The sequence below is a fragment of the Streptomyces celluloflavus genome (assembly GCA_000720995.1).
GTDB classification, from domain to species: Bacteria; Actinomycetota; Actinomycetes; order Streptomycetales; family Streptomycetaceae; genus Streptomyces; species Streptomyces celluloflavus.
Window position 1 is genome coordinate 1 of the sequence record JOEL01000013.1, and the last position, 57401, is coordinate 57401.

Genomic DNA, 57401 nt, shown 5'->3' on the forward strand with positions numbered 1-57401 from the left:
TCCGCCCCGACCGAGCACTCCCCGCGTGACACTGGTCGGACCGACCAAGACCAGACCCACCAGCCGGAAAGCCACCTAAATCACCGGTATTGCGTCTAGAAGGGGGATGCCCATGTCAGCGATCCGGCTACTGGTTCTCGGCGCGGTCCGCCAGCACGGACGGGCGCACGGCTACCAGCTGCTGGGAGCGCGATCGTGTTCGTCATGGTGCGGTGTTCCTTTTCTGTGCTGTGCCTGGTGTTCTCCAGGACGAGGGGATCGTGTCGGCCGAACCGGACAGGGCCGGTTCGCGGATGCCGGGGCCCGGGGCGGTCAGTCCAGGTCGGGTGCCGGAGGCGGCGCGGGGCCTGTTGCACGCCCACTTCTTGATGTCGCCGACGCGGTAGAGAAGTTCGGCGCCGCGCTTGCGGGTGGGGGTGCCAGCCACCCCGCACCCACCCCGGCCGCCAACACAGCGGACCACCCCGCCCCGCCCGCCGCCCCCTCGCCCCCGAGCGACCGACTGACGGCATGGCGCGCGTCGGGTCACCGCAGGTGCCCGGTGCGCGTGGCGCTGGGCAGGTGGAGACTGGGGGTCTGACGCAAACGAGGGAGGCGGCCGTGCACTGCACGAACTGCGGGGCGCAGGTCATACAGGGGCCGGACGGCAGCTGGTCCTGCAACAACTGCGGGACAGCCGGATGACGCAAGGAACCGAGGACACCGAAGTCGGGCAGGCGGACAGCGAGCTGTACTACACCACGCACCGGTGCTCAAGCTGCGGTTCCGAGGTACACGGCCTGCACGGGCGGTGGACCTGCTCCGCGTGCGGCACGTGCTCGCCGTACTCGCCCCCGCCCGACGGCTGGCAGGCGGACGACGGATACGACAGCTGGTCATGACCCTGCCGCCCGCCCACCCGGCGGGGCGGGAGCGCCTCCCTGGGGGCGCCGGAGGTTGTCCGGGAGGTTGCCGCCGGTTGCCGACGCCCCGCCCGAGTTACTTACCTCCTACCGGCCCGGCCAAGCCGGGCTTGGCCCCCTCACCGGCACCTGACCGGGGACTTTGACCCGGGAAGTGAGTGAGTGAGTGAGTAAGTGGGAATCCGGGCGAGCCCCGGCGCCCACCACCCGGACCATCAAAAGCCGCTGAGCGGCAGCCAGGGACCCGAACGCCGCCCCCGCCCGCCGCTCGTCGGCCCCCGGGCAGTCGGCTGAGCCGGGGGTGGGCGCCGGAGGTTGTCCCGGTTGTCCACGCAGTCCAGAGGTTGTCCGGGGGTTGTCCGGCCGGGCAACCCCCGGACAGCCCCGCGGCCCCGACCGAGCGGCCAATGCGTGCAGAGGCGTGCACGTGCACGCCTCTGCACGCATTACACGCGCAACCCCGGCCCACGACGAAACCGGCCCTCATGACTCCCGGGCCGATCCCGGCCCACCATCCTGCCCGGCCTCCCCTACGGACGCGCGGACGCCGGTCCGGATGTCGCCCATGTGTCCAGCAAGGGCCAGGACCTCGCCGGGCAGGTCCGCGCGCCCTCAAGGAAGCCGACTGCGTCCGCATCTACGTCGAGAAGGCCGGCACCCGCGAGAAGATCCGGCCCGAATACAACGCCGCCCTCGCGGACCTCCGCCCGGCCGACACCCTCACCGTCACCATGCTCGACCGCCTCGGCCGCCACATGGTCGAGCTCATCACCAGCGCGCAGGACCCCGCCGAGCGCGGCCACCGCCTGGAGATCCGCACCGGCCCCTCGCCGGCCCCTACGACCCGCACGGCGCGGGCAAGGTCCTCTTCGTCGTCTTCGCAGCGATAGCCGAGGTCGAGCGGGAGTTCATCCGCGAACGAGCCCTCGTCGGCCTGGACACCGCCGCGGCGAACGGCAAACACGGCGGTCGCCCGCCGGCCGTCGACGGCGACATCTCGCCGTCGCCCTGCGCCGCCGCGCCGCCGCGCCGCGAAGGAGTCCGTCTCCGCCATCGCCGCGCACCTCGACGCCAGCCGCTCCACCCTGTACCGCACCCTCGCCTCGTACAACGAAGCGACGAAGCGACGAAGCGACGAAGCGACGGCGTCCAACGAAACCGCCCGTGATCCCCAGGGAGACTGACCAGCATGAGTAGCGACGACAACCAGCAGGTCCCCGGATAACCGGCGGCCGCGACCGCGGCTTTCACCGCGGGCCGGTGGCGAAGCGCAGCATCACCCAGCACGTCGAGATCGTCGCCTTCACAGGCACCGAGGAATCCGGCGTTCTTCATGCCGCCGGGGACTGGATGAAGGACCACCCGACGGCGCAGATCCGCGGGCTGAACCTGCACGCGGAAGACGTAGAGGGGCCCGGAGACGCACGGACGTGGGTCCTGGAGATGGCCGTCGACCACACCGCCGCTCGTGTCTCCCCGCTGGACGCTCCACGTGAGCTCGCTGCTGAGAGGCAGAGAAGCAGAGGGGCAGAGGGGCAGAGGGGCAGCGCCAACGACATCCGCAACGACCACGAAGGCTGAACAGCTATGGCGCCGGCGGGGCGAGCCGGAGCTTCGTGACCAGCGCACCTACAAGATCACCCCGACTTGGAAATCACCCTGGGGGTTGAGGTTCGGGTCGCCCGCGTGGGGGAGCGGTCGCGGCTTGTCGGATGATGACGCTGTGTGCTGGGTGGTGACATCGTGAAGCGGTCGGTTCGCATCGCCTCACCGGAGTCCGTGATGTCCTGTCAGTTCCCGTCGTCGAATGCCCAGATTGCCGCCCCTCGCTGGGCGGTCCGGGCGGCCTGGGCGACCGTGCTTTGCACAGTGCCCTCGTGCGTATGGCGGCTCGCCCTCGGGTTCGGAGTGGATGTCGGTTTCACCGGCCGACTCGGTTCGATGTACACGGGCACCTCCATCATGGTCTACGTGCTGATCCTGTCGGTGGCCTCGCAAGCGGCCGCCTGCCTGACGCTTGGCCTGGTGAAGCCTTGGGGCGAGCGGGTCCCATGCTGGGTTCCGCGGTTGGGCGGCCGCCGCATCCCGCCGCTGGCGATGGTCATACCTGCCGCGGCGGGCGCCATTGCGGTGACGGGGCTGTGCGCGGCGGTCACGCTGGTGCCAAGAGGGCCGCTGGACAACCCCGACTTCCCGCACGGTACGGCGGGCGTGATCATGGACATCTGCTATGCCCCCCTCCTGGTCTGGGGGCCCCTGGTCGCCGCTCTCAGCATCGCCTACGCTCGGCGCCGTCGGGCAGGCGAGCAGTCTGATGAGCCGGCGCACCACGGCAGTGAGACCAGACCGCCCGAGCTGCCTCACGGCGCGCGGAGCGTCTCGTGTCTTGCGAAAGCCAGGCTGTAAACCGGGACAGCATCGACCGACGACAACGCCACTGACAACAACCCTGCGCTGCCAGTGACATCTACCCTGCGCCCGACACTCACCGGCGACATGGGCTGTCGGCGGTCGGCGACATGACGGGCGCCGGTAGAAACCGGCGCTACGGGCAAGCCGCCGTTCTCGTTGGACGAGGCATGGACACGAACACGTACATGCCCATCACCCCGGACGGAGAGCTGACCTTTAAGAATGGAGTGCCCTACACCGGGGGTATGGGCCTCACTGGTGCAGGCGCCTGGACAGGTTGGACACTGGGGGTCTGACGCGGACGATTCGGAGAGGCGGCTATGCACTGCACGAACTGCGGGGCGCAAGTCATACAGGGGCCGGACGGTGGCTGGTCCTGCAACAACTGCGGGACGACCGGATGAGCGGCAGCTTCCAGGGCGCGGACGCCGAAGCGGAACAGGCAGGCAGTGAGCTGTACTACACGTTGCACCGGTGCTCAGGCTGTGGGGCCGAGGTGCATGGCCTGCACGGGCGGTGGACCTGCTCCGGGTGCGGCACGTGCTCGCCGTACTCGCCCCCGCCCGACGGCTGGCAGGCGGACGACGGATACGACAGTTGGTCATGACCTTCTCGTGGCTGCCCCGTCCAAGGCGCGCACGGGAGGCGTAGGGCTGCCTTCCAGCCGCTGTGGAGACGCCGCGAGGTATCGGTCCCGCGGGACGGGCCGTCCAGGGCAGAGCGAGGGCGCTCGTGACGTGGTCAGGCCGGCGGCGCGGTGGACAGCAGCGGTGTCCGCGGCGCCGGGACGGCCGGGCGGCTGCATCGGCGCGCCTCCGCGCTCCCGGGGGCAGTCCTCGCGCACCCTTAACGCTCCCGTACTGCTCGTTCTTGGTGCTCTGCAGACAGTAAGGTCCGCACGTTCTCTGCATGTGCTTCACCCGTTGTCGTGCGGTTTCGCGCCGCGCACGGTCCCCGTCACAGTCCCTGCGGGTGGGGCACCGGTCCCGAACACGACGAGGTCCCCGGCTGCGGGAGGACCGCGGCCAGGGGCTTCGGGGGTGTCGGTCGAGGCGGGGCAAAGTCCGGGAGCGCCCCGGGCGCGGGCCGGTGGGCGGCCGGGGTGCCGAACTGCACGGCACCCCGGGACCATCCGTCCGCGAGATCCGTACCAGCTTGGCGACCGGCGTGATCCCTGACCTGCCACCGCGTCAACCCACCACGGCACAGCGGAGCGCGAGCCTACGGGAACAACCGGTACCTCCGGCCGGCTCCCCTGCCCGACCGGGCCCCAGGCCCCAAGAGCCCGGGGGCATGCCGTCTGCCGACACGAGGCACCTGGCGTGGCCGGCCGCCCCCGACAGCCCACTCGGGCCGGAGCAAACGGCATCGGGTCGACGCCCGCGGCGGCTGCCGCCGGTCCCGGCAATCCGCCAGCGGGCGGGCCAAGCGAAGTTGGCGCTGTAGGGCGCCGAACATCCACGAAGGCGGGGCCGGCTCTGTAGGTGAGAACGGAAACTCCCCTACAAAGCCACGTGGCCACATCCGGTGGGGTGATGTCACTTCGTGCTGGTTGCTGATGCTGCGCCTCAGGTCTCCAGCGGCAGGATTTCGCGGCGGTGCCCCGTTGCCGACCCACGGCCGGTAACGGGGCACCGCCTCGGCGATCTCAGGGGCTGGTCAGCAGTCCAGGTAGGCGGTGTAGATCCACACACCTGTCGGGCCGCCCCACAGGTCACCCATGATCCAGTCACCGGTGTTGCCGCGGCGGTTCATGTTCTGGCCCTTGTTCACCTTCCCCAGCACCGGGTACTGCGAGCCGGGGCCGCCTCGGAAGTTGACCCCGTTGTCGTTCACCGTGCACACCGCGGCCAGCTTGGCCTGCGGCGCGGAGATCGTCTTCGGCGGCACCGGCTGAGCGGCGGCCGGAGCCGCAGCGGCGAGGCCGAGCGCGAGGCCGGCCGCGCTCAGGGCCAGCGCGATCTTGCGCATGCCTTCTCCTTCTTCGGGATGGGTGGTGGATGTCGGCAGCTCGTGACCGTGGTCTCGACGGTCCTGATAGCAGTCGCCTGCCGTTGACTACGACGCTAGACCGGCGGGGCGCACCTGCCTTGGAAGAATGCGACAGGGCTGAGCACGACCGAAAAGAGCGTGCGGGCATGGTGCGTATAGCGTTCGTTGACCTGCTGTCGTCATGCTCGTCGTGGGTTGTCAGGGCATTTCTCCCAGGAGGTATGGAAGTGTCTTTCGCCGGTCAGCAGGTTCCGTCTTCCGGTGCATGGTGTCGGCGGGCGGCTGGTAGTGCCGCGCGGCCGCGTCAGGTGGGGCAGGAGGCCGGCAGGAGCCCGGGGCGGTCGGGGGTGATCGCGGTGGGCGTTCCCGGGGCCGCGTTGGCCGGCAGTGTGCTGGGGTACGTCGGGTTCGGGACCGAAGCCGCGCTCCCGGAGGTCCAGCGCATCCTGCCGGTGGGAACGGTCATGCTGGTGCTCGCATTCGGCGCGGGTTCCCGGCAACTGGGGCCGGCCGGTGCGCTGAATGCGTCCCCGCTGTGTGTCATCGGCCTGCACGACCATCCCACGCTGGTGGAGCACACCGGCCCACCCAACGGTGTGGGGGTCGGTCTGACGCCGCACGGCGCGTACACCATGCTCGGGGTCGCGCTGCGCGAGCTGTCCAACACCATTACGGACCTGGCCGACCTGCTCGGCGACCGGGCCTGGTGGCTACAGGAGCAGCTACGACGGGCCCCGACATGGGAGGCCCGGTTCACCATGCTGGACCGGACACTGGGCCACTGGCTCCAGTACGGCCGCACGCCGGACACCCTCGTCGTCCACGCCTGGCAACGGCTACGGCAGACCGTCGGCCGGCTGCCGATCGGCGAGCTGGCGCGCGAACTCGGCTGCAGCCGACGGCACTTGGAACGGCGCTTCAGCGAGCAGGTGGGCTTGCCACCCAAGACTGTCGCACGGGTATGGCGCTTCAAACACGCAGCAAGCATGCTCAGCACCCCCGGCGAGACCCGATCATTATCGGAGATCGCCTACCTGTGCGGCTACAGCGACCAGGCCCACCTCAACCACGACTTCCGCGCACTGACCGGCTGTCCCCCAAGCCAGCTCACAGACCACCGGACGCTCGGCAGCCAAGAGACCGGGGCATCTTCCCAACCGGTGGTCGCCCTCACCGATGGCGAGTGGTCACGTCCGCGATACGCATGGCTGGTTGATGCCCCTCCGCGCACTGCTGGGTGCCGTGGCCCAGTTCGCCGAACGGTCACGGGCAGGCCCGTCACCATGCCGTCCTGAGACCGCGGACGGTCGGCGGTTCGCCCAGCGGGCAGCGCTGACGGCAGAGCCTTCAGCACTGCCTCGACATTCCCAGGCTGGGTACGGGTCTCGGTGCCTCTCAGCGGTCGACCGGCAGGACTTGGTCCAGGCCGCTCTCGCGGAGGATCCGCCTGATCGTGTCGTCCAGGGTGCTGTCCGCGTCGATGACGGTCTCCAGGGCGTCGGGCAGCAGGTCCTTCTCTCGGTACCAGTCGCTGAGGTGATCGGGGGTGACGTGCCGGAGGTACTCAGCATCCGGCTTCGTCGCATGCCGCCGCACCGTCTCCGCGTACGGCACGTCGAGGTAGTAGCACCGCGAGACACCCCGGTGAGCGCGCACCAGGTCCCGGAGCATGGTGCCGTAGCGGTCGGCGTACAGGATGCCTTCGACGACGACGTGGAAGCCGTTGCCCAGGGCGTAGCGGGTGGTGAGGTCGATCAGGCCGATGTTGGCACCGCCGGGCCGGTCGCGTTCGCGCAGCACGATCCGGCGGAGGTTGTCCTGGCCGACGATGGCGAGGTTGCGGCCGAACTTCTCGCGCAGGCCGACCGCGACGGAGGACTTGCCCGAGGCACTGTTGCCGCGGACCACGATCAAGCGCGTGTCCCTGGTCCCCACGGTTTCGTGCGCTGCCTCAGTCACGGATGCTCAGCTGGATGCGGTGCTCGTGGAAGTGGTCCCAGTTCATGACCAGGCGGAAGCGGCGGTGGGTCTCCAGGCGCTCCGCGTCGGCCGGCTCTTGGCCGCGCTGGACGTGGGCGTCGCCGGACTCCACGAGCTCCGCGAGGGCGAGTCGGACGTCGTCGACGTCCTGTCCGGTGGCGGCCGCCAGGCGGTCCAGGGAGGTGAGAGTCTCTTCCGGTTCACCCAGATCGTCGACCAGGTGGTTGATGAGGGTGTTGACGAGCGGGCCGGTGCGCATCGTCCAGCGGATCCCGTCGAGGCGCTTGGTGAGTTCGGCGTCCAGGGGCAGTAGGTCGCCGGGCAGCGGGAGCGCGGCGGGCATGGACCACCGGGTGCCGTCCGGGGTCTCCTCGCGGCCGGCCAGGCCCCACGTCAGGTAGAGCTCGGACAGGTCCCGCACTGTCTTGGGCACCGGGTAGCCGGCGGCCGTCAGCATGGCGCCGAACTGCTCCCAGCGGGCCGCCTCGCACGCCTCGCGGCCTTCCGGCGCGGCCTCGTAGTCCCACTTCTCATCGGGCCAGGAGAACGTGAGAGCGCCGTCGAGGTCGCCGCCGATCATGTCCCAGTGGCCATCGAAGATCTCTTGCACCAGGTCGTCCAGTGAGCCGGTGAAGCCGGGCTGGCACGCGGTCCCGATCAGCATGGTCAGCGGGAAGCCCTGGCGGGGCAGGACGTGGTCCCAGCCCGAAACGAACCAGTCGTTGTGCATCGCCATGTCCCGGCGTGGGCCGGGCACAGACGGGTTCTCAGCCATCCGCAGCCCTTCTCGAAAACACCTCGATGCTCGCAGCGTACGCAGCAAGCGGGGCACACTCTCACAGACGCCCCACCCATGCCTGATGGTCGGGGCGACGCGCAGCTGCTCGCGGAGACGGCCACACCGACGCGTGTGCGGCCCTCCAGGACCTGCAGTCCACTCTCCGCCGGGCCCAAGAAGCGCCGGTCGATCAGGAGCGGCGGGCACCAACTACCCCTCTGTACATGACCATTCACTCTCTGACGACTCACGATCTGTTCGCTCGCACGGAGCGTGTAACCAAGAACATCGCCCACCTCGCGGTAGACACCCGGGTGACGTTCACGATCAATGACATAGTGGATGCGGTGGAGCGTGAGCTGCCGGCCGGCTACCCCGCGCCGACCGTGGGTGCCACGCGGCGTGACCTCATCGGACAGATCGCGCAGAGCGTCCTGAGCGAGGAGCTGTACGAGAACCCCTGACCCAGTAATCCGCGCAGGTCTACGAGAACGGGCGGCGCACTTCCCCCCACCGAGGTGACCGACAGCACCGCGTGCCCGGCCGGTACGGAATTGGTTGCCCCGGTCCACGCGTACCTCATCCGGGAGACCGCCCTGCGGCCCGAACGGCTCCTCACGTACCACCGCCGCGCGCAGCGCGGCCAGGACCGACTCCCGCGACGGATGCCTGGGCGTAATGGCCACACCCGTGATCGTGTTCGACGCGCAGTCCACGAACCAGGCGATCCACGGCCGACGGACGGCGCCCTCGACATCAACCAGGACCGGGGCCTGGACGTGATCGGCTTCCCAGACCTGGTTCCGCCACCCCCGAGGCCGGGCCAGGAACACATCGTGCTTCCGGGCTGCACGCTCACCACCGTCAAGCCCCGCCCGCTCCCCCGCAGTCAGATCACGCCGGATCGCCCGATGCAGCGTCGGAACCGACGGCGGCAGATCACCCTCGCCCCTGGCCGCGCGAGCGGTCAACTCACGGTGGACAGCAGCGACGTTCCCCTTCCACAGCCCGAGCAGAGCCCGAACCTCGTCAGTGACCAAGAACCGCCCGCGGTAGGGGCCCGCTCCCCCGGCGGCAGCCAGCCACCGCCACACCGCCCGATCCCGCACCCCCAAAGCGTCCGCCGCCACCCGAACATGCCCCGTAGTGGGCTTCCCCTCCCCGCGCAGAGCCAGCAGGCGGCGAACCGCCGGCCCCCGCAACGCCCGCACCGACACAGCAGGCAAAGCCCCGCCCGGCCCGCCACCCGACCCCTCCGAGGCCAGGTCCTGTGCTTCCTGATCCACCTGTTGAGCACACCAACCCCCGCCGGCCCGCGGATCAGAACTCACGAAACTGAGACAGCATCACCCCACATGCGACAAACGCCCAGGACAGCGATCCCACACCGATCTCTCACCCCCAAGACAGCGACCTGACACCCCGAAACCACTACCGACCAGCAACAACACACCAACACCCGACTGTCTCTCACACCACTGTCCCGAAACCGAGAGATCGCAGTCACTCGTGTCATAAGTAATCGGCGGAGCATGTCAGCGGCTTGTCCCTGTTCAAGCCGGGTTCTCCACTGACATCACAGTGACGATCAGCAACTGACAATCACATGCAGACCATCAGCCTTGGACGTCGTCCACTCGTCCTTACCGGGCTCCCGGAGCGCGGTCGTCAGTTGCTCAGCAGGTCGAGGATCAGGGCTGAGGACCAGCTGAAGTTCGGGGCGTTCATCCCGTCCCCGTTCAGCGGGTTGTAGTTCTCATGGATCGGACCGTTGCCGGACAGGCCTGCGACGTTGGACAGAAGCTTGGTCTGCAGCGTCCTCGCGTCTTTCTTGTACCCGTAGTTTTGCAGGCCTTTCAGCGCGTAGTAGGCCTGGTCCAGCCAGACCGGGCCGCGCCAGTAGCGCGTCGCGCTGAAGTACGGGGAACTCTTCGACACCGTTGGGAACGGTACCTTCGTGTTGAACTCCTCCGGGTTCATCAGCTTCGCCCGGACCGCCTTCGCCTGCTCCTGCGTCGCCGATTCGGTCCACAGCGGCACCGCGCCCTCGATGCCCCGGCCGCGCTCGGTCAGCAGCTTGTTGCCGCCCAGCGCCTTGTCGTAGAACCAGCCCGTCACCGGGTCGTACATCTGCTCCCGGACGGCCCGGTGGGTCGCCTCGGACGTCTCCTCCCACTTCTTGGCGTCGCGGGACTTCTTCAGCACCTTTGCCATCCGCGCCAGGTAGCCCTGGTCGGCAGCCATGTAGGAGTTCAGGTCGACCGACTCCTGGTTGACGGAGTAGCCGACGACCTTGCCGTCGCGGTCCTTGTTGGGGACCGTCTTCGTGCCGAGTTCCTTGTCATAGCGCGGCGCGTTGTCCATGCCGCTCTCCCAGGCCGCCGCCAGCCGCTGGTCTTCGGGGGTGGCGTTCAGTGGGTCGACCGTCGCGCCGTACTCGACCAGACCGTTGTGGTCGTGGTCACGGGTGCGATACCACCAGGCCTGGTACGCCTCCAGCTTCGGGTACATCTCGCGAAGGAAATCGTGATCGCCCGTCTTCTCGTAGACCTCCCATACCGCCCATGCGGCCAGCGGGGGCTTGGAGTTGCGCTCGTTCCAGTTACCGCCGCCCTGGGACAGGTCGTTGTAGTAGATGACGTCGGGGATCATGCCGACGTCCTGGGGGCGGACCGTGGAGTCGGGCTTGATCTGGTAGTCGAACATCGCCCGGATCTGGCTCTTTGCCAGCTCCGGCTCGAACTTGACCGTGCCCACGGCCTGCTTCCAGGTGTCCCATGCCCACAGGCCGCCGGTGAAGCCCTTGTAGGAGATCGACGGGCTGATGCCGTCGTGTTTGATCCGCCCAGCCGCGCTGCGCCAGTTGCCGATCAGCGTTTCGACCGCCTTCACGGCCGTGCGGCGCTGGTGGTCCGGGACGCCGTGCGTCGCTGCCTTGACGTAGCGCTCCCACCGTTTGTCCGCCGCGGCGGACGTGGCTTCCGGCCTGGCGAGTGCGGCCTGCACCTCCGGGGCCTCCCGCCTGCGCTCGGCCTCGGTGAAAGTGAACGACTCGGCCCAGTCGAAGGTATAGCTGCGCCCGGGATGCAGGGTGATGGGCGATAGGGCCTCGGAGCGGTACATGTCACCGTCGACGGTTGTACGGACCTGGTTCTTGTGGACGATCTCGAAGCGCTCGGTGCCGTCGGTCATGTACTCCCAGGTCTCGCGCACCTTCGCGAAATCGACCCGCACACCGTCCGTGGTCCCGCGCAGTTGCGGCGCGTCCTTCATCGGAGCCTTTTCCGGCCGCAGCAGCGAACCGGTCCAGCCCGCGCCGAGCGTGCGGGGCCTGTGTCCGGTGTTGCGCACCTCGGCCCGCACCAGCGCGGTCCGCTGCGAGGAGAAGCGCAGTTCCATCTTCAGACGCAGCCCGTCCCCGAGGTTGTACGACTGGAGCAGTTTGCCCGGCTCCGAGGTGAAGGTCGGCTTGCCGCCGGCAGATAGGTTCAGTACTGTGCCCGACTCGGTGAGCTGCATGCGGCTGAACGTCTTGCTCAGCCACCAGGGGTACTCCTGGGCGATATAGAGGGGGCCGGTGAATCCGCCGTATGTGGCTGGCTCACCCGGTTCGGGGAGGGCGTAGGCGTGCCAGGCTCCCCGGTCCGCGAACACGTTGATCGGGTTGTTGTCCCCGCTGACGCCGGGCAGGGCAGCCTCGGGCGAGCCGGTTCTGTCCAGGATGTTCGCGTACTCGTACTCCTGGCGGTGCCTGAGCGGCTCCGCCGAAGAGGCGGCGGAGGCAGCCGGTACCACCGTCACTCCGGCGAGCAGCGTGCCGGATACCAAGACGGCCGCAAGGGCGTGGTGACGAGAGTTCATGGTTTACCTAGATCTCTGCGTGGTTATGGGGTTCTGACATGAGGATGTGCTGAGCGGGCCTGATCCGGTCTGCGCATGCCGGACCGCCAGCGGGGCAGCGCTGGGGCTGGAGTCCAGATCATCGCCAGATCCTTCGCGGTGGTGCCTCATCAGGGGTGACCGAGTGCCTCCTGACCGGGCCGCTCAGCTGAGTCGGCGGGCGCCGCGCGAGGGGGTCGCCTCGAAGACGCCGGGCTCCGGATGCCCGGCGGCGGCGAAGGCCTTGCCGATCGCCCCGGTGACCGGCTCGCGCGCCCCGGCTTCCAGGAGCACGACCGCCGAGCCGCCGAAGCCGCCGCCGGTCATCCGGGCGCCGAGCGCGCCCGCCGCGCCCGCCGTCTCCACGGCCAAGTCGAGTTCGGCGCAGGAGACCCGCAGGTCGTCGCGGAGCGAGGCGTGCCCCTCGGTGAGCTGTGGGCCCACCGCCCTCACATCGCCCGCGGCGAGGAGGTTCACCACCCGGCGCACCCGCTCGTTGTCGCTCACCACGTGCCGTACGCAGTCGCGCACCACCGGCGAGGAGAGCTTGGCCAGCGCGTCCGGCAGTCCCGCGTACGGGAGTTCGCGCAGGGAACGTACCCCCAGCTCCCGCGCACCCCGCTCGCAGGCGACGCGGCGCGCGGCGTAGGCGCCGTCGCCCAGCGCGTGCTTGACCCGGGTGTCGACGACGAGCAGGGCGAGGCCGTGCGCGGGCAGGTCGAAGGGGATCTGGGTCATGGCCAGGTCGCGGGTGTCCAGGTGCAGGACGTGGCCCGCCGTGCAGCACGCCGACGCCGTCTGGTCCATGATCCCGCAGGGCACTCCGACGAAGTCGTTCTCGGCCTTCTGCGCGAGCGCCGCCATCTCGGACGGCGCGAGCGGGAGTTCGAACAGGTCGCGCAGGGCGAGCGCGGTGACGACCTCAAGGGCGGCCGAGGAGGACAGGCCCGCCCCGGTCGGCACGGTCGACGCCAGGTGCACGTCGGCGCCGGTCACCGGGTGCCCGGCCTGCCGCAGCGCCCACACCACGCCGGCCGGGTAGGCGGCCCAGCCGGCGTCGGCGCGGGGGGTGAGCTCGTCGACGCGGAGTTCCACGACGGGGCCGGCGAGGTCGGCCGAGTGGAGCCGCAGCAGCCCGTCGGTGCGTTTGGAGGCGGCCGCGACGGCGGTGTGCGGCAGCGCGAGGGGCATCACGAAGCCCTCATTGAAGTCGGTGTACTCGCCGATCAGGTTGACCCGTCCGGGCGCCGCCCAGACCCCGTCGGGCGCCGTCCCGTACAGCTCGTGGAATCCGTCGGCGACGGCCTTCGCCTCACGCACCGGGCACCTCCGCCCGGCGGGCGAACGCCCACGCGTCGGCGATGATGCCCGCGAGGTCGGCGCGCGAGGGCTGCCAGCCGAGCCGCTCGTGGGCGCGCACGGCGGACGCCACCAGGACGGCCGGGTCGCCCGCACGGCGCGGTGCGGCCCTCTCGGGGATCTGATGGCCAGTCACCTTGCGTACGGTATCGATGACTTCGCGGACCGAGAAGCCGTTGCCGTTGCCGAGGTTGCAGATGAGGTGCTCGCCCGCGGTGGCGGCCGTCAGGGCGAGGAGGTGGGCCTCGGCGAGGTCGGCGACATGGATGTAGTCGCGTACGCAGGTGCCGTCCGGGGTCGGGTAGTCGTCGCCGAACACGGAGATCGAGCCCCGTTCGCCGAGGGCGACTTGGAGGATCAGCGGGATCAGGTGCGACTCGGGGTCGTGGCGCTCGCCGCTGTCGCCGTAGGCGCCCGCCACGTTGAAGTAGCGCAGCGACACCGCGGCCAGCCCGTGGGCCTTCGCCTCGTTGCTGATCATGTGGTCGACGGCCAGCTTGGTGGCGCCGTACGGGCTGGTCGGGGCGGTCGGGTCGGTCTCGGTGAGCAGCGCGGACGCGGGTTCGCCGTAGGTGGCGGCGGTGGAGGAGAACACCAGGGTCCGCACCCCGGCGCCGCGCATCGCCGACAGCAGCGCCATCGAGCCGCTCACGTTGTTCGCCCAGTACTTCCCGGGGTTCGCCACCGACTCGCCGACCTGCGAGAACGCCGCGAAGTGCAGCACCGCATCGAAGGAGGCGTCGAGCCAGCGGGCCGCGTCCTGGACGCGGCCCCCGATGAACTCCGCGCCCGCGGGGACAGCCGCCCGGAAGCCGGTGGAGAGGTCGTCGAGGACGGTCACCGCGTGTCCCGCCTCCAGCAGGTGGGCGGCGACCACGCTGCCCACGTAGCCCGCGCCGCCCGTCACCAGGTACTTGCTCACTCGCTCGCTACCTCTCGCAGTCGCTCGGCCGCTGTCTCCGGCGGCACGTCGTTGATGAACACGCCCATACCGGATTCGGACCCGGCGAGGAACTTCAGCTTGCCGGATGTGCGGCGGATGGTGAAAAGCTCAAGATGCAGCGCGAATTCACCCCGGTGGACCGCCCCTACGCCGCGCACCGGCGCCTGGTGCCAGGCGGCGATGTACGGGGTCGGCGGCTCGTCGGGGCCGAAGATCCGGTCGAAGCGCCGCAGGAGTTCCAGATACATCTGGGGGAACTCTGTGCGGGCGTCCTCGCCGAGCGCCCGCAGGTCGGGGACGCGCTTCTTGGGGTAGAGGTGCACCTCGTAGGGCCAGTGCGCGGCGTAGGGCACGAACGCGGCCCAGTACTCCCCTTCGAGGACCACCCGGGCGCCGTCGGCGAGTTCACCGGCGACCACGTCGTCAAACAGGTTGCGGCCGGTGCGCTCCTGGTGCTCGGCGAGCGAGCGGAGCATCAGGGCGGTGCGCGGGGTGGTGAAGGGGTAGCCGTAGATCTGGCCGTGCGGGTGGCCGAGGGTGACACCAATCTCGGCGCCCCGGTTCTCGAAGCAGAACACCTGCTCGACCTGCGGGAGTTCGCAGAGTTCGGCGGTGCGGTCGGTCCAAGCCTCCAGGACGAGGGCGGCCTGCGCCTCGTCGAGGTCGGCGAAGGAGGCGTCGTGGTCGGAGGTGAAGCAGACGACCTCGCAGCGGCCGGAGGCGCCCGCGAGGGAGGGGAAGCGGTTCTCGAAGACGGCCACGTCGTAGTCGTCCGCCGGGATCTCGCTGTGCCGGCCGTCCCGGGACGGGCAGAGCGGGCACTCGTCGGCCGGCGGATGGTAGGTGCGCGCCTGCCGGTGGGAGGCGATGGCCACCGCGTCGCCGAGCAGCGGGTCGCGGCGGACCTCGGAGGCGGTGGAGACGGGGTCGAGGGGGCGCGGGTCCACCGCGTCCCGTACGAGGTCGTTCCGGGAGTCGTAGTAGAGCAGTTCACGACCGTCGGCGAGCCGGGTCGACGTCTTCTTCACCTGTATCCTCCAGCATCCAACAGAACAAGCCGTGATCTTCATTCCGCCCGCCGGGATCTACCGCGGTCTCGGCCGTGCGTTCACGCGATGACCAGCCAAGACCGCGCCGCTGTTCGCCGGAGCCCTACGCCGGGGCGACCGGGTCCTGTGCGCGTGGTCCCTGGGCGTCCCTGTCCGCCTGGAGCGCCAGGGTGTTCTCCTGTGAGCGCAGTGGGGCAGTCGGGGCGAGTTCGGCCGCGGCCTCCTGGGGCGAGAGGGCGCGCAGGCGGCGCAGGTAGCGCTGATACCACAGCAGCGCGGCGCCGAGGAAGATGGCGACGCCGCCCACGTTGTAGGCCAGCGTGAGCCACAGCGCCTGTCCCTCGGGGAATGTCGCGGCCACGAAGGCGACCGAGAACACCGTCAGGAGGAAGACGGACATGGCCAGGCCCACACGCCGGGAGCCGAACCGGAACTCACGCACGGTGTCCTCGAACCGGACCCGCAGCACCAGGTAGGCGATGAGGATGAGGGCCGGGGGGAGCAGGGCGGTGGCGGCCGTCATGTTGGTGACGATCTTCAGCAGGTCATTGATCGAGCTGCCTGCGCCGAGGGTCGGGATGAACAGCAGGGGTACGACGATGGCGAACTGGATCCAGGCCCCCACCACGGGCACGCCCTGCTGGTTGCGCGCCCCGACGCGCCGGCCGAAGATCCCGTCGGGGATCTCGGAGAAGAAGACCTTCACCGGTGCCGAGGTCCAGATCAGCAGGCCGCCCAGGGTCGCGACCAGCATGATGAGGCCGACGACCCGCACGACCACGTCGCCCGGCAGGCCGAAGTGCCCGGCCGCCGCCTGCATGGTCACGAAGATGCCGTTGCTGTACGACACGCTGCTCTTCTCCACGAACACGCCCATCAGCCACGTGCCGAGCGCGTAGAGCAGGCCGATCGCGACCCCGGCCACGATGATCGTGCGCGCGAAGGCCCGCACGCCGCCCTTGAGGTCGTTCAGGTAGACGCCGATCGACTCGGCGCCGCCGACGGCCTGGATGATCCACGCCAGGGTGCCCAGGAATGCCCAGGCGGTGAGGCCGGAGTTCGGGTCGAGGCGCATCCCGCCGGGAGAGAGGTCATTGGCGGGGGTGATGCCGCCGAGGAGCGCACCCACCGCGGCGACGATGAACAGTATCGCCATGACCAGCATGAGAGTGGACCCGAAGGATGTGACGGTGCCGATCCAGCGGGCACCCTTCGTGGAGACCCACGTGGCGACGACGAAGATCGCCACGGACAGCACCGCGATGAGCCAGGGCTGAATGGTCCACTCCTCGCCCAGGATCATGTAGCCCGCGTACACCAGGACGATGGGCAGCAGGGAGATGAAGTAGAAGAGGTTCACGAACCAGTAGCAGAAGGCGGTGAAGAACGCCCACCGGCCCCCCAGAGACGACCTCACCCACTGGTAGACGCCAGACTCCGCGCTGCGGTTGAGGCTCACCATCTCGGCGATTACGAGGGTGAAGGGCACGAAGTAGAGGATCGTGGCGATCAGGAAGATCGGGGCGGCGAGCGTGCCGATCGACACATAGTTGTTGATCACATTACGGAAATTGAACACCGCCGCGATGATCATGCTGAACAGGATCACCGCACCGATCGAACGGCGATTCGTCATTGAATGCCTCCGTTGGTGAGGGGGAAATTCGGCTACTTGTTGGGGAACGTGGCGCCCTCGACGGTCACGTAGGCGACGGTCACCGTCGTGTCGGGGACGGGCAGGACACGAACTGCCTCGTCGGGGCCGATGACGAGGACGGCCCCGCGGCGGATCGTGTGCCGTCGAGCGTCGCCGCACAGGTAGCGCCGGTCGGTGAGGTCGCTGTACGGGCCGGCCGGGGCGAGCGTGGCCACGGGGGCGACCTCGACCGCGGCGTCCCCGTCCACGGGGGACAGCACGCACTGATAGCGCCGTCGTGCGACGAGGTCGTCCGTGGCGAACGCGGTGGTGCGGGCCCGCATCGTGGTGAGGGAGTCGCCGACCGAGTACATGACGCCAAGGTGCCGTCCGCCGGCCCGCAGCGCCCCGAGTGTCCGTTCCCACTTGGTCACGCCGCCGAGGACCTCTTCGAGGTGGGCGCGGTCGCGGAAGATCCTCACGCTGCGAGCCCTTCGGTGTGGTGGGGTGCGGTCGCGGACACGGCCCGCAGGTCGAGTGCGAAGCGGAACGGTTCGAAGCGGACCCGGTAGCTGTCCAGCACCTCGCTGCCCCAGGAATTCGACCCGAGGCCGAGCACCCGGTGGTTGACATTGACCGTCACGCGGTCCTGCGGCACGAGGTCGGTGCGGTGCCGCGCGGCGTCGATCGCCGCCGCGGAGTAGGGCCAGGCCGAGAACGCGAAGGGGCCGGAGTCCACCGCGCGCACCGCGAGGCCGTCGCCGTGCGGGTCGGTCAGGGTCATCCAGCGCACCTCCCCGCGGTTGGCGCAGTCCTGGGGCACGACGTACGGGGTGAACATCTCGTCGACCGTGCTGTGCCAGCGGCCGACCGTGGCGGCCGAGCGGGAGTCCGGGTAGTTCTCGCCCGGCCCCAGCCCGTACCAGTCGACACGCCGCAGGTCGCCCGGCACCGCGAAGGACAGTCCGATCCTCGGCACGATGTCGCGGTAGTCGCCGACTGGCTCGCCGGTGACGGCCAGACGCACGCCGTCGGCGGCCAGCGTCCACGTGAGCACGGTCTGCATGGCGATGCCGAGGGTGGGCGGCGCGATGCGGGACCGGACCGTGACGATGGCGGCGCCGTCCCGCTCGTGCCAGGACACCTCCCGCGTCGAAGTCTGCATGAGCGGCAGGAGCCGTGGCGCCCAGAGTTCGTCGTGCTCCTGCTGGTGGTTGTCCACGAGGGGCTTCCAGAACCCGACCCGGGGCGGTTCCTGGAAGAGTTCACGCCCGTGGCTGTGCCACGACAGGCCGCCGCTCAGCAGGTCGACGGTGAACCGGTCGGAGGCCGGGGTCGTCACGAGGAGCGAGGTGCCCTCGGCCCGGGCGGTGACAGCCCCCGTGGGTACGGCGCTCGCCGGCCGGCGCGGACGGTCGGCGGCGAGGACTTGGTAGCGGCCCAGTTCGTGCATCGGCTCCGCCCACGCGTGAGCGGCGGTGGACAGCACCCGCGCGGTCAGGTGCGTCTCCCCGTGCGCCGCGACGTCCAGCTGCACGGACTCGCTCCACGACCCGCCGGGCGGCACGGGGCCGGGGGTGAGCGTGCGGGAGCCGACCACACGCCCGTCGTGCAGCGTCTCGAGAGTGACGACGACGTCGCCCAGGCCGGTGAACCACCGCCGGTTGGTCACCGTGCACACCCCGTCCGCGTAGGCGACGCGCACCGGGCAGATGACCTGCTTGTACTCCAGGAGGCCGGGGCTCGGCTCCTGCCACGGGAAGACCAGGCCGTCGATACAGAAACTGCCGTTGTTCGGGACGTCGCCGTGGTCGCCGCCATAGGCGTGGTACTCGCGGCCGTCGTCCGCGGTCGCGACGAGGCCGTGGTCGCACCACTCCCACACGAAGTGCCCCTGGATACTGTCCCAGGTCTCGAACACCCGCTGGTACTCCGCGAGGCCGCCGGGACCGTTGCCCATCGCGTGCCCGTACTCGCAGATGATGCGCGGCTTGGGATGGGGGTGCTCACCCAGGTCGTTCATCTGCGAGACCCGGGAGTACATCGTGGAGATGACGTCGACGACCTCGGCGTCCCGGTCCTCCTCATAGTGCACCGGACGGGAGGGGTCGAGCTCGGTGCAGCGGCCGTACATGGCGGGGATGTTGCGCCCGTACCCGGACTCGTTACCGAGGGACCACATGACGATCGACGCGTGGTTGCGCTGCGCCAGCACATGGCGTTCGATCCGGTCGACGTACGCCGCCTGCCACCTCTCGTCGTCCGTGAGCCGGGACAGGTCGCCCACATTCGCGAAGCCGTGCGTCTCCAGGTCCGTCTCGGCAACCACGAACAGGCCGATCCGGTCACACAGCTCGTAGAAGCGAGGGTCGTTGGGATAGTGCGCGGTGCGCACGGCGTTGATGTTGTGCCGCTTCATCAGGTGCAGGTCGCGCTCGATCCGGGCCATGCCCACAGCGCGCCCACGGCGGTCGTCATGGTCGTGCCGGTTGACGCCATGCATCATGAACGGCGCGCCGTTCAGCAGCAGGCGGCCGTCGACGATCGTCACCTCGGCCACACCGAGCCGGTGGGGAACGTGTTCGACGGTCCCGTCGCCACCGCGCACAATCAGACGCATGTCATACAGGTACGGATCCTCGGGGTTCCAGAAACGCGCGCCCTCGACGACCAGCGTGGCATCGGAGCCCGGCGCGACCGGCGCGGACGCCACAAGGCGCTCGCCGTCGTACACCTCGCAGATGACCTCGGGCCGCCCGACGGTGCTCACCGACACAACGACCTCGGCGCGGTCGTCCGCGAGGCGGTGCGTACGCACATGGAAATCGGCGAGGTGCGCCTTGGGCCGGGTCAGCAGATAGCAGTCGCGGAAGATCCCGGACGCCCACCACATGTCCTGGTCCTCGAGGTAGGTGCCGTCCGAGTACTGCAGCACCTTGACGACCAGATGGTTCACGCCGGCATGGGCCACGTCCGTCACATCGAACTCGGCGCTGAGACGAGACCCCTTGGTCATCCCCACGTAGGCGCCGTCCCAGTACACCTCGGCGTAGCTCTCGACCCCGTCGAACCGCAGCACGACACGCTCACCGGGCGGGGCCTCGGGCAGGACGACCGTGCGCTGGTACACCCCGGTCGGGTTCTCCGCGGGCACACGGGGCGGGTCGACCGGGAACGGATAGCCCTCGTCGGTGTACTGCAGCCGCCCGTACCCGTCGACCTGCCACAGATGCGGCACCCGGACGACGTCCCACCCGACGGCCGGGGACACCAGCACCTTCGCCGGGACGCGCGCGGGATGGTCGAAGAGCCGGAACCGCCACGCGCCGGTGAGATCGACGAACCCGCGCGAGCACCGACGATCCATGGCCCCGGCGAGCTCAGCCGAGTCGTAGCCGAAGAAGTAGGCCCGCGCGGGCAACCGGTGACGACCGGTCAGGGCGGGGTTCTCCCAGTCATGTGCATCGAAGGCACCCGCGGACGATGAATCCGTGAAGTGGAGAGGCATATTCCGGAATGTAACCGGTTTCATTCGGGAGGGCAACACTCCCGAGACGCGACGGAGGCCGCAGCGGCGTGGTGGACCGCCTGCGCGATACTGGGCTCTCAACAGCTCTGCCCGTCCTGACCACGGGCAGGCATCGTGCCCGTGCGGAAAGGTCTTTGATGCCACAAGGCAGGCGCGGCGCCCCGCGCGCCGTGACGATCGCCGACGTCGCCCGCGAGGCGGGCGTGTCCCGTGCGACCGTCTCCCGCGCGATCAACGACTCGGACCTGGTCACGGCCGAGACGAAGCGCACCGTGCAGGAGGCGATCACGCGGACCGGCTTCGTGATGAACGCACGCGGCCGTGCCCTGGCCACCGGGCGCGCGGAGACGGTCGGCGTCCTGATCACCGAGCCGCTGGACGAACTCTTCGACGACCCGACCTACGGCAGGATGCTGCGCGGTGTGGCAGAAGGACTGTTGGGCAGCGGCTTCCTGCCGGTCATCATTCAGGCGTCCAGCGAGTCGGAGCGCGCCCTGGCCCTGCGGAGTTTCGGCCGCCGGTCGGTCGATGCGGTCATCCACCTCACGCCCTACCGGGGCAGCGATCTGCTGGGCTCCTTGGCCGGCGCCGGACTGCCGGTGGTCCTGTGCGGGCAGCTCGTCGACTCGCCGTACGAGGGGATCTTTTCCACGGTCTACTCCGACGACGTACGCGGGGCCCGCCTCGCCGCACAACGGGTGGCGACGGCCGGCCGCCACCAGGTGGCCGCCGTGCTGGGGCCCGCGGACAACCCGGCGACCGGTGACCGGCTGCGAGGCTACGAGGAGGTGCTCGGGGCCCGGCTGGACCCGGCACGCGTCGTGCACACGCGCTGGGACAGTGCGGGCGGGCTCACAACGACGGCCCGCCTGCTGGTAGCACACCCCGGCATCGACGCCATCCTCGCCGGGTCGGACCGCATCGCCCTCGGAGCCCTCGCCGCCCTCCAGGCCGCAGGGCGGCGCGTGCCCGAGGACGTCGCCGTAGTCGGCTTCGACGACCACGCCATCGCCGCAAGCGCGTCCCCACCCCTGACCACCATCGCGCAACCCCTCGTCGAGGAAGGCCGGATCGCCGCCCAACTGGCACTCGAAATGATCAACGGCGCCGACCCGCGTACCGAAGTCCTCGATATGCGCCTGGTGCCCCGCCTGTCCGCCTGAACGCGGCGCTCTCGGCAACGTTGCTCCGGCGGGTACCCGGTTCTTGAGCCAGGCGGCCAGCTACAGGCCAGCTGGTGAACGCCCTGGCCACCCAGAGCCGGGCCGCCTGGTTCAGCGGATGAAGAGGCTCAGTGCGCAGACCATCAGGAAGCTGGTGGTTCCGGCGACGGTGATGGAGGGAGTCCAGGTGCGCAGCATGGTGCCTTCGTCGATGTCGAAGTAGCGGGACCGGACCCAGAACCCGGGGTCGTTGAAGTGGGACATACACATGCCACCGGAGCCGATGGCCAGGACCAGGAGAGCCAGCTGGGGCTGAGTCCAGTGGAGGTCTTTGGCCATGTCCAGGGCGAGCGCGGCCACGGTCATGGTGGCCACGGTGGTGCTGCCGAGCATGACGCGCAGCAGGACGGCGACGTCGAAGAACAAGACGATGCCGCAGAGCATGCCGGTGATGCCCAGGGCGACGGCGGCTCTGCGTTCGCCGAGGGCCTCCAGGAGCCATGTGGCGATGCTCTCGGTGCCCTTGGTGGCTTCGAGGATTTTCCCGATCATGGCGGCAAGCCCGCCGGACCGAACACCCCGAACGGGCCCGGCACCCCGTACGTCCCGGGAACCGGACCGGTCCCGCCGGCCCACCAGCCCTCCGGATGGCTGGCATCCACGGGGGCGAAGGCACTCACCCTCCTCGGGATCAGCGGCGCGCTGCTGGTCACCGGGAGACTCGTCCTCGGTGTCAGCAGGCACCGACGCCGCACCAACTGACCACAAACCCCCAAAGTTGAGAGGAGACTGACTCAGGACCGACTCGACCGCACCGGCCGGCGCCCCGCGCACACGGGACCGACCGTGAGCCCGGCGGGCGCCACGTGGCGGACTCCGGCCACGCGTACAAGCCGGGCCCGGCCTTCCGCTCCGTTCGGAGGATTGGGCCCGTGCCGTGTGCCGGCCCGCTCGGCCGACCTTCCCCGAAGTCCCCTCCCCCGGTGATCCCGGCGCAGCAGAATCGGGGGCGTCGGCGCAGTCGCGGTTCGGGAGAGCAGGGACTTATGGGGATGCAGGACGTGTGGGTGCGGGCGCAGAGCATCGTCTCTGGCAGCCGGACGGTGCGGGCGGACACCATCGTGCAGGCCAAGTGGGAGCGCACGTCCTCCCAGTACCTCACCCTGATGGTCGCTGGCAGCGACGAAGCCCACCACCAGGTGCGCCCTGACGGATCAAGGGCCCTGCCACTCAGGGAGGAGGACGGCGCCGCGCTGGCTGACGGGCTGCTGTCCGCCATGACGGCTACCGCGGCTGTTCCGGGCAGCCACCTCCTGGTCCTCCACGGCACCGGACTGGAGCGGCGCCGTTCGGCGATGGACGGCACCCGGTGAAGAACCCGCCCCCTGAACGGCCCCGCTGCCGGTCAGGCAGATGTCCCGCCCGCCGCGCCCCAGCCGTCCAGAAAAACGGCCAGGGCGCGGCGTTGTTCTTCCCGCGGGCGGTCTGGCGGGCGAGTACGTCGCAGTCGATGTACGGGGCGACGGCGGCGAGGACCAGGCGTTGGAGTTCGGCCGGGTCCAGGGCCTCGGGCTCCCACTGCGCGGGGTGGGTGGGGTCGAGCCCGTGGCGGTCGGCGAAGGTTGGCCATCTCGGCCGGCGCACCGGGCGCGGGGGCGTACGGCGTGACGGGGGCGTGGTCGAGCTGCGCGCTCATCTGGTCCTGCCGGCGGGTCGTCACCTCACGGTACGCGTGCCGGGTGGCCGTGGATGCGGGCATGGATGGATCCCCTTCTACCGGGTGAGGGCGCGGACGACGGCCTGGTCGTGCTGGCGCAGCGGCAGGTCCTGCTTGTCCCCAGTGGCCGCCACGTAGTTGAGGAGTTCGACCGTCGCGCGTTCCGCGTCGCTCGGGTCGCTGACGATGAGCCGGTCGGCGGCGTAGGCGACGTCGGCGGCCGGGGTGGAGGGCTGCCGGTCGTGGTCGGGGCCGGTGCGGCCGACGCCCAGAACCAGGAGGTGGCGCACCCCGCTGCGGGTGTGGACGGTGATGGTGTCCTCGTGCGGCGAGTCCGGCGTGGCGATGACGAAGTGCAGGGCGTTGAGGATCGCCGCGGCGAGGGCCTCGGTAAGGACCGGCTCGGGCAGGAGGTCGTCGTCGGTGGGCTCCGCGTCCTCAAGGGTGAGCGTGTAGTTGATGCCGGCCGCGCTGGTGAACCGCACGGTGTCGTCGCCAGGTTCGGCGTCGGCGCCCAGGATGTGGGGGCTGCCCAGCAGCGCGTCGGCGATGCGGACGACATCATGGTCGGCGTCGAGCAGCGGGCTCTTGCCGTGGTCGATGGGCGGGTGGGCCTGGTTTGGGTGATTGCGCCTGTTTCGCAGTCGCCGGACGAACAGCACCCCGGCCAGCATCGGTAGGGTGAACTCGCGGTGGCGGTCTCCGGTCTGCTGGTGAGGAAGGCGCGGATCCGGCCCGGCGGCCGGCCAGGGTGCCCCTGGAGGCGAGACCCTGGCGACCTCGGGTCCCGCGACGGCCACGTCGAACCATTGCGTGGCGTTGCCGACCAACACGGCATCGGCGGAAACGTCCGGCAGCGGTATCGCCTCGGTACTACTCGGGCCGAATCCCGACAGGTCTCGGTGTCAGTTTCACCCGACGCCGAGACCAGCCCCCTGGCCGCATGCCTGTCCGCACGGCCTCCTATTCTTCGACGGACGCTGATGCCCGCTTGGTCGTGTGCCTGCCGTCCAGCGCCCGACACGACTCAACGACTCCACCGCATGGTGATGGAGTCGCTCACCGAGGAGGAACGTTCATGCACCCCCGGAAGATCGGCGCGGCCGCCGCAACAGCGGTGGCGCTCCTGGCTGCCCGCGACCTCATCCAGAAGAGGCACGCACTGCTGCGGAACTTCCCGGTGATCGGACACGCCCGGTACCTGTTGGAGACGATCGGGCCCGAGCTGCGGCAGTACATCGTGACCTCCAACGAGGAGGAGCGCCCGTTCAGTCGTGACCAGCGCAGCTGGATCTACGCGTCGGCGAAGGAGGAGAACAACTACTTCGGGTTCGGAACCGAAGTCGACGTCGAGCACGTGCAGGGGCATGCCTACCTGAAGCAGCGCACATTCGCCGGCGCGCTGCCCGACGCGCGAGACCCGCAGGCCCCACTGCCCTCGGCCAAGGTGCTGGGCGGACCGCGCGGGCGCGCCAAGGCGTTTCGGCCGGCGAGCGTGGTGAACATCTCCGCGATGAGCTTCGGATCGCTCTCCGGTGCGGCCATCACGGCGCTCAACAAGGGGGCGGCACTGGCGGGCACGATGCACAACACGGGCGAGGGCGGCCTCTCGCCGCACCACCGGGGCGGCGGCGACCTCGTCCTCCAGATCGGTACGGCATATTTCGGCTGCCGCAACGAGGACGGCAGCTTCAACGTCGACAAGCTCAAGGACGTGGTCGCCGGCGCCCCGGTCAAGGCGATAGAGATCAAGCTCTCCCAGGGAGCCAAGCCGGGGCTGGGCGGAATGCTGCCGGGCGCAAAGGTGACCGAGGAGATCGCCGGGGTCCGCGGCATCCCGGTCGGCAAGGACTGCGCCTCTCCCTCGCGGCACACCGCGTTCAGCGACGTCGACTCGATGCTCGACTTCGTCGAACTGCTGGCCGCCGAGACCGGTCTGCCGGTCGGGGTCAAGAGCGCGGTGGGAGAGATGGGCTTCTGGCAGGAGCTGGCCACGCTGATGGCACGTGGCGACCGCGGTGTCGACTTCGTGACCATCGACGGTGGCGAGGGCGGCACCGGGGCGGCACCGCGGATGTTCGCCGACTCGGTGGCGCTGCCGTTCCGGATGGGCTTCTCCCGGGTCTACGGGACGTTCGCCGAACTGGGGCTGACCGACGACCTGACCTTCATCGGCTCCGGCAAGCTCGGCCTGCCCGAGAACGCCGCGGTCGCGTTCGCGCTGGGCGCCGACATGATCAACGTGGCCCGTGAGGCGATGCTGTCGATCGGCTGCATCCAGTCGCAGAAGTGCCACACCGACAAGTGCCCCACCGGCATCGCCACCCAGAACCCGTGGCTGGCCCGCGGCCTCGACCCGGCCTCGAAGGCCACCCGGGCCGCGGTCTACCTGCGCACCCTGCGCAGGGAGCTGATCAAGGTCTCGTCGGCCGTCGGCGTCGCCCACCCCGCACTCATCACAGCCAACGACATCGAGATCATGAACGGCGACTACGAGGCCCGCACCCTGGCCGGCGTCTACGGCTACAAGGACGGCTGGGGCGAACTCGGCCCGCACCTCGCCGATGAGATCACCGCACTCCTCGCCACCAAACCAACCCCCGCCCAGAAGCCGGCCGTCTGACGCGCCGACAGCGACAAACGCCATCCCCCTCGTGCGAAGCACGAGGGGGGCACCAGCCTGTGGGCAGGCAGGACGTGATGGTATGGGCAGCAGCACACCGATGCGTCCAGGCCGGCCTGCGGCTGTTAGATTGTGCCGGGCGACGATAGTTGGCACTAATCGGGCTGTGTGACCTGAGGCTCCCAACAGCCTGGCCACGCTAGTGGCACCGTCTGGCCAAGATTCTTGACATCTGTAATGAATTGCCACGTTTGTTGGCACCGGCGCCATAGTTCAGCGCGGCAGCGAGGCCGGCGCGCATGGGGTTGCAACGGCGACAGTCTCGTCGCTTGGCTCCTTGCCGCTTTCACGTGACCTTCGGCGATTTCTACAGACCATCCAATCGCCTGGTCACTGTGTCGAGTGTCGGCCACGGAGGACCCTCGCGCAGCAAGCGCAGGAATTCCCCTCCGAATCGCCTCCCATTCGGAAACTGGTCGGCGAACGCCCGGCCCACCAACTCCTCATTGGTGCAGGGGCCGTAGACATCGGCGGTGTCGATGAGGTCGGCGCCGAGGTCGAGAGCGCGGTGGAGCACGGCGACCGAGGTGTTCTCGTCGCGGCCGGCGGGGTCGTAGGCATAGGTCATGCCCATGCAGCCGAGGCCGACGACTCCCACCGAAGCGTCTCCGGGGCCGATCCGTAGGGTGCGCAACGCGTGTCCTTCCTTGGATGTCGGGCAGGGCGGGTCACAGGGCCGGACCGGGCTCCCGGGGCGGCGCCACGGGAGCCCGTCGGCGTGATCAGGAGACGGCGCCCTCGCCCCAGGCGCGCTTGAGGATCTCGTCGACGGTCTCGTCGACCGTCTGGTGGGAGGTGTCGAGCCACAGCCCGATGCGGGGCGTGCCGTCCCGGAGCACCTTGTCCAGGTCCTTGGGCTGCCAGTCGGGTCCGTAGCCGGTCTTGGAGCGCTTCTCCTCGCGCCGGGCCACGACGTCCGGGTCGGGTGCCAGCATCACCACGGCAAGCGGACGGCTTCTGATCATCTCGGTGATCTCCAGCAAGTGCTCGCCGAGGAGGATGTCCTGGAGGACGGCCGTGAACCCGGCCTCGACGTAGGCGTCCGCCGACGCGGCGGCCAGGCGGTACCGCAGACGGAGCTGCGCGACGGCCTCCGGCGGGGCCTCAGCGGTCATGTGCACCTGACCGTTGACGACCATGCGGCGGAACGTGTCGCCGCGTACGTGCGCCGAACGGGGCAGGCGCTCGGCGAGGGCCTGCGCGACGGTGGACTTGCCTGCGGCGGAGATGCCCGAGATGACGATGACGCCGGGGTTTCCGTCGCCGGGGACGGCGGTGGGGTTGGTCCTGTCGGTCATGGACGGATGGATTTCCTCTCCTGTGCGGGGATGCGGGTGCCATTGCGGCACCCGGTCGGCTCGGAGCCTGTCGGGTGACCTTCGTCCGCCCGATCAGAGGTCACCCGACAGGCTCTCAGGTGCGTTCGAGGACCAGCAGGTCCATCGAGGCCGGACGTCGTGTGGAAACACCCCAGGTACCCGGTCGGGGGTCCCGGCGCATGCGCAGACCGTGCCGTTCCGCCACCGACAGGATGTGCTCCAGCCGGTAGGCGATGGCGCACGTGGGTTCCTCCTCGGAGTGCACGTAGTAGTCACCGTGGTCGTGCGTGAACTCGAAGGCGGTCGTGCCGCGCGCGATGTTCGCGGCGACCGTGTCGTCCACCAGGTAGGCCGTGGCGAAGCACTGCCCTCCGGGCCGCAGGACCCGGGCGGACTCCGCCAGGTAGTTCTCCAGCTCGGCCGGGCGGAGATGGCTGATGGGCCCCACCAGCGCGGCGGTGTCGAAGGCCGCGCCGTCGGCAGGGAACCGGAAGTCGGCCGCGGAGAGGGTCCCTTGCGGATTGTAGATCTCCTGGCGGATGTCGACGTGGGCGAGCGGAAGTTCGGATGGCGGGGAGTGATCGTGCGGGAGCACCATTCGACGGCGTGCGGCACGATGTCGAAGCCGAGACAGGAACCTTCGGTGAGCACGTCCGTGAGCGGCACCGCGATGCGTCCGGCACCGCATCCCGCGTCCAGGACGTCGTGTCCGGGGCCCACACCGGGCACTGTCACGTTGACTGACCGGGTGGGATGATCTTCTGGTTGGTCATGCTGGGAGGGGTCGTCCGTGGACAGCGCACCGCCGTCGCACAAGGGGCACCGGTACCCGGTCGAGGTGATCTCCCACTGCGTGTGGCTGTACTTCCGCTTCCCGCTGTCGTTCCGCGAGGTGGAGGAGCTGATGCTCGAGCGCGGTGTCGCCGTCTCCTATGAGACGGTCCGCCGCTGGTGCGCCAAGTTCGGGCAGGCCTACGCCGGCGCGCTGCGCCGCCGGCAGCCCCGGCCCGGGGACAAGTGGCACCTGGACGAGGTCTTCCTCAAGATCAACGGAGAGCAGAAGTACCTGTGACGGGCCGTCGACCAGGACGGCAACGTGCTCGACATCCTCGTACAGAACCGGCGGGACACCGCTGCGGCCAGGCGGTTCTTCCGCCGCCTCATGAAGAAGACGTGTTCGGTACCGAGGGTGATCGTCACCGACAAGCTCCGTTCCTACGGCGCGGCCCACCGCGAGGTCATGCCCTCGGTCGAGTACCGCTCACACAAGGGCCTGAACAACCGGGCCGAGAACAGTCATCAGCCGACGAGGCAGCGTGAACGCGCGATGAAGGGCTTCCGCAGTACCGGCGGGGCCCAGCGGTTCCTGTCCGCGTTCAGTGGCATCTCACCGCACTTCCGGCCCCGCCGCCACCTGATGAGTGCCCCCGGCTACCGAGCCGAGATGACCATCCGCTTCGCGAGCCGGGACCAGGCCACCGGCGCCGCCGACCAGCCCGCCGAAGCCTGAGCACCAGCCCGAAACCCCGGCCCCCACTACACCCCGACGCACCGTCAGAGACCCACACGGCCAACAACGTGACAGCGCCGGGGAAACCGATGATGACGAAGTCTTGTTACGTTCCCACCATGTCTCCTTGAAAGTGCCGTCACACGGGACCGTGACAGTCGCGCGCATGAACACGAGCATGCGCGTGAACCCGAAGCCAGGACGGCGGGTCGTCTCCATATTCCTGGCCCTGTCAGCCTCCGCCGCCGTCCTGGCTGCTCCCGGCGTGGCGGCGGCTCAGCAGTCGGACGGTCCCGCCGCCTCCGTACCGCCGATCCATTGGGGTGCCTGCCCCAAGGCCGAGCCGCCTTATCCCGACCCCAGCCCGAGGGCGCAGTGCGCGACGGTCGAGGTGCCGCTGGACTGGGCGAAGCCGAACGGGCCGAAGACCGGCATCTTCGTCGCGCGGTACCGGGCCACCGACCCCGCGGGACGGATCGGGGTCCTGATGTCGAACCCCGGCGGCCCCGGCACGCCCGGGGCCGACGACGCGCTGTACGCGGACGACCCCGTCAGCGGCTACTCCCCCGCCATGCTCCAGCGCTTCGACGTGATCGGCTTCGACCCGCGCGGCATCGGTCGCAGCCGAAACGCCGATTGCGACGAGGCGATCACCGGCCAGATCCCGTCCCGCCCCCGCGACGCGGCCGAGTTCGAGCGCCTGCGTACTTTGAACGGCAGGTTGGCGGCCAGCTGTCTGGAGCGGACGGGCCCGCTCGCCGCCCACATGGACGGCGAGAGCGTGGCCCGCGACATGGACGCGATCCGCGCCGCCCTCGGCGAACGCCGGATCAGCTTCCTCGGTCACTCCTACGGCACCTTCCTCGGCGAACGCTATGCCCGCCTCTTTCCCAGCAGGCTCCGCGCACTGGCCCTCGACAGCGCGATGGACCCGGACCGGCCGAACGCCGAGCGGTACCTCACCGACGGCAGTGTCACCATCGACGACACCCTGAAACGGCTCGCGGCCTGGTGCGAGAAGGACACAGCCTGCGCACTCAACGGCAAGGACCTGACGGCCGTCACCGACACGCTGTTCGCCCGCGCCGACGCGGGCACACTCCGCGAGCCCGGCCCGAACGGACCGACACGGACAGCGGTCGACGCCGACAGGCTTGCCGACTTCCTCACCTTCGCTCTCGGCAAGGGAAGCCCGGAGGAAACAGCACGGCAACTGGCCGCCCTGTACACAGGAAAGGGCGAGGTCCGCTGGTCCCCCACCGGCACGGAACTCGCCTCGCGGCTCGTGCTGTGCCAGGACTACGACTTCCGGATCCGCGACTACGCCGAGTACCGGGCCATCCGGGAGAGAGTCGCGAAGGCCGCCCCGCACGTTCGCTACAACGCCCAGGCACTGGACATCGTCCTCGGCTGCCAGGGCTGGAGCATGCCGCCGAAGCCCCAGCCCGCCCGGGGAAGGGGCAACCTACCGCCCGTGCTTGTGGTCAACGCCGCCCATGATCTGGCGACCCCCCTGCCGGGTGCGCGACGCATGGCGCGCTCCTTCCCCGAGGCGTCCCTGTTCACGATGGACGTCGTGGGCCACTGGCTTTACCGCAGGGGCGGAACGGAAGAGGCGATGTGGGTCATCGACACCTACCTCACCCGACCCCAGGGCTGACCGCCAGGGCGCGGCGGCTCCGGCCGGGCCGCGGCCAGGCACGGCGGGTTGGCCGGGCTCATCCGGTAGTGGACGCCCTTGCCGGGCGCGAAGTCCCCGTCACCGGTGACGGCTGTCTCCGGATTGACCACCCACACGTCCGGCGCGGCGTCATCCAGGATTCGCCGAGGCCGTCGAGCTGGACAGGGGACGTCGCCGAGCCGGGCGAGGAGAAGGAGGAGAAGGACTAGCGCCTTCGAGCGGGGGCGTCGCGGCTCCCTTGGCTCAGCGCAAGGCTCGCGAGGGCTCTGTGACGGTCCCCAGGGCCCACGTAGTACCGGTCTGCATGAAGATGACACTGACTTTCGTCACTCGTGTCATAAGTAATCGGCGGAGGATGTCAGCGGCTTGTCCCTGTTCAAGCCGGGTTCTCGCGGCCGCCGACCTGGTCGCCGACTTCATCACCTACATGCGCGGCCGCGGATGGAACACCGACTCCTTCAGCGGCAGCGTCCGCACCCCGCGCATCGTCACTGGACACCTCGGCGCCGAGGTCCCCATCCAGGAGACGGACATCCGGGCCCTGGCCTCCATGCGCACCACCCTCCACGGCCCCCGCGTCGTCAACTACCTCCGCCTGCGCGGCCTGCTCGAAGCCCAACAGCCCAGCGATCCCTGCATCGCACGCGCCCGGCAACACGCCTCCACGGTCAGCCACCCGGCCTTCGCCGCCGCGCTGCACGCGTTCATCGACGTGCTCCTCGGTCAGGGCAGCTCGTCCAGCCGGCCCCGCAGCCCCAAGACGGTCGAGAACTACGTGGTCGCCGTCCTGCCCACTCTCGAAGCATGGACGGCTGACGGCCTCACCGACCCCCGCCAGATCACCAAGAAACACATCGAGGCTGCCCTCGACCCGCTCACCGGAGACCAGGCCCGCCGCCTGCACACCTCACTGCGCTCCCTGTTCAGGGCCCTCAAACGCGAACGCCTCATCTTCCGCGACCCCGCCCGCGGCGTCTCCCTCACCGTCAGCCGGCCTTTGCCCGCCGCGCTGCCCTCCGACCGCCTCGCCGGACTCCTCGACAAAGTCGACGACCCCTGCGACCGGCTCATGGCCGCCCTCGTCGCCGTCTACGCCCTCCTCCCCGGACAACTCGTCCGCCTCCTGCGGACCGACCTCGACCGGAGCAAGGGCCGCCTGCAATTGCGACGGCCAGGGCGCATGGACCACCTCGTCTACCTCGATGCCTTCACCCTGCGACTCGCCACGGCATGGGAACTGCAACGCCACCGGCGCTGGCCCGACAGCTCCAACCCCCACTTCTTCGTCACCCGCAACACCGCTGTCGACGACTCCGGCCCGCCCATCAGCGCTGGCGTGGTCCAGAAGACCTTCGAACGGCTCGGCTTGCGGGCCGGCGCCCTGCGCATGGACCGGATCTACGACGAAGCCCGACACAGCGCTGACCCCGTCCGCCTCATGGAGCTCTTCGGCCTTTCCCACCTCGCCGCCACCCGCTACGTCCTGTCCGCACACCCGGAGAAGAAGAACGGCCCCATCGCCCCGTAGAGCTACGACCTTGGGGACCGACAGGGCAGCGAGGCGGCGGACCGTGAGCGTGAGCAGCAGCCACTACGTCGAGTGGCACCTGCCTGGCTATGGCCCGATCCTGGAGCTGGGCGTGGCGCCCGCGTGGCTCCAGGTCAGCGAGCAGATTCCGACCACAGGACGGAGAACGATCATGGCCAACGTCACATGCTTTTCGGTCCACCCAGAACAACAGTCCATCCCGCCCGACGGGACGGTCTTTTTCACGGTAGGCCCGGATGATCGTCTCGGCGGCGCCGCGATCACGGCCACTGTCCAGGCAGGCTCAAGCTCGGGAAGGACCGTGTTTGCCGAGGTGATACAGATGGCCACGCGGAGTCAGATCGACTTTCCTGGACCTGCGACGAGCCACTTCCTCGACATCGTCGTTAGGAACAACGGTCACGTCAGCGACGGCGCCGCGACCATCGACTTCTACGACGTTTTCATCACCTCTATCACTCCGTAGCTCGCTCCGGCGGTGGTTTCAGATAGTGCTGCGAGGGGAGTGTGCGCCCCGCGGTGCCTCCCACACACCGCGGGGCGCTGTTGCTCACTGAACGCCATCGCCCCGCCCAGCGGCTTCCCCTTCCTGGGTGGGGCGACGATAGGACGCAGGCAGGTCTGCGGAGGCGGGTACTCCTCCTCGCGGCCTTCGCTCCCGTGACCGCCGAAGCTGGCTCCCCGTGACCAGCGGAGCCGGCCGTCGAAGCAGACGGTACGGGTGACGTTCACGCCATAATCATCTTTTCGGTCACCAAGGACGGGTGCCATAGACCCCCGTGCCGGTGATTGCGCCGAGGGGCTCCGAAATCGCGGATTCGGCCCAACCATGGCACCGATCCCCGCACCCACTCGCCCCCCATCGCCACCACGACCTGTTGCTGGCCTACATCGTGGGGGACGCAGCCCAATGGGCCTACCTGCCGGTGACCGTCACGCTCCGGCTCAGCTTTTGATCAGTGGCCAGCCGTCTGTACCGGTCTGCATGAAGATGACACTGACTTTCGTCACTCGTGTCATAAGTAATCGGCGGAGGATGTCAGCGGCTTGTCCCTGTTCAAGCCGGGTTCTCTTGCCATAGTTCGCCTGGCCCTACTCAAGAACGACGTCCCACTCCGCCTCGCCGGGTATCCGGGCCGTCCGCGCAGGAGGTGACAACCCGGCGTGGAGCCAGACGCGCAGGCGAGGGCCCGCTCAGGGGCAGGAACGATTTCTTACACATGACAGAACCCGAACCTGCCGCTACTCAGCGGGGGGTCGGCCCTACACTCGACACCCGACCCACAGCCCCCAGGCGAGCGAGAAGAGGTACCCATGGAACCGATGGCGCCGGAACTGCTGATGGCCCTGGCATCCGGCACGGCGGGCGCCGCCGGCCAGCAACTCTGGGCGTCCCTGCGCGACCTGGTCCACCGCCCCTCCCCGGTGGAACCCACCGGGACCCCCGAACTGGACGCGCTCACCGATGCTGCGGACACCGCCGAACGAACCGCACGGGCAGCTGACTTGACCCGCACCTTGGCCGAACGGGCCCGCCAGGACCCCGCGTTCGCCGACGCCCTGGGCACCTGGCAGCGGACGCCGGCTCTCGCCACCGTACGCACGACGGGTTCCGGCGACGTCCACAACACGGTCTCCGGCGGCCGCCAGCAGACCGTCATCGAGGGACGCGACTTCAACGGTGACATCACCATCGGCGGATAGGCCGGGAGTTGTCGGAGCGGAGCAGACCACCGGGGGACACGCACAACACCGCGCGCGGCGGACAGCAGGGCCTGCTCATCCAGGCCCGCGACATCATGAACCTGTACGTCCAGCCGCATGTGGCGGTGGGCGTGCGCGGCCTGATCGCGGGCTTCGGCCTGTACCTCCTCGCCGTACGCCCCGAGCTGCCGCTCCCGCAGGGCTACGACCCCGGCCCCGTACGGCTCGGATGGCTCCTCCTGGCCCTGGCCCTCGCGTCCTCCGTCGCCGCGCGGGCCCTGACCGCCCGGCGGCGCCGGCACGACCGGGCATGGACGGCCCCGGAGCACATCGAGCGGGTCGTCGACGGCCTCGCCGAGGCACTGCATCGGCAGTACACCCGGGACGAACGGCTGCTGCACATCGCCGAGCCGCACATCATCGAGGTGCCGTGGACGCCCCGGCCGGAGCGGCCGGACACCCCCGTCTCCGCGTACTTCGAGAGCCTCCCCGACCGGCGGCTCGTCGTGATCGGCTGCGCGGGCGCGGGCAAGACGGTGCTGGCCCTGCGCCTCGCCACCGAACTCCTCGCCGGCCGTGACCACAGCCCCGAGCGTCCGATCCCGCTCGTGGTGCCGCTGGCCGCGTGGCACCTGGACAAGGGGCTGGCCGACTGGGTGGCCCAGCGCCTGGCCGCCGACTTCCCGCGGGTCTGCGCGCCGGTCCCCGGGGCCCGCCCCTACGACGTGGCGCTGCACCTCCTGCGCGCCACCGGCCGGGTCCTGCTGATCTTGGACGGGTTCGACGAACTCCCGCCCGCTCGCCGCAAGGAGGCCCTGCGCCAGCTCGTCGAGACGCTGCGGGGACGCCCCTTCGTCCTCACCACTCGCGCCGATGATTACCTCGAATACGCCCCGGACCAGAGCGTGTTCGCCCGCACCGAGATCACCCTCCAGGGCCTTACCGACGCCGCCGTGAGCGGCTACCTCAATCCCTCGGGCTCGGACCGCTCCCCCTGGGCCCCGGTCCTGGCGCGGCTGCGCGACACCGACGACATCGCCGCCGAGACAGAACGGCTGCGCGAGGCGCTCCGCGTCCCCCTCATGGCGGGCCTCGCCCGGGTCACCTACGGCTGGGACGGCAACGACCCCGGCGAGCTGCTGTCCCCGGACGCGTTCAACGAACGGGGCGCTCTGGAAAGGCACTTGTACGACGTCTTTCTCGACACCGCGTACAGTGCCTCCCACGACGTGCGCGCCGAGCACGGCGGGTGGCGGCCCGAGGAGGCGCGCCGCTGGATGGGGTTCCTCGCCGTCCGTCTGAAGGCCGCCCACGAACCGGACCTCGCCTGGTGGCGGCTCCAGAAAGAGATGCCGTGGCCGGTGCGGCTCCTGTACGTGGCCCCCGCGTACCTGCTGTCGGTCCTCCTGCTCGCCCGGGCTGACATCGCCACCGGGCAGTGGGGCGGCGGGATGCCGGTGTGGCTCGCGTACGCCCTGGCCTGCTCCCTCACGCTCTACGGATCCGCCGCCCACCCCGAAAACGAACGAGTCCACCTCACCCCCTGGCTGCTCGGCCGGCCCGACGGAGCACGGGTACGGAAGGCGCTGCGGAGCGGGAAGGGACGGCTGGTGGCCCTGGGCCTGGCCCTCACCACGGCGATCATCATCACCTCGGCCCTACACCACCAGTGGCTGGTCGTGGGCTTTTGCACCGTCACCTTCGCCGCCCTGCTGCAGCCCGTGCTTCCCCTCGTGTGGCGGTTCGCTGACCAGGCTCCGGAACGGACCCCGCGCGAGACGATTCGCGCCGACCGGCAGGTGGTCCTCACCCTGGGCTGGCTGGCGCCGATCCGCCTCACACCGGACGGACTGGGCTCCCGGTATCCCCTGCTCCTGGCCCCGGTCCTGTTCACCTGGTGGCAGTTCAACGGCCGCACCTTGCACACCGACACCCCGCTGGACTGGGCCGTCGCCGTGGCCTCGTGGTGGCTGTACGCCGTCGGGCTCTCCGCCTGGGGCCAGTACGGGACGGCCCACGTCTGGTACGCGGCCACCGGCCGGCTCCCGTGGCGCCTCACCGCGTTCCTGGAGGACGCGCACGCCCGCGGGGTACTGCGGCAGTCCGGGGGCGTCTACCGCTTCAGCCACATCGAACTGCGCGAACGCCTCGCGGAGACCTACGACGGCACGCCCCCACGCCACGCCCCACCGCGCGCACCACTCGCCTCCCTCGCCTTAGTTCTCGGCGCACTCCTCACGACCCGCGTCTTCTTGAGCGCGATGAACATCCATCCGCCACCCGACCCGGTCCCCCACGTCCCCGCGGCATGCTCGCTACTGGATGTCCACGAGCTGCGGCCGCGGACGAGCACCGACACGAAGCCGACCCTCACGAAGTCCAGCACGCGCTCCCTGCCGGGCCGGTGGCCCCCGTTCCCGGGCCTCAATGTGTGCGCCGTCGCCTCCGGCCCCTCCCCCACCGCCCCCGCCCTCCGCATCGCAGTCGCCGCGGCGGGCTGGAAGTCGACCGATACTTTCAACGGGGCGCTGTACGCGGTCGACCAGTTCCGCGCCCTCGGCCAGAAGGCGTCCCCCGAAGCGACCGAACACCGCCTGCCCGACCTGGGCGACGAAGCCGCCGTCCTCATCAAGAAGGACGCCCACGGCCTCTGGTCCAAGGGGCCCGAGCCCTGGCAGGCGATGGTGCGGGTCCGCGTCGGCAACGCCCTGTTCGTCACCACGTACGCCGAACATTCCGCGACCCGCGCCCACACGACGAAGTCGGCGGAAACCCTGATGCGCGACCTGCTCCGCCGATCGGACCTGCCCCGACGCACCCCCTGACCGACACCTACGTTTCCGCATGGCTCAGCCCTCCGTTCGTGGGTGTCCGGCGTATGGACCAGCGCGGCGCGGGAAGCTCATCGGTGCGCGATTTGGGCTCGCCGGTGGCCCTCGTGCTCGGGGCTCAGCATGGCGTACCCGGCCGACTCGGACATGCCTCCTGCTCTCGCCCTCATGTCGTGTGTGGCCTCGCGAGGAAATGCCACGGATTTGAGACTGATCACGGGTGACACGGCCGTGAGACAGCCAAGAACGCCCCAGGTCACGCAAGATCGACATGTCGCCAACAAAGCAGGGAGAATCCACTTCCTTGGCGGCGCCGGCGCGGCGGCGGGCCGGCGGCGGAACCGTCCGCCTCCACCAAGGCGGCTGGAGCCATCCGCACGGGCGAGCCCCGTGTCCGGGCACACATCGCGCGGCGCAACGACCTTCCCCGGACCGGGGCTGCGACGGGTAACGAACACCTCCCCACGCGTGCGGCCCTTGATCAGCCGGGGCAGCAGCCGGGCGGTGCCCGCATCCCAGTACACCGCCTCCAGCACGAAGTCCTCACGGCCGCGGCCGCCCCGGCGCCGCGCGACCGCGCCCTTCGTCTTCACCGGGGCCCGGCGTCCGGCCAGGTCCAACTCCTCGATGCTGACGTCCAGGATCTCCTCACAGCGCGCGCAGGTCTCGTAGAGCATCCGCCACAAGGTCTTCTCCCGCGGGTGGACGTCGCGGCGGGCGATGAGCCGGTCGATCGCCATCTTCGAGCGGGCCGGGGTGTCGGAGTCCGGCGTCGGCATCCGCTTCACCCAAGCCGGCACCGCGTCGGCCCGTCGTAGCCGCGCTCGGCGCACCAGCCCGTCCAGGACAGCACCACGCCGCGGCGCGCGTTCCAGGTGTTCGCCACCGAGGTGCCCCACAGCACCTCCAGGGCCTCGCCGACCTCGTCGGGGCCGCCACCGCGGCCAGCAGCCCGCCCCCGCCGAGACGGTCAGCCGTCTTGCCGACGGCGACGCCGTAGCTCCGCACGGTGTTCGCGTTGGCAAGCGAGCCGAGGAAGACGTCGGCCGCCGCCCGGACGGTCAGCGTCTTCCCGGCCGGCAGCTGGACGACGGTCGGCACCGCTGCTCCTTTGCCACAGATAACGGGGTCGCTTCGCGCAGCGGCCCGAGGACGTCACCGCAGGTCATGATCGGCAATTCCGCAGATAAATAGGGTGTTATCCGTAGGAGACCTCACGACCGCCCCGCCGCCGACATCCCATCAGCCACCCACCAGGGCCGACAAGCCCTTAGCGCACGATCTGACAGCGATGTTCCTCAGGCCTCATATCAGCGGCACTCACGGCGTGGCGCAAGCCGAGGGCCGTGCACGATCTAGGCTAACCAGCAGTCGCCGCAGGCCCGCCGCCGGTTCAACACGAACAGCCCGACCGTTCCTACTTCTCGCGAACATTCCCAGGGCCTCTGACCCGCGATCGTTCTCAGAACGCATCAACAACCGTTCCTCCTCGCGACCTACGCAGCCAAGGTGTCGACGGCCTCCAGCGCGTACAGCTCGTAGGGAATGGCGCCTCCGTCGTCGTTGTGCCGGTCGGACGCGCCAACGCGGGTGAACCCGGCTTTGACCAGCACACGGCCCGAGGCCGGATTGTCGGGGTGGTGCATGGCCTCCAGCCGGTTGAGGCCGGCGGTGGTGAAGGCGACGGAGACGACCTGGTTGGCGGCTTCGGTGGCGTAGCCGCGGCCCCAGCTGCCCTCCCGGAGGATGTAGCTGACGGTGCCCAGGACCTCGCCGTGCGCGACAACGTGGACGCGGCCCGGCTGCCTGCTCTGCCTCGGAGCGGGTCCGGTGAACGGGGCGAGACGCTGCCAGGTGCCGGCCGTGACCCGGGCCAGGTCGACCGTGGCGAACAGCTCACAGGCCGACGCTCCGAGTTTTCTGGTCAGCGAGCGGTCAGCCCGTGTGTTCGGCGGGCGTGACCAGGTGTGCCGCCGCCAGGGATGTGCGGATTTTGGCGGCCTGCTGGGTCAGTCGGTCGGCGACGTTCTGGGCGTGGCGGACGATATCGTCGTCTGCGTTGTCGTCGTCGATCAGCGGGCCGTGGGCGCGGTCGGTGCCGAGTGTGTGGGCGCCCCAGGCGTGGAAGAGGATGTCGTCCATGTCGCTCATCGCGCCGGCGACCGCTTCCAGGACCTCGTTGCGCTGGCGGTACCAGCCGTCGGGGAGATCCGTGAGCGGTCCGTACGCGGCGACCAGGTCCTGCCACGGCACCGGCTTGATCTTCTCTTCGAAGGACAGCCGCGACTTGTAGCCGCGCAGCTGCCACTCGCCCTTGTGCGGACTGTCGCCAGTGAGGCGGATCCACAGGTCGCCCGCGCCGTCCACGACGAACTCCTGCCAGTCCCAGTAGTCATCCGCGGGCGCCGCGTCATCGGGCCCCCAGGTCGTGCGCTCCGGGTGCTCGGAGCGCCGGGCCTGGGTGACGGCAAGCTGAACCGTGTGGTCACCCGACCGATCGGCGGCAAGAGTGGAGAACTGAATCACGACCCCATTCATTCGTGGCCCAGGCATCGTCGGCGTTCGTTCCCAAAGTTCGGTGCCGGACCAGCCAGCGCACTCCACTCGCGTCGCTGCGCCGGCACCCACCTGAGCCTCCGTACACCCGTACAGCGCTAGGACGGTGCTCCCCGCCCGCCGTGTCCCAGCCGTCCAGGAGGCCGTCAGGGCTCGGCGTTGCACTTCCTCACGGGCGACCGAGCTTGGTAAGGGAGCGCCGGCCACAAACCGGAGCGGTGGCGGTCGACCGGCCCGGTTCGCGGTCCGGACTCGCGGTTGCCAACCAGATCATTCCGTTACGGGCAGGCACTCGGCGAGCAGGTCGACGACGTCGTGCCAGGCTCGCTGCGCGTGCTGTGGGTGGTAGCCGACGCCGGGGACCGTGGGGTGGTCGACTGGCGGGTGGTGGAAGGCGTGCAAGGCGCCGCCGTAGACCGCGAGGCGCCAGTCGACGCCCGCGGCCTGCATCTCGGCGGTGAACGCGTTCCGTTGCGCGGGCGGCATGATCGGGTCTTCCGATCCGACCCCGGCCCACACCGGGCAGCGGATGCGCGCCGCCTCGCCCGGTCGGCCCGTGGTAGTTGCGTTGACTGTCCCGATCGCGCGTAGGTTGACGCCATCGCGCCCGAGTTCCAGCGCGATGGCGCCCCCGGTGCCGTAGCCGACGGCGGCGATCCGGTCGGGGTCGGTCCGCAGTTCGGCGCGCAACACGTCGAGAGCCGCATGGCCGATGCCCCGCATCCGGTCAGGGGCGGCGAGCAGCGGCATGCAACGGGCCAGCATCTCCTCGGGGTCACCCAAATAGCGCCCGCCGTGAAGGTCGAAGGCCAGCGCTACGTACCCCAGCTCGGCGAGCGCATCGGCCCGGCGGCGCTCGACGTCGCTGAGCCCCATGCCCTCTGGTCCGAGCAGCACCGCGGGCCGACGGTCGACACCGGACGGGACGGCGAGGTGCCCGATCATCGTCAGACCGTCGGCCAGGTACTCGACCGTGCGCGTCGTAATCGTCATGAGACTGGACCGTAGTGATCGTCGAGCCCGGTCGGGCCGATGTTCACCGCTGGCAGAACAGCGCGGATATGCCTCTGAAATGCGGCGATGGCTCACAAGATCCGTCCCAGACCCCGTTCCCGACAGCCCGGTTCCCGGCCGCTGAGAGGCCGGGAACCGGGCTGTCACGGGCACGTGCGCTCGCCCGGGCAGGTTGGGTGAGCGGTCGGCGTGGCGGTTGAGCTGGGCCATGAGCTCGCGGTTGGCAGCGCGGGCGGCGGCGAGGTCGTCGTCGCGTTCCTGGAGCTTCAACTCCAGGTCGATCGCCTGCTGTTCAAGGGTGCTGATCCGGGCCTTGAGGTGTTCGGTGCCGTCGGGTCCGCCAATGCCGGGACTCGCGCCAGACCTGCTCGCCGAGGACTTCGCTGAGGCGGTGTTCGAGGCGGCGTACTTGGGCGGCGAGGGGGCCGTGCGGGCGTCGGCGGCGGCGAGGTCGGCTTTGAGGGATGCGCGGCTGACGGCCGGACCGCGGCCGCCGGGAGCGGCGGTCGGTTCGGCGGCCTGGGTGTGGATTTGGGTGAAGAGGTCGCGGTGGCGGCCTGCGGAGGCCGACGAAACCGCAGACGACCAGGTCCCTCGATCCCGAACTCCGCGCTACCCACGGCAAATCCGGAGAATTCAAGATGATCGATTACATGACACTCAAACCGCCCAGGATGGGGAAACCAATCCCGTACCAACGTCGCCTGTCAGTGCCTCCTGACAGGATGCGCGGATGACCTCAACTGGCCACCCGCTCAGCGACCATGACGATCAGCCGCGTGCCCGCCTTCTGGAGCTGGTCGGCACCATCGATCCCTGGGACGACCTGGAGCGCATCCACCTGAAGACCGCCACACAGTGGATCGCCAGCGGAGCCCCGGTCTACCGAGTGCGCAAGCCGGATGTTCCCGCGATGCACCTGGTGAGCTACTTCGTCGTCCTCGACGACACGCGCGATCAACTGCTGCTCGTCGCGCACCGCAAGGCGGGCCTGTGGCTGCCGGCCGGCGGACACGTCGAGCCGGGTGAGGACCCGTGGGCCGCGGTGGTCCGCGAATGTCGTGAGGAGCTGGGCATCCAGGCCATGGCATCGCCGATCAGCGGCGAGCTTCCTCTCTTCCTCACCGTCACCGAAACGCGGGGGCAGGGCACACACACTGACGTCTCGCTCTGGTACCTCCTGACCGCCGACGCTGACACCATCACCTCCTACGATCAGGACGAGTTCAACGCGATCCGGTGGCTGACCGACGAGCAGGTGCTCGAGGAGTCGGACGAGCTGCTCGACCCCCACATGCACCGCTTCACCCACAAGCTGCAGCACGCCCGGGCCGGAAGGCATTGCGGGTAACCGTCCGCGGTGCTGCACGCCTCACCACGCCGGTCCAACGTCGAGACCGACACCAGCACCGCTCTCGTCCGCCGTCCCCATGGGGAGTCGTGACCGCGAGGGTGGGGAATTACGTGACGCTCAGGCCGCCGGAAGTGGGAATTGCGTGAGCGTCGACAACAAGACCCGCACCGGCTCCCTGACCGTCCCCAGGGCCCACGTAGAGGTGTTGCCGGATGGGTCGGAGGTGAAGCTCAGGGTGTTCCTGTCGAACACCAAGAGCCGTCGTGGGAAGCTCACCGACGACAAACTCCAAGCGCTCCACGTCACGGAGGACCTCCATGGCCTTCTTGGAGATCGTCGGGGAAACCCGGAGATAGACCTTCTCAAACTCGGCCCGCGCTTCGAGCCGGATCACAAGGTCGTCATTCGTACTGGTCATACCGCGACGCTGCTGTACTGACCGGGCACGTTGATCAATTGTGAGAATGGCGGCTGGTTGCCGCACGCGGTGTGGGGCCGGTGGTGGTTGTACTGGTGGAGCCAACCGGCCAGTGCGTCGCGTCGTTCTTGCTCGCTGATGTAGCAGCGGGCGTAGGCCCAGCCATCGGCCATGGTGCGGTGGAAGCGCTCGACCTTCCCGTATGTCTGCGGGCGGTAAGGGCGCGTGAACTTCGAGGTGATCGAAAGCGCTTCGCAGTTGTCGCGCCACAGGTACGAGCGGTACGCGCCGCCGTTGTCCGACAGGACCCTCTCAATGGTGACGCCACGGTCAGCGAACCAGTCAACAGCCCGGTGCAGGAAGCCGACGGCGGTGACGGCTGTTTCGTCGTCGTGGACCTCGGTGTAGGCGACGCGGGAGTGGTCGTCGATGACGGTGTGCACGAATGCGTATCCGACCTTCGGGCCGCCGTAGGCGTTGCGTGACTTGCTCTGCGTCGCGGCGCGGTGCTTCTCGCCTTGGTGGCGGCCGACGTAGCGCCAGCCGCCACCGTCGGGGATGTTCCCGAGCTTCTTCACGTCCACGTGCACCATTGATCCCGGATGGTCGTGCTCATACCGGCGGACGGGCTCACCGGTCTCACGGTCGACGTAGGCGAGTCGGTTCAGGCGGGCCGATCGCAGGATTCGATGCACTGTCGACGGGGCGATATTGAGTCTCGCAGCGAGCTGGACCGACCCTTCCCGCAGATTTAGTCGCAGGCTGACGCACCTCTTCGTCATGGTCTTGGGTGTCTTGGCCGGAGAGCTCCGCGGTCGTGAGGATCGGTCCTGCATGGACTCGCCTGCGAGGTAGCGATCGACCCAGCGCTTCACGGTCGGCCAGGACACCTGGAAGCGGGCCGCGACTTCGCTGATTGGCCAGCCGTCGTCAGCGACGAGTCGAGCGACTTTCAGCCGGTGGCGCGGGGTGAGGGCCGCGTTCGAATGCGACATTTCTGAGCTCCTAGACAGGCTGAAAGGCCGGCCATGGTGTGTGGCCGGCCCTTCAGCTTGGAGATATGCGGGGAGGGATAGCGCAGGTCAGTCGACCGGGGAGACTCGGATGAGGTTGCCGTCAGGGTCCGTAATCACGAACGTGCGGCCGAAGACAGCATCATGCGGCTCCTGCACAACGTGGAGCCCCTTCGAGGCCCACCTCGTGAAGATCTCGTCAATCGCCTGCGATGGCCCCGGCACCATGAGTCCGATCTCTGTCGTACGAGGGAGGCTCGGGACCGCGTGCTCGCTGTAGCCCGTCCACAGTGCGAACAGGACACCGGGGGCAGCTTCGAAGGCTACGTAGTGGGGACTGGTGAAGGTCGGTTCGATCTCGAACAGGTCGCTGTAGAAGGCGGTGGCGGCCTCGGCGTCGCGGACGCCGATCAGGAACAGGTTCGGTGCGGGCATGGAGTGCTCCTCAACTCGTTGATTTCTCGGTCCAGCACCCAGTGGATCAACCAATCGCGACGGAACCTGTCACCTTTTCTGAGAACATGGGTAAGCATGAAGGCTTCAAGACTCCTGCATCTCCTGCTGCTCCTGCAGACCCGTCAGCGGCTCACTACCACGGAGCTCGCCGCGCGTCTTGAGGTGTCCCGGCGGACTGTGCTGCGGGACGTCGAGGCGCTATCGACAGCGGGCGTGCCCGTCTATGCCGAACGTGGGCGGAACGGCGGGATCGTCCTGCTCTCCAGTGCACGGCTCAGCGCATCCCATCTGGAACCACCAGAACTGGAGGCCCTATCCGTGGCCGGCTTGGACAGCGCACTACGTGAGCGAATGGGCCTAACTGCGGTGTGGGAGTCGGCCGAGCGCAAGATCGCCGCCCGCCAGGCTGCAGCACCTGAGTCGCCGAGCCCGCTGCGGCTGGCTGACCTTGTGCTTGTCGACAGCACCGCGTGGTTTGCTGCCCCCGAGGCAGCGGTCGAAGTATCGGATCTGGCCTCGACCCTGCGACACCGGCGACGCCTTCGAATCCTGTACCGGCGCAGCGCCGAGAGCCAGGCCTCGACACGGGTGGTCGACCCGTACGGGATCGTGGCGAAATCAGGTCGCTGGTATCTCGTCGCCGATGACCAGGGCGACAGCCGGCTGCTCGCTCTGGAACGACTGTCGGCCTTCGAACAGCTAGACGCACCAGCCGTGCTCCAACCAGGCGAAACCCTCCGCACCAGATGGGCCGTGTTAAAGAAACGCACTGAGGAGCAAGATCGCGTGAGCGTGACCATCCGCCTGCCGGAAAAGGGTCTCGACCTGGCGCGGCGCATCCTCGGCACCCGCATCCACCATGTCTCCGACGCGGAAAAAGGCTCGTGCGTCGTCGTCGTGCGCTACCCCGACATCGAGTCGGTGCGTCAGCTTCTTCAGTTCGGCGACCACATCGAGGTGCTCGCCCCTGAGACGGCCCGCGCACGCATCAGTCAGCTCGCCAGGGACCTGGCTGACAGTCACTCAACCCCCGCATCGTGATTGCCGATCAGGTCCCCTGTTCTCAATCAATGTGCCCGGTCCGTACAGCTAGCCAGCCCGGCAGGGGCGCGGCGTCACGGTTGTCGAGCATGGTGGCGAACCGCCGGACCAGGTAGTGGGTGTGCCTGAGTTCAGGGCAGTGGGCGAGGAGCCGGAGAAGGTGGCCGTTGATGTGCGGGCTGCGGCGATCCGGGTGGCTGGTGATCCAGCGGGCGACTTCACGCGCGGAGGGCGGTCGCTCGCGTGGCTCATCCAGGGGCAGGCCCCGTCGCAGGGGGGCGACGGCCATTTTCACGCGCTGGTAGTGGCCGAGGTACCCCTTGGTCTGGAGTTCCTCGTGCAGGTGGAGCACGGTGGCCAGGACCCGGTCAGCTGAGGTGAGCTTGGCTTTGGCACCTGCTCCACGGGCAATTAGGCGCTCGTGGCCTCGGCGCGTACGGAGTGCTTGCTCACGCTGAACCTCCATCTCTGGAATCAACGCGTCGATGAGTTCGCTGAGTTGCCGGCGGGTCATCCCGGTCAGTTCCGGGTCCTGGAGTGAATGCCGCGTGAGGTGAGTCGGTCGGTCCCCCAGGGCCTCGTCCGGTGTGCTGCTGGGTGGTCGCCGCGTCCATCGGCTGGGAGTGGAGGGTGTAGTTCCAGTCGCCGTGGAAGCGACGACGGGCGATGGGCAGGGCGGCGATCTCGTCGTCGCTGATGCGGATGCCGGTGGGGTACTCGCCGCTGTCGAGTTCGGCCTGGACGGTGAGGCCGGTGCGGCTGGTGGTCGCGGCGATGGTTTGGATCATGACTTCATGGCTGGTCAGGGGTCTGCCTCGCCAGTTCATGGTGATGTGGGAGAACAGCCGGTGCTCGATCTTGTTCCACTTCGAGGTGCCGGGCGGCAGGTGACACACCGTGATCTCAAGGCCGGTCTCGGCAGCGAGGTCGGCGAGCTGGGTCTTCCAGCCGCGGGTGCGGTAGCCGTTGGAGCCCCCGCCGTCGGCGGTGATCAGCAGTCGACGGGCGCGGGGGTAGTTGTGTCGGCCACGGGCCTGCCACCAGCGTCGGATCGAGGCGACGGCGAACGCAGCGGTGTCGTGATCGGTGCCGATGCTGACCCAGCCGGTATTCGCCGCCATGTCATAGATCCCGTATGGAATCGCCTTCTCGGCCTGGCCGGGGAAGGCGTGCGTCTTGACCCTTACGGGCTTCCCTGCGGGCCGCCATTCGTGCCCGGCGTTCTTGTAGTCGCCGATCAGCTCCTTCTTCTTGCTGTCCACGCTGATCACCGGGTCACCGGCGTCCCTGTGGTCTCGTGCCTGCTCGTTGAGGTAGCGGAACTGGGCGTCCCTGTCGGAGTGCTGAGCACCTTCGACGGTCTTGGCGTTGGCCTGCAGACTGAAGCCTTCCTCCCGCAGCAGGCCGGCGACCGTGTCGGCGGAGACCCGATGGCCCTGCCAGGTCAGCGCCGCTGCCAGCTTCCGGGTCGACTGCGTCGTCCAACCAGCGGCGACATCGGGTCACCCCGCTCGTCGGGCTCGACCAGCGCAAGCAGAGCCGGCCGTAGCTCCGGATCCAGGTCCGCTGCCCTCTTCCGGCCACCACCAGGACGACGGACCCGTCCCAACAGCACCTGGCCAGACTCCAGTTCGGCTGCTCCGCGCGAGACCGTACCCTCCCGAACCCCGGCCGTGGCGGCGACGAGTCTGATCCCACCATGCCCCAGCGACAGTGCTTCCGCCCCTATGGCCAGCCGACGCTGACGCTCGTCGAGATGCGGCAACAACACCTGGAACTTCGCCGTCAGAACATCCTCGGTCCCCTCTGGTCTCCCCATACCAGAACAACAAGTCCGACAGCTGGAAGCCACGATTTGTTTCCCGGCAACCCCTAAGGCCAGTGAAAGTCCCCGGCGAGAAGGTCTTTGGGCCGCTGCCGCAGGGGTCCGGTGCGGACGCAGCGAAGACGCCGCTGCGGCGGAATCCGGTCCAGGAGGCTGCGGCGGAGCTGCTCGGGATCGGCCGGTCCGCCGCCTCCAGGAACCATCGTCGCCCTCACCTTCCACAAGAGGGACTGGCGAACCCCATGAAGAGGACTCCGGGACCGGCTCGGTTTCGAACAAGCCTCGCGTGCTGACGCCTCACCTGGTCACAGCGCCCGTTCGCGGGACACATCGTCTTCGTCTCACGAGCTCGTCAGGCGCGAGGTCCAACACGACACAGGCCGGATGTCCGCTGCGGCGTCGGTGTACCGGCCAGCATCCAGTCGACGACGCGTGCGGCCGAGTAGGGCCCGCCGTCCGGGCTGAGGTCCTCCAGGAAACCGAGGTCCTGCCCGAGGGTGACGATGGGCGGCTCGACCGTCCCGCCGGGCCTGCGCTGCCCGAGGCCCACGGTCGCCAACAGCCCGTTGCACAGGCACTGCCGCCCGGCGGTGTCCACGGCCCGCCCGCCCTTGCGCAGGTATGCGGCGATCGGCTCGGCGGCGCAGCGGTGGACGAGCGCGCCGTTCGCCGCGCGGGCCGGCGTCCCCAGATGCCCGATGTCGCACACGGGTCGCCGGGCCGCCCGTACCGCGGCGTCGGAGAGCGTCCCGGGCAGTTCGGCCACCTTGAACGGGAAGGCGGTGGGCGATGCCTGGGGATCGTTGCGCACCCGAAGCGTCCCGGCCCGTGCCCGCGCCCTCAACTCCGTGCGCAGGTCGGCTCGGAGACCGGATTCCTCGCACAGCGCGAATACGCTGCCGAGCTGCACGCCTGCCGCCCCGAGCCGCCGCGCCTCGGCGAGCCGTTGCGGGTGCGCGGCCTCGCCGGCCAGCCAGAAGGGCATGCCGAGCGCCGCCATCTTGGCGAGGTCGGGCCGGTCCTTCGGGCCGTACACGGGCTCCCCCGCACCGTCGAGCGCCGGCTTCCCGCGCGGTGGGGCACTGTGCCCGCCGGCCCGGTGCGTCTCGATGACGAACCCGTCGGGCCGGGTGGATGCGTCGCGCATGAGGTACGAGGCGAGGACGGGCAGCGAGACGATGGCGAGCACGTCGGGGCGGCGCAACGCCAGCCGCTTCGGCCGAAGCTGGCGCAAGGCACCCGACAAGGGATCAAAAGTGTGGGCGAGCGGCTCTTCGTCACCGTCCACGGTGACGAGGGTGGTGACGGATTCCGCGCGGGCGAGCTTCGAGGCGAGGGTGGGGATCTGCCCGGGGATCCCGGCCCCGACCAGGACGTAGTCGGCCCCGGCGAGGATCGCGCCGAACATGGCGGGCGCGGTGGCCAGCTGGATCTTCTCCAGGTAGTTGACCCCGACGAGCCCGTCGTGCCCCTCCTTGGCAAGCCACACCTCGACGAAATTGCCGAGCACGGTGAGGAGTTCGGCAGCCTCGCCCCTGTCGACCCGCAGCCGGGCGGTGGCCCGCAGTCGCGCACCGGGGGCGACGCCACCGTCGACGAAATACCTGTCGAGTGCGTACGCGGCCACCTCCGGCACGGGGAAGGCGGCCAGGGCCCGCCGTATGTGCCCGCCGGGATCGCCGAGCTGGAGCCGCCGCGCGAGCACGACGTCCAGCGCGGTCCCGGACACCACCCCGAGCTGCCCGGTCCCCGCCACGGTCCGCGCGAGCCGCCACCCGGAGACGGCGACACCCATTCCGCCCTGGATGATCTGGGGGTGTTTACGGGGTGCGGGCATGACGATTCCGTTCTACGGGCCGAGTCGCTGGACGTCGTACCGAACCTACGGAACCGTAACTTCGCTGGGATGAGACCTGCCGAAGGTCCCCACTTCTGCGCCATCAGCCTCTACTGAGGTTCTCCGGTCGGCGTCGGGTAGTGACGGTTGGGGATCTCCCTGAGGGCTTGAGGTCGGCCGGCCGGGCCAGCACGCCGAGAAGCTCGGATGCCCAGCTCAGGCCGCTGGAGGCGACCTGCTGGGCAAAGGGCCGGTTGCTTCAGGAACACCGCCGCATGACGGGCTCAGCCCCAAGGGCCTTATGGATACTCAGGGGCAGCGGACGATCATCGTGCGTGAATGCCGTGTCCGGATATCGGACGCGCGTCTCATCGCATCTCCCGGAGTATCCAGACTCGTCCCCATGTCTCCTGATACCCGCCTGTCCCCGAGCCCTCCCGTGTCCGGCGAGGACGCTGCGGCGCCCACGCTGTCGCAAGGGCTCAGGCAGCGGCATCTGTCGATGATCGCCCTCGGCGGGGTGATCGGCGCCGGGCTCTTCGTGGGCTCGGGGCGTGGCATCGCGGCCGCGGGGCCGTCCATCGTCCTCGCCTACGCCGCGTCCGGGCTGCTGGTGATGCTGGTCATGCGCATGCTCGGCGAGATGTCGGCGGCCCATCCGGCCTCCGGCTCCTTCTCCGTGCACGCCGAGCGCGCCATCGGACCGTGGGCCGGGTTCACCTCCGGCTGGGCGTACTGGTTCCTGCTGTGCATGGGGGTCGGCCTGGAGGGCATCGGCGCCGCCCAGATCATGACGGGCTGGCTGCCGGGCACCCCCGAATGGGCGTGGGTGGCGCTGTTCATGGCGATGTTCTGCGGGGCGAACCTGGCCGCCGTGAAGAACTTCGGCGAGTTCGAGTTCTGGTTCGCCGCGCTGAAGGTCGGCGCGATCGTGGTCTTCCTCGCCATCGGTGCGCTCGCCATCGCCGGCGTATTCCCCGGCGCCGACGCCCCCGGCACCAGCAACCTCACCGGCCACGGTGGTTTCATGCCCAACGGGACCGAGGGCCTCATCATCGGTCTGCTCGCCTCCGTCCTCGCGTACGGGGGTCTGGAGACCGTCACCATCGCGGCTGCCGAGTCCGAGCGTCCCGTCCAGGGCGTCGCGTCGGCGGTGCGGACCGCGATGTGGCGGATCGCGGTGTTCTACATCGGCTCCATGCTGGTGATCGTGACGCTGGTGCCGTGGAACGACGAGAAGGTCACCACCGCGGGGCCCTACGTCGCCGCCCTCGACCACCTCGGGATCCCCGCCGCGGGCCAGATCATGAACGTCGTCGTCCTGATCGCGCTGCTGTCCGCGATGAACGCCAACATCTACGGCTCCTCGCGCATGGCCCTCTCCCTGGTCACCCGCGGCCAGGGCCCGCGCTCCCTCGCCCGCATCTCCTCGGGCATCCCGCGCCGCGCGGTCGTCGCCTCCAGCGCGTTCGGCTTCCTGTGCGTGCTGCTGAGCTACTGGCGGCCCGACGACATCTTCCAGTGGCTGCTCAACATGATCGGCGCGGTGATCCTCGTCGTGTGGACCTTCACCGCGATCTCCCAACTGATTCTGCGCCGCCGCACCGACCCGGCGAAGCTGGTGGTGAAGATGTGGGCCTATCCGCTGCTGACCAGGGTCGCGCTGGCCGCCATGGCCGTCATCTTCGTCCTCATGGCGCTGGAACCGGCCACGCGCAGCCAGCTGTGCTGGACCGCCGCCCTGACCCTCGTGCTCATGGCCATCGGGTACCTGCGCCAGCGAAAGGCAGCTGGCACAAGCTGAGTTGGGCCCGCTCGACACCTCGGGACGGCCGCTGCCGGGCGCGACAGGGCACTGCTGGACGGGAGTTGCCGCCGGTGTCCGGGCAGTGGTCGTCCGCCGGTTGACAGCGGGATCGGAGACCGGCCGGCCGTATCGGCTGTGCACCCGAGCCGGAAACTCCCCGCAGCCGGGAAGGCCGGTCCGATCCCGCGTGGTGGTCTGCGCTTCACCGCGGCGCCCCGGGTCGAGCAGCCCGCCTGGAGCGGCCGCCGCGCCCACCGCGGGAACACGACCGGATGCACGCGGATCAACCGACGCATCACCGTTTCATGGCGCGGCGCGCAGTGGATCGCAGAGTGTGCGCGGCGTCGAGGGCGGCGGTACGCGCCCGGTGGGCGGCTTCCGGTAGCCGGCCGGGTGAGCGCCGACCGGGGCTGCGCCTGAGCAGGTCCCGGTAGAGGTTGAGGTGTTGCTCGGCGATGTGCCCCGGGGCGTAGCGGGCCGAGTTGCGCCGAGCCGCCTCTCCCATGCGCCGGCGCCGGGTGTCGTCACGGATGAGGTCGCACAGCGCAGCGGCGAGGCCATCGGCATCGCCGGGACCGACCAGATGTCCGTCGACACCGCGGGTGATGATCTCGCGCGGCCCGAGCGGGCAGTCGGTCGCGACGACGGGGAGACCGCAGCGCATGGCCTCGACGAGGGGCATGCCGAAAGACTCCCGGTCGGAGGAGGAGACGGCGATGGACGCCTTCGTCAGCTCGGCCTTCCAGGTCATCGACATGGCCGTTGAGGAAGACGTGGCCGTTCAACCCGAGGCTGTCGACGAGGGCGGCCAGGGTGCTCCTCTCATTGCCGGTGGTGTCGCCGCTGCTGGACGCGGCGTTCACCGGCACCGGCGTGCTGCCCGAATTCGTACTCGCCCGCAGCGGCGCGGCCGCCCGGCCCGCCGAACGTGAAGCCGACTTCGCCACCGCCCTGGGCTACGCCCGCTCCTACCACGCCATCCACGGAACCCTCGCCGCCGCGATCGACACCGTCCACGACGGCTTCGAGCTCGGGCGGTGGCTTCGCCGGCAACGCCGGCACACCCGTGACGACGCCCACCGGGGCGCACCTGTGTCTGCCGCAGCGAAGGCCCTCACCAGGATCGACCCTTGGTGGTGTCCGTCTTGGAGCCTGGCGTGGCAGCGTGCCTGGCAGTACATCCACGACCAGATCAAGGCGGGCCACCGGCTCGACGCCGACCACCACTTCCGCAGCTTCGCCCCCGCCCAACGCGCCTGGCTACGCCTCCAGCGCACCCACTACGACGACCTCCACTCCGACCAGCAATGCCTCCTGACCGACATGGGCCTCACCCACGAAGCCGCCCGCACTCGGACCATCACTCCCTACGCCGAGACCGCACTCGACCACGCCCGCGCATACGCCGCCCTCCACGGCCCCCTCTCCCCCCAGCGCAGACACCCACCACGACGGCTTCCCCCTCGGCCGCTGGCTGATACAAACACGCCGCAAAGCCCGACAAGGACACCTATCCGCCGACACCAGCCAAGCCCTCACTGCGATCGCCCCATGGTGGAACCCACCCTGGCCCCACACCTGGCAACGCACCTACCAGCAGACCAAGCTCGCCCACCACACAGGCCAGCCCCTTCCGTCGCCCCTCCAGAAGTGGACCGACAGGCAACGAACCCGTTGGAACACCCTCCACCCCGACCAGCAACACCTCCTCACCAGCATCGGCATCCGCCCCGGATAGAGCGGCGCTGCACGCCGCAGAACAGGGGGCGGCCGTGCGTGTCACAGGCGAAGCCCGGTGATACGCACCCGACCAGCGGTCCACGTCCGTCTGATGTCGCCCTATCCGCCGTACTCCCAGGCGCTATCGGCAGCCGGCCCCTCAGCTTGAATCTTCAGCAGCCGAGACGCTATGGCTCCTTCGTTACGGCCGAATTCCTGCGACAGCTCCGACAACGAAGCACCCTGGGAGCAGCGCTCGGCGAGCCGTTGTTCGTCCTCGGGTTCCCAAGGTTTATAGGCGTTGGGGTGCAGTTGCCTCTTCGCGTCCACGGTGTACGCCTTGGGAGCTTCCGGCTCAACCACAGGGCGGGGATCGGGCACAAGGTCACCGGGGTAGGGCGCGAGTTTGAGACCGTAGAGCTTCCAGCGAATGGATTTCTCGCTGCGCCCAAGCTTCTCAGCCAGTTGCTCCAGTCCCTCGCCCGCTCGGTAGTGCTCTTCCAGGTAGGCGATGGCTTCGGAGGTCCACGCCTGGCCAGGGCGGGTGGCTTTGACGGGGGCCGGAGAAGTGGCAGCGGAAGTGTCCACAGCGGAGGCGATGGGAGCCGAGGTGATGAGATGGACGACCTCGCTGAGATCGCATGTGTCCAGCTCTCCGGTCAGTTCGCCGCGGATGACTCCGTCGGCGGTACTGACGACGACAGTGATCTCGACACGTCCCTCTGCCAGGAGGTCGGCGTGCAGACTGTAGCGGCGTTGCGAACTGCCGATCTCAAGCCTCACTGTCGCCGCGTCCCGCACTGCAGCGGAGGCTGTGGGCACGCGGTGGTAGGCCGGAGACAGTAATTCGTGGACGTGCCAGGTAGCCACGAAAGAGCCACCGCCGTCGAGCCGGTAGCTCGTCTGGCTCGCTTCCAGATCGCATGCCGCATAGAGAACCTTGACCTGTTGGCCGTCAAACAGACCAGGGTATTGACCCGGGATGGTGGGTGGGAGGGTCAGAACCCCGCGGCCCGGCTGGATGCCACGGAGATCAGCGTCAGGATCTCCGTACCAAGTGCCGCGGGCATCACAGAAAGCGTAGATCAACACAGCGAGCAGCCGCCCCTTCATCCACATGAAACGTCAGGAGATGATGACGCGGTCGACAACAGCGTGACCTGCAGTTCACCAACCTGTAGCCGCACAGCCTCTCCCCATCGGCGGGGGATCTGGCCGGTCCTTACGCATCACACCAAAACCTCGGCACCACCCGCCCCACCAAACCGAGTAGCCGCTCACTCAAACTGCACCCTGCTCACTCAAACGGCACAGACCACGTATTGCCCAGGTCAGACACACACCACCCGGATCAGGCAAGCAACCCGGACACCTTCCCCTCACACGGAAACCGTCCAGAAAAAGTGAGAACCACCAGCTCACCGCGACAACAACAGCGCAGAAACCCTGGGCGACGACACGGCGACCTTGAGCCGGCGGATCTCGTCGCGGTGGTGGGCGTGGTCGCGAGTGCGGTGCCCGAGCGATGTCCCGCCAAGGCAGCTTCCTGACCTGGGCGTACAGGCCCGGATGGTTGTTCTTGAAGGAGAAGCCCCAGTGCCCGTCCAGGTCGACGCAGTTGACGGGATCGGCACTGCAGTAGTCGTAGGCGTCGGCGTTGCCCCCGGGGTCCGCATTCATCTGCAGGAACCGGCCCAGCGCCGGGCTGTAGATGCGGGCGCCCATGAGGATGACGCCGCCGAGGGCCTCACCCGAGCGCTGCTTGGCGCCGAGCCAGCCGTACCGCTGCGGCGCCTGGCCGTCGGTCGGCACCCCGAACTCGTCGTAGAGCAGCACCTTCGGGGCCGTCATCGCCGTGTCCGGAGTGACGGACATGTCGCCGTGCACGTTGGCGAACTGCAGCTCGACGTCGCCGGTCGCGGACGTGGTGGCCACAAGGTCGCCGTCAGGGCCGGAGACGTTGCGGCCTCGGCCCGCTTCGCGGGCGGTTGTACCAGGTGCCGCCGGCTCCGGGCATGGCCGGGCGGGACCGGCACTGCGTCCCGCCGCCTGACGGCGGCGGGACGTACGCCCGAGCCTCGTTTCCCGACAGTGTCACGCTGGCGGGGCCCTCCCTGCTCGGCGGACCTCGGTGGGTTCCGGTGGAGCGGCCTACTGGTACTGCGTGGTGACGCTCACACCGCTGAAGTCCTGCTGTCCGGCGTCAAGGCTGAAGTAGACCCAGCCGGACGGCGGGTTGTCGATGGTCAGCGTCTCGTTGTTGCCGGCGTTGGTGGACTTCGCCTGGTACGAGGTGGTGGTGGCCCAGCTGGTGCCGTTGTAGTAGAGGTCGGCGTTGCCGGTGCCGCCGGTGCTGGTGATGGTCAGCTGCTGGACGCCGGCCGGCAGGTACAGGAAGTGGTTGCTGTGGTCGCCGGTGGTGGCCGCGAGGCCGTCCCGGCGGCAGTTCTTGTCGAATTGGCGCGTGTCTGCGTTGGTGCAGAGCGGGGTGGACCGGGCCTCCGGCAGAGGGCCGCAGTCGTCGGTCGCGCAGGTGGTCGTCAGCCAGGTGGCGAAGCCGGCGTCGTAGCTGGTGCCGATGGTCTGCTTCAGGAAGGTGCGGGCACCGTTCCAGTCACCGGTGCGGTACTTGCCGAGCACGGTCTCGATGTCCGCGGGGTGCGCCTGCAGCATGTAGCGGACCGCCAGGAAGCCCCACTGGTAGACCCGGGCCGAGTTGACGTCGGGGTCGTCGTCCTGGCCGTAGACGGTGTCGAACAACTCGCTGAGCTTGTACGTCTTCTTGCCGGCTGCAGCGATCGCGTTGGCGTTGCGCTCCTGGCGGTAGCCGTACGAGATGTTCTCGGCGATGCCCTCGACCCACCAGATGGTCGGCGTGGTCTGGCCGGCGTCGAAGTCGCCGGCCATGTTGTAGCGGCCGTCGAGGTAGTGGGTGTACTCGTGGTTGAGGTTCCAGATCTCGAACTTGGGGCGCAGCCAGGACGCCTCGTGGGCGATGAAGCGGGCCTGGTTGCCCGGCTTGGCCGGGTCGCCCTCCTCGTACATACCGCCGTTGTCGACGTCGATGTCGTAGATGGCCCAGGCGTACAGCGAGTACTGGGTGTAGTCGTCGAAGACGACGACCTCCAGGTTGGTGTTCACGTCACCGGGGATCGCGCCCTTGTCGCCGATCACGCGGTGGAAGTAGGCGTCCTGGTTGATCAGGCTGGTGCAGGTGCCGGCCAGCTGCCCGGGGGACATGTCCTGGGCGCGGATCTTCAGGCCCGGGCTACAGGTGTGCTGGATCGGCAGGATCACCGGGAGCACGCGGCTGCCCAGGTCGCAGATGCCGTAGGCCGCGCAGTTGCCCTTGTCGTACTGACGTGTGGCCCAGCCCAGGTTCATGGTGATCGGGGCGGTGGGGCCGACGTTCGGGTAGCGGTTGATCAGGTCCTTCAGCAGCGGCCGGACCCGGTCCTTGAGCTCGGGAACATCGAGGGCGTAACCGAGGAAGCGGCCGACGTTGCTGATGACGTCCAAGCGGTTCAGCTGCGTCTCGTTGCGGGTGATGAAATCGGCCCAGGTGTTGAGGATCGCAGGGTCGGCCTTGAGCGCGGCCCGCCAGCCCCGGCCGTCGTTCTTGGTATCGAAGCCGTTCTCGACGACGCGCTCGGCGTTCTCGAGGGAGAGGGTCATCCGGCTCGGCCAGGTGGCGTCGTAGTGGGCGAGCAGCCACTTGACGACGCCGGCGTACCGGCCGGCCTCGCGGGTGCTGTCGATCAGCGTGACGGCCTCGTTGAGCGTATCGCCGTTGGCGTCGGTGACGTCCTTGCTGCGCGGGGCGGCGAAGAAGGCGTCCAGCGCGCCGCGGGCCGAGGTCTGCAGCGCCGTGCCGTAGTCACCGACGACATCCTGGTGGTTGTCCTGCACGTAGTAGCCGGCGCGCAGGAACATCACCAACTGGCCCACGGAGGTGCTGTTGTCGCCCGGGTAGGTGGCGGAGGCGTCGCGCAGCGCGTTGGCGACGGTCACCATCTGGGGCTCGCGGAACGTCTTCCCGGCGTCGGTACCGGCGAGGTTGAACAGCGGGTAGGTGCAAGTGACCTGGGGAAGGGCCTTGAGCTGCTGAATCAGCGCGCTGCCCGTGGCGTTGATCACTCCGGACAGGTCGCCGCATTCGTTCCCGGCGGCGGCCGACCGCTTGCCGGTCTTGACGGGCGTCGGGGCGGCCGCCGGGGCGGACTCTTCGGTGGAATCCTGCGAGGAGATCTTGAAACCGGAGCCGTTGGTCATGGCGTCGGGCGACTTGGGGACCGGGATCGACCGCGGCGCCGAAGCCACGGGTCCGGCAGCGTTGGCGCCGGCCTGGGGCACGGCGCCGACGGGGGTGGCCTGGCTCTGCGGCGTGAGCAGGCCGAACGCGATGAGGAAAGCGGCGCCGAGCGCAGGGAGCCTGCGTGCGTTGGCCGTTGATATCCGGGAGGGGCGCATCTGTTGGGGCCTCCGGGGCCGTCATGGCCGCACGTTGAACATGCGGCCCTTGATGTGTGACATGTAACATTGCACACACCCCATCGCGCGGGAAGATTCCGGACCGGATTGCCGTCCGGCATCTTTGCGTTCGACCCCGGATGAACGGCGCGGAACTTCTCTCCGCCGCGCTGCCCCGCACGGCCGGCGGTGCCGAGAAGTGGAGGGCTCGGCTCCTGGACGGCTGACCGGCTGTTGGGCAGCGGCGCGGCCCGGACGGGCCCGGCGCCACGGTGCGGACCGGACGCCGCAGAGCACGGGGACCGAGTTCCATGCCATTTCCCGGGTACTGCCGGCAGCACCCCACATCGTCCGTCGAAGGACGATGCCGGGTGCTGCGCAACGTGACATTGTATACTGCTGACACATCGTTGAAAGGGAATGCATGAGTGGGCTGAAGTCCCGCAAGCTCCTCTCCGTGCAGGAGCACCTGCGTGACCGGGTGGCCAACGCCCTGCGCGCTGCGCTGATCTCGGGAGACCTGCAGCCCGGCGTGATCTATTCGGCGCCCACGCTGGCCGCCGAATACGGCGTCTCCGCCACGCCCGTGCGCGAAGCCATGCTGGATCTCGCCCGCGAGGGCCTGGTCGAGGCGGTGCGCAACAAGGGGTTCCGCGTCACCGAACTCTCCGACCGCGATTTGGACGAGTACACCGAGATCCGCTCACTCATCGAGATCCCCACCATCGGCCGCGTGACTCGCTCCGCCTCACGCGAGCAGCTGGAGGCGCTGAGGCCGATGGCAGAGGAGATCGTGGCCGCCGCAGACCGGGGCGACCTGATCGCCTACCTGGAGTCGGACCGCAGCTTCCATCTCGGCCTGCTCGCCCTCGCGGGGAACGCCCGCCTCCTTGAGACGGTGGCCGACCTGCGCAACCGCTCTCGGCTCTACGGGCTCGCCGACCTGTCCCAAGAAGGAGCGCTGGCGGGGTCGGCGCGGGAGCACACAGCGCTTCTGGACATCATGATCGCCGGGGATGCGGAGGGCGCCGAGGAGCACATGCGCCACCATCTCGCGCATGTGCGGACCCTGTGGGCGGCGCGGAAGCGGGAAGCCGAGCGCCCGGCCCGCATGCGCGGCTCCCGCTGACGCCGAGGCTCGTCCGGCACGACCGGGGGTACTGTCCCGGACCCGGCACCGACGGGCCGGAGGGGTCAGGTCCGCTCCCCCGGAGTTCCCTCCTTCCGCCGGTAGGCCGCGACGGCGACCACCAGGTCCTGCCAGGCCATCCCGCA

General features: G+C 69.3%; 49 protein-coding genes and 5 pseudogenes (1 of these 54 running past the window's edge). 25 read left to right on the forward strand and 29 right to left on the reverse strand.

What is annotated here, in order from left to right; translation table 11 throughout:
- Nucleotides 1-112: 112 nt before the first annotated feature.
- Nucleotides 113-181, forward strand: a pseudogene (locus IH09_RS37080) (PadR family transcriptional regulator); the annotation flags it as partial.
- 21 nt (nt 182-202) lie between these two features.
- Here the strand turns inward: IH09_RS37080 and IH09_RS37085 are convergent.
- Nucleotides 203-427: a hypothetical protein gene (locus IH09_RS37085; RefSeq protein ID WP_110952279.1), complete on the reverse strand. Its 225-nt coding sequence runs from the start codon at nt 425-427 to the stop codon at nt 203-205.
- A gap of 253 nt (nt 428-680) precedes the next feature.
- Here IH09_RS37085 and IH09_RS14080 point away from each other — a divergent pair, with 253 nt between their 5' ends.
- The 5 genes from IH09_RS14080 (at nt 681) to IH09_RS14095 (ending at nt 3308) form a co-directional block, all read left to right on the forward strand.
- On the forward strand, nt 681-881 hold the full coding sequence (locus IH09_RS14080; RefSeq protein ID WP_052856570.1) for a hypothetical protein: 201 nt from the start codon (nt 681-683) through the stop codon (nt 879-881).
- Nucleotides 882-1387: 506 nt separating this feature from the next.
- Nucleotides 1388-1792: a recombinase family protein gene (locus IH09_RS40615; protein WP_190233284.1), complete on the forward strand. Its 405-nt coding sequence runs from the start codon at nt 1388-1390 to the stop codon at nt 1790-1792.
- Nucleotides 1793-1954: 162 nt separating this feature from the next.
- Nucleotides 1955-2086 carry a hypothetical protein gene (locus tag IH09_RS40620; protein ID WP_404827262.1) on the forward strand — a complete coding sequence of 44 codons (132 nt, stop codon included), beginning with the start codon at nt 1955-1957 and terminating at the stop codon, nt 2084-2086.
- 76 nt (nt 2087-2162) lie between these two features.
- Nucleotides 2163-2483, forward strand: a complete 321-nt coding sequence (locus tag IH09_RS14090) for a hypothetical protein (RefSeq protein ID WP_052856572.1) — start codon at nt 2163-2165, stop codon at nt 2481-2483.
- A gap of 144 nt (nt 2484-2627) precedes the next feature.
- A complete protein-coding gene (locus IH09_RS14095; RefSeq protein ID WP_052856573.1) occupies nt 2628-3308 on the forward strand; it encodes a hypothetical protein in 681 nt (226 codons plus the stop codon).
- A 1665-nt stretch (nt 3309-4973) separates the two neighbouring features.
- Here IH09_RS14095 and IH09_RS14100 read toward each other — a convergent pair.
- The gene (locus IH09_RS14100; protein WP_052856574.1) at nt 4974-5285 is read right to left on the reverse strand and encodes an SH3 domain-containing protein; all 312 of its coding nucleotides are present in this window, start codon (nt 5283-5285) and stop codon (nt 4974-4976) included.
- Between the two features lie 377 nt (nt 5286-5662).
- Between IH09_RS14100 and IH09_RS14105 the strand changes: the two genes are divergently transcribed.
- Entirely contained in the window at nt 5663-6601 is a 939-nt protein-coding gene (locus IH09_RS14105) for a helix-turn-helix domain-containing protein (RefSeq protein WP_190233285.1), read from the forward strand.
- Nucleotides 6602-6701: 100 nt separating this feature from the next.
- Here the strand turns inward: IH09_RS14105 and IH09_RS14110 are convergent, their stop codons facing one another.
- Together IH09_RS14110 and IH09_RS14115 are read right to left on the reverse strand one after the other, a co-directional pair.
- Nucleotides 6702-7265 carry a P-loop NTPase family protein gene (locus tag IH09_RS14110; protein WP_052856576.1) on the reverse strand — a complete coding sequence of 188 codons (564 nt, stop codon included), beginning with the start codon at nt 7263-7265 and terminating at the stop codon, nt 6702-6704.
- On the reverse strand, nt 7258-8061 hold the full coding sequence (locus IH09_RS14115) for a DUF6042 family protein (protein ID WP_052856577.1): 804 nt from the start codon (nt 8059-8061) through the stop codon (nt 7258-7260). Before IH09_RS14115 ends, IH09_RS14110 begins: the two co-directional genes overlap by 8 nt.
- A gap of 227 nt (nt 8062-8288) precedes the next feature.
- On the opposite strand from IH09_RS14115, the gene IH09_RS39015 reads away from it, so the two are divergent.
- The gene (locus tag IH09_RS39015) at nt 8289-8528 is read left to right on the forward strand and encodes a hypothetical protein (protein WP_052856578.1); all 240 of its coding nucleotides are present in this window, start codon (nt 8289-8291) and stop codon (nt 8526-8528) included.
- A 1204-nt stretch (nt 8529-9732) separates the two neighbouring features.
- Here the strand turns inward: IH09_RS39015 and IH09_RS14125 are convergent.
- From IH09_RS14125 to IH09_RS14155, 7 genes are all read right to left on the reverse strand, one after another.
- Nucleotides 9733-11925: an MGH1-like glycoside hydrolase domain-containing protein gene (locus IH09_RS14125; protein WP_052856579.1), complete on the reverse strand. Its 2193-nt coding sequence runs from the start codon at nt 11923-11925 to the stop codon at nt 9733-9735.
- A gap of 183 nt (nt 11926-12108) precedes the next feature.
- Nucleotides 12109-13263 (reverse strand): galactokinase, encoded by a 1155-nt coding sequence (galK, locus tag IH09_RS14130; RefSeq protein WP_052856580.1) that lies wholly within the window; start codon nt 13261-13263, stop codon nt 12109-12111.
- Complete coding sequence (galE, locus tag IH09_RS14135) at nt 13256-14224, reverse strand: UDP-glucose 4-epimerase GalE (protein WP_052856581.1); 969 nt, start codon at nt 14222-14224, stop codon at nt 13256-13258. Before galE ends, galK begins: the two co-directional genes overlap by 8 nt.
- On the reverse strand, nt 14221-15273 hold the full coding sequence (gene galT / locus IH09_RS14140; RefSeq protein ID WP_052856582.1) for a galactose-1-phosphate uridylyltransferase: 1053 nt from the start codon (nt 15271-15273) through the stop codon (nt 14221-14223). Before galT ends, galE begins: the two co-directional genes overlap by 4 nt.
- Before the next feature lie 124 nt (nt 15274-15397).
- Nucleotides 15398-16930 (reverse strand): amino acid permease, encoded by a 1533-nt coding sequence (locus IH09_RS14145; protein ID WP_110952282.1) that lies wholly within the window; start codon nt 16928-16930, stop codon nt 15398-15400.
- Nucleotides 16931-16962: 32 nt separating this feature from the next.
- A complete protein-coding gene (locus tag IH09_RS14150; RefSeq protein WP_052856583.1) occupies nt 16963-17412 on the reverse strand; it encodes a hypothetical protein in 450 nt (149 codons plus the stop codon).
- On the reverse strand, nt 17409-20438 hold the full coding sequence (locus IH09_RS14155; RefSeq protein ID WP_052856584.1) for a glycoside hydrolase family 2: 3030 nt from the start codon (nt 20436-20438) through the stop codon (nt 17409-17411). Before IH09_RS14155 ends, IH09_RS14150 begins: the two co-directional genes overlap by 4 nt.
- 158 nt (nt 20439-20596) lie before the next feature.
- Between IH09_RS14155 and IH09_RS14160 the strand changes: the two genes are divergently transcribed.
- Nucleotides 20597-21622, forward strand: a complete 1026-nt coding sequence (locus tag IH09_RS14160; protein ID WP_052856585.1) for a LacI family DNA-binding transcriptional regulator — start codon at nt 20597-20599, stop codon at nt 21620-21622.
- Between the two features lie 111 nt (nt 21623-21733).
- Here IH09_RS14160 and IH09_RS14165 read toward each other — a convergent pair whose 3' ends face one another.
- On the reverse strand, nt 21734-22174 hold the full coding sequence (locus IH09_RS14165) for a GntT/GntP/DsdX family permease (RefSeq protein ID WP_052856586.1): 441 nt from the start codon (nt 22172-22174) through the stop codon (nt 21734-21736).
- A 494-nt stretch (nt 22175-22668) separates the two neighbouring features.
- On the opposite strand from IH09_RS14165, the gene IH09_RS14170 reads away from it, so the two are divergent.
- Nucleotides 22669-22995, forward strand: a complete 327-nt coding sequence (locus tag IH09_RS14170; protein WP_052856587.1) for a hypothetical protein — start codon at nt 22669-22671, stop codon at nt 22993-22995.
- Nucleotides 22996-23395: 400 nt separating this feature from the next.
- Here IH09_RS14170 and IH09_RS39850 read toward each other — a convergent pair whose 3' ends face one another.
- Entirely contained in the window at nt 23396-24169 is a 774-nt protein-coding gene (locus IH09_RS39850) for a hypothetical protein (protein ID WP_205379754.1), read from the reverse strand.
- Nucleotides 24170-24417: 248 nt separating this feature from the next.
- Between IH09_RS39850 and IH09_RS14180 the strand changes: the two genes are divergently transcribed.
- Nucleotides 24418-25962, forward strand: coding sequence for an FMN-binding glutamate synthase family protein (locus IH09_RS14180; RefSeq protein ID WP_052856589.1), 1545 nt, complete (start codon nt 24418-24420; stop codon nt 25960-25962).
- Between the two features lie 367 nt (nt 25963-26329).
- Here the strand turns inward: IH09_RS14180 and IH09_RS14185 are convergent, their stop codons facing one another.
- The 3 genes from IH09_RS14185 to IH09_RS14195 all read right to left on the reverse strand — a co-directional run bounded on the left by IH09_RS14185 (nt 26330) and on the right by IH09_RS14195 (nt 27939).
- Nucleotides 26330-26620, reverse strand: a complete 291-nt coding sequence (locus IH09_RS14185) for an aldo/keto reductase (RefSeq protein ID WP_052856590.1) — start codon at nt 26618-26620, stop codon at nt 26330-26332.
- Between the two features lie 124 nt (nt 26621-26744).
- On the reverse strand, nt 26745-27320 hold the full coding sequence (locus IH09_RS14190) for an AAA family ATPase (RefSeq protein ID WP_052856591.1): 576 nt from the start codon (nt 27318-27320) through the stop codon (nt 26745-26747).
- Between the two features lie 115 nt (nt 27321-27435).
- A complete protein-coding gene (locus IH09_RS14195; RefSeq protein ID WP_052856592.1) occupies nt 27436-27939 on the reverse strand; it encodes a class I SAM-dependent methyltransferase in 504 nt (167 codons plus the stop codon).
- Nucleotides 27940-28131: 192 nt separating this feature from the next.
- Here IH09_RS14195 and IH09_RS37110 point away from each other — a divergent pair.
- From IH09_RS37110 to IH09_RS14230, 6 genes and pseudogenes are all read left to right on the forward strand, one after another.
- Nucleotides 28132-28851, forward strand: a pseudogene (locus tag IH09_RS37110) (IS6 family transposase).
- A 166-nt stretch (nt 28852-29017) separates the two neighbouring features.
- A complete protein-coding gene (locus IH09_RS14210) occupies nt 29018-30511 on the forward strand; it encodes an alpha/beta fold hydrolase (protein WP_110952283.1) in 1494 nt (497 codons plus the stop codon).
- A gap of 376 nt (nt 30512-30887) precedes the next feature.
- Nucleotides 30888-32060 (forward strand): site-specific integrase, encoded by a 1173-nt coding sequence (locus IH09_RS14215; RefSeq protein ID WP_052856596.1) that lies wholly within the window; start codon nt 30888-30890, stop codon nt 32058-32060.
- Nucleotides 32061-32103: 43 nt separating this feature from the next.
- Nucleotides 32104-32547: a hypothetical protein gene (locus IH09_RS14220; protein ID WP_052856597.1), complete on the forward strand. Its 444-nt coding sequence runs from the start codon at nt 32104-32106 to the stop codon at nt 32545-32547.
- A gap of 848 nt (nt 32548-33395) precedes the next feature.
- Nucleotides 33396-33785 carry a hypothetical protein gene (locus IH09_RS14225; RefSeq protein ID WP_052856598.1) on the forward strand — a complete coding sequence of 130 codons (390 nt, stop codon included), beginning with the start codon at nt 33396-33398 and terminating at the stop codon, nt 33783-33785.
- Nucleotides 33786-33793: 8 nt separating this feature from the next.
- Nucleotides 33794-36610, forward strand: a complete 2817-nt coding sequence (locus IH09_RS14230) for an NACHT domain-containing protein (protein ID WP_052856599.1) — start codon at nt 33794-33796, stop codon at nt 36608-36610.
- A gap of 383 nt (nt 36611-36993) precedes the next feature.
- Here the strand turns inward: IH09_RS14230 and IH09_RS14235 are convergent.
- From IH09_RS14235 to IH09_RS14250, 4 genes and pseudogenes are all read right to left on the reverse strand, one after another.
- A pseudogene (locus tag IH09_RS14235) lies at nt 36994-37717 on the reverse strand (site-specific integrase); the annotation flags it as partial.
- A 395-nt stretch (nt 37718-38112) separates the two neighbouring features.
- Nucleotides 38113-38544 carry a GNAT family N-acetyltransferase gene (locus tag IH09_RS39855; protein ID WP_318279460.1) on the reverse strand — a complete coding sequence of 144 codons (432 nt, stop codon included), beginning with the start codon at nt 38542-38544 and terminating at the stop codon, nt 38113-38115.
- A gap of 7 nt (nt 38545-38551) precedes the next feature.
- Nucleotides 38552-39142: a hypothetical protein gene (locus tag IH09_RS14245; RefSeq protein WP_052856600.1), complete on the reverse strand. Its 591-nt coding sequence runs from the start codon at nt 39140-39142 to the stop codon at nt 38552-38554.
- A 300-nt stretch (nt 39143-39442) separates the two neighbouring features.
- Complete coding sequence (locus tag IH09_RS14250) at nt 39443-40165, reverse strand: dienelactone hydrolase family protein (RefSeq protein ID WP_052856601.1); 723 nt, start codon at nt 40163-40165, stop codon at nt 39443-39445.
- A gap of 210 nt (nt 40166-40375) precedes the next feature.
- Between IH09_RS14250 and IH09_RS39020 the strand changes: the two genes are divergently transcribed.
- The 3 genes from IH09_RS39020 (at nt 40376) to IH09_RS40625 (ending at nt 41979) form a co-directional block, all read left to right on the forward strand.
- A complete protein-coding gene (locus IH09_RS39020) occupies nt 40376-40573 on the forward strand; it encodes a hypothetical protein (RefSeq protein WP_190233286.1) in 198 nt (65 codons plus the stop codon).
- A gap of 346 nt (nt 40574-40919) precedes the next feature.
- Nucleotides 40920-41537, forward strand: a complete 618-nt coding sequence (locus tag IH09_RS14255; RefSeq protein WP_052856602.1) for an NUDIX hydrolase — start codon at nt 40920-40922, stop codon at nt 41535-41537.
- 145 nt (nt 41538-41682) lie between these two features.
- A complete protein-coding gene (locus IH09_RS40625) occupies nt 41683-41979 on the forward strand; it encodes a hypothetical protein (RefSeq protein WP_367435817.1) in 297 nt (98 codons plus the stop codon).
- Here IH09_RS40625 and IH09_RS14265 read toward each other — a convergent pair.
- Together IH09_RS14265 and IH09_RS14270 are read right to left on the reverse strand one after the other, a co-directional pair.
- Nucleotides 41955-42953, reverse strand: coding sequence for an IS481 family transposase (locus tag IH09_RS14265; RefSeq protein ID WP_052856604.1), 999 nt, complete (start codon nt 42951-42953; stop codon nt 41955-41957). The genes IH09_RS40625 and IH09_RS14265 overlap by 25 nt on opposite strands.
- A gap of 87 nt (nt 42954-43040) precedes the next feature.
- Nucleotides 43041-43406, reverse strand: coding sequence for a VOC family protein (locus IH09_RS14270; protein ID WP_052856605.1), 366 nt, complete (start codon nt 43404-43406; stop codon nt 43041-43043).
- Between the two features lie 96 nt (nt 43407-43502).
- Here IH09_RS14270 and IH09_RS14275 point away from each other — a divergent pair, with 96 nt between their 5' ends.
- A complete protein-coding gene (locus IH09_RS14275; RefSeq protein ID WP_052856606.1) occupies nt 43503-44468 on the forward strand; it encodes a helix-turn-helix transcriptional regulator in 966 nt (321 codons plus the stop codon).
- A gap of 343 nt (nt 44469-44811) precedes the next feature.
- Here the strand turns inward: IH09_RS14275 and IH09_RS37125 are convergent.
- Nucleotides 44812-46287, reverse strand: a pseudogene (locus IH09_RS37125) (ISAzo13 family transposase); the annotation flags it as partial.
- A 358-nt stretch (nt 46288-46645) separates the two neighbouring features.
- Nucleotides 46646-48130, reverse strand: a complete 1485-nt coding sequence (locus IH09_RS14285; RefSeq protein ID WP_052856607.1) for a beta/alpha barrel domain-containing protein — start codon at nt 48128-48130, stop codon at nt 46646-46648.
- Between the two features lie 502 nt (nt 48131-48632).
- Between IH09_RS14285 and IH09_RS14290 the strand changes: the two genes are divergently transcribed.
- The gene (locus IH09_RS14290; protein WP_110952310.1) at nt 48633-49934 is read left to right on the forward strand and encodes an amino acid permease; all 1302 of its coding nucleotides are present in this window, start codon (nt 48633-48635) and stop codon (nt 49932-49934) included.
- Nucleotides 49935-50232: 298 nt separating this feature from the next.
- Here the strand turns inward: IH09_RS14290 and IH09_RS14295 are convergent, their stop codons facing one another.
- The gene (locus IH09_RS14295) at nt 50233-50694 is read right to left on the reverse strand and encodes a glycosyltransferase (RefSeq protein ID WP_052856609.1); all 462 of its coding nucleotides are present in this window, start codon (nt 50692-50694) and stop codon (nt 50233-50235) included.
- 116 nt (nt 50695-50810) lie between these two features.
- Between IH09_RS14295 and IH09_RS40635 the strand changes: the two are divergent.
- Together IH09_RS40635 and IH09_RS40640 are read left to right on the forward strand one after the other, a co-directional pair.
- Nucleotides 50811-50948: pseudogene (locus IH09_RS40635) on the forward strand (hypothetical protein); the annotation flags it as partial.
- A 466-nt stretch (nt 50949-51414) separates the two neighbouring features.
- Entirely contained in the window at nt 51415-51675 is a 261-nt protein-coding gene (locus IH09_RS40640) for a hypothetical protein (protein ID WP_342636982.1), read from the forward strand.
- Nucleotides 51676-51776: 101 nt separating this feature from the next.
- Here the strand turns inward: IH09_RS40640 and IH09_RS39025 are convergent, their stop codons facing one another.
- The 3 genes from IH09_RS39025 to IH09_RS14315 form a co-directional block, all read right to left on the reverse strand.
- A complete protein-coding gene (locus IH09_RS39025) occupies nt 51777-52769 on the reverse strand; it encodes a hypothetical protein (protein ID WP_190233287.1) in 993 nt (330 codons plus the stop codon).
- 168 nt (nt 52770-52937) lie between these two features.
- Nucleotides 52938-53591, reverse strand: coding sequence for an RHS repeat-associated core domain-containing protein (locus IH09_RS39865; RefSeq protein ID WP_052856612.1), 654 nt, complete (start codon nt 53589-53591; stop codon nt 52938-52940).
- 216 nt (nt 53592-53807) lie between these two features.
- On the reverse strand, nt 53808-56126 hold the full coding sequence (locus IH09_RS14315; RefSeq protein ID WP_110952286.1) for a M9 family metallopeptidase: 2319 nt from the start codon (nt 56124-56126) through the stop codon (nt 53808-53810).
- Nucleotides 56127-56550: 424 nt separating this feature from the next.
- On the opposite strand from IH09_RS14315, the gene IH09_RS14320 reads away from it, so the two are divergent.
- A complete protein-coding gene (locus IH09_RS14320) occupies nt 56551-57255 on the forward strand; it encodes a GntR family transcriptional regulator (protein ID WP_052856613.1) in 705 nt (234 codons plus the stop codon).
- Nucleotides 57256-57320: 65 nt separating this feature from the next.
- On the opposite strand, the gene IH09_RS14325 is transcribed toward IH09_RS14320, so the two are convergent.
- Nucleotides 57321-57401 carry the final stretch of an ornithine cyclodeaminase family protein gene (locus IH09_RS14325; RefSeq protein ID WP_052856614.1) on the reverse strand. 861 nt of this gene lie beyond the right edge of the window, so the window shows 81 of its 942 coding nt (coding positions 862-942); the start codon falls outside the window, past its right edge — the gene reads right to left on this strand; the stop codon is at nt 57321-57323.

Excerpts from the sequence above, each read along its gene's own strand:
- IH09_RS14270 (WP_052856605.1), bottom strand. The coding sequence starts at position 43,406 with ATGCCCGCACCGAACCTGTTCCTGATCGGCGTCCGCGACGCCGAGGCC.
- IH09_RS14145 (WP_110952282.1), bottom strand. The coding sequence starts at position 16,930 with ATGACGAATCGCCGTTCGATCGGTGCGGTGATCCTGTTCAGCATGATC.
- IH09_RS14215 (WP_052856596.1), top strand. The coding sequence starts at position 30,888 with ATGTCAGCGGCTTGTCCCTGTTCAAGCCGGGTTCTCGCGGCCGCCGAC.
- IH09_RS14285 (WP_052856607.1), bottom strand. The coding sequence starts at position 48,130 with ATGCCCGCACCCCGTAAACACCCCCAGATCATCCAGGGCGGAATGGGT.
- IH09_RS14165 (WP_052856586.1), bottom strand. The coding sequence starts at position 22,174 with ATGATCGGGAAAATCCTCGAAGCCACCAAGGGCACCGAGAGCATCGCC.
- IH09_RS14255 (WP_052856602.1), top strand. The coding sequence starts at position 40,920 with ATGACCTCAACTGGCCACCCGCTCAGCGACCATGACGATCAGCCGCGT.
- IH09_RS14265 (WP_052856604.1), bottom strand. The coding sequence starts at position 42,953 with ATGTCGCATTCGAACGCGGCCCTCACCCCGCGCCACCGGCTGAAAGTC.
- IH09_RS14100 (WP_052856574.1), bottom strand. The coding sequence starts at position 5,285 with ATGCGCAAGATCGCGCTGGCCCTGAGCGCGGCCGGCCTCGCGCTCGGC.
- IH09_RS14180 (WP_052856589.1), top strand. The coding sequence starts at position 24,418 with ATGCACCCCCGGAAGATCGGCGCGGCCGCCGCAACAGCGGTGGCGCTC.
- IH09_RS14195 (WP_052856592.1), bottom strand. The coding sequence starts at position 27,939 with ATGGTGCTCCCGCACGATCACTCCCCGCCATCCGAACTTCCGCTCGCC.
- IH09_RS14275 (WP_052856606.1), top strand. The coding sequence starts at position 43,503 with ATGAAGGCTTCAAGACTCCTGCATCTCCTGCTGCTCCTGCAGACCCGT.
- IH09_RS14155 (WP_052856584.1), bottom strand. The coding sequence starts at position 20,438 with ATGCCTCTCCACTTCACGGATTCATCGTCCGCGGGTGCCTTCGATGCA.
- IH09_RS14115 (WP_052856577.1), bottom strand. The coding sequence starts at position 8,061 with ATGGCTGAGAACCCGTCTGTGCCCGGCCCACGCCGGGACATGGCGATG.
- IH09_RS14315 (WP_110952286.1), bottom strand. The coding sequence starts at position 56,126 with ATGCGCCCCTCCCGGATATCAACGGCCAACGCACGCAGGCTCCCTGCG.
- IH09_RS14160 (WP_052856585.1), top strand. The coding sequence starts at position 20,597 with ATGCCACAAGGCAGGCGCGGCGCCCCGCGCGCCGTGACGATCGCCGAC.
- IH09_RS14320 (WP_052856613.1), top strand. The coding sequence starts at position 56,551 with ATGAGTGGGCTGAAGTCCCGCAAGCTCCTCTCCGTGCAGGAGCACCTG.
- IH09_RS14125 (WP_052856579.1), bottom strand. The coding sequence starts at position 11,925 with ATGAACTCTCGTCACCACGCCCTTGCGGCCGTCTTGGTATCCGGCACG.
- IH09_RS14250 (WP_052856601.1), bottom strand. The coding sequence starts at position 40,165 with ATGACGATTACGACGCGCACGGTCGAGTACCTGGCCGACGGTCTGACG.
- IH09_RS39015 (WP_052856578.1), top strand. The coding sequence starts at position 8,289 with ATGACCATTCACTCTCTGACGACTCACGATCTGTTCGCTCGCACGGAG.
- IH09_RS14295 (WP_052856609.1), bottom strand. The coding sequence starts at position 50,694 with ATGTCGATGACCTGGAAGGCCGAGCTGACGAAGGCGTCCATCGCCGTC.
- IH09_RS40615 (WP_190233284.1), top strand. The coding sequence starts at position 1,388 with ATGACTCCCGGGCCGATCCCGGCCCACCATCCTGCCCGGCCTCCCCTA.
- IH09_RS14225 (WP_052856598.1), top strand. The coding sequence starts at position 33,396 with ATGGAACCGATGGCGCCGGAACTGCTGATGGCCCTGGCATCCGGCACG.
- IH09_RS14190 (WP_052856591.1), bottom strand. The coding sequence starts at position 27,320 with ATGACCGACAGGACCAACCCCACCGCCGTCCCCGGCGACGGAAACCCC.
- IH09_RS14290 (WP_110952310.1), top strand. The coding sequence starts at position 48,633 with ATGATCGCCCTCGGCGGGGTGATCGGCGCCGGGCTCTTCGTGGGCTCG.
- IH09_RS14210 (WP_110952283.1), top strand. The coding sequence starts at position 29,018 with ATGAACACGAGCATGCGCGTGAACCCGAAGCCAGGACGGCGGGTCGTC.
- IH09_RS39025 (WP_190233287.1), bottom strand. The coding sequence starts at position 52,769 with ATGAAGGGGCGGCTGCTCGCTGTGTTGATCTACGCTTTCTGTGATGCC.
- IH09_RS14170 (WP_052856587.1), top strand. The coding sequence starts at position 22,669 with ATGGGGATGCAGGACGTGTGGGTGCGGGCGCAGAGCATCGTCTCTGGC.
- IH09_RS14080 (WP_052856570.1), top strand. The coding sequence starts at position 681 with ATGACGCAAGGAACCGAGGACACCGAAGTCGGGCAGGCGGACAGCGAG.